The following is a 56,531-nucleotide window of genomic DNA, read 5'->3' on the forward strand; positions in this document are numbered from 1 at the left end:
CCCGCGAACCCGCGAACCCGCGAACCCGCGAACCCGCGAACCCGCGAACCCGCGAACCCGCGAACCCGCGAACCCGCGAACCCGCGAACCCGCGAACGAGGATGGTCGGGCCGCCTCAGGCGGATGTCAAGAGGGAGACGAGGCCGAGAGCAGGTCAGAGGTCCAGCGCCCGCGCGAGGCGTTCGAGCTGGGACATCCCGTCGGCCAGGTCGGCCCCGCCGGCCGTCAGCGGCTGGATGGCCACCTGGTCGGCGCCGGCGTCGAGATGGGCGCGCACCCGCGCGACGACCGCCTCCTCGTCGCCCCAGCCCACGATGGCGTCGGCCAGCCGGTCGCTGCCGCCGTCGGCCAGGTCGTCGTCGGTGTAGCCGAGATGGCGCAGGTTGTTCACGTAGTTGGGCAGCGTGAGGTAGTAGGACATGTGCTCGCGCGCGATCGCACGGGCCTTCGCGGGGTCGCGTTCGAGGACCACCCCCACCTCGGGCACCAGAAGCCGATCGCGCCCGAGGATCTCGCGGGCCATGACGGTGTGCTCGGCGGGGACGAGGTAGGAGTGGGCGCCGTCGGCCCTGTCGCGCGAGAGCTCCAGCATCTTGGGGCGCAGCGCCGCCAGCAGCAGGGGCGCGTCGCCGCCCTTGATGACGCTGTCGGCCGCCTGGTTCATGCCGTCGAGGTAGGCGCGCATGGCGGTGAGCGGCTTACCGTACTCGTGGCCGCGCCAGGAGACGAGCGAGCCATGGCTGACGCCGATGCCCAGCAGGAACCTGCCGGGGTGTGCCTCGCCGAGTGTGGAGCGCCCTGCCGCCATCGCGGTGGCGTCGCGGGCCCAGATGTTGGCGATGCCGGTGCCGATCTTGATCTTGCTGGTCGCCGCGAGCAGCATCGCGGCGGCGGCGAGCGGCTCCCTGCTGCCAGGGCCCTCGTTGAGCCACAGGGTGGCGTAGCCGAGCTCGTCCAGCCTGGCGGCGGCTTCGCGCGCGAGGGGCGCGGGCGCCCTGCTGAACGAGGGGTGCCAGACACCGATTCGACCGTTGTCCATCGCTCTCGAGACCCCTCAGGTAGACTGTTCGATTGAGATGGAACACTACAGTAATGTTCGAGCGTCGTCGAACAGAACGCGCGGACTGACCCACGGCTCTCCCATGGAGGCCTCGCTCCAGGCCGCGCTCGAGGCGCTGTCCGACCCGATCAGGCGGCGCATCGTGCGCGAGCTCGCCCAGGTGCCCGAGTGGTCACGGCCGTGCGGCACGTTCAACGACCTGCCCGTGGCCAAGTCCACACTCAGCCACCACTTCTCGGTGCTGCGCAACGTGGGCCTGCTGGAGCAGCGCGACGAGGGCGCCCGCCGCCTCAACCGGCTGCGCAAGCCGGAGTTCGACGAGCGCTTCCCCGGCCTGCTCGACCTCGTCCTGTCCGAGCCCTGACCGACCTCATGCCGTACGCCCCCGGGGGTGCCACACATCCCGTACGGCCCCGCCCGGGAGGCGCCACACATCCATACGGCCCGGCCCGGGGGGTGCCACGTTCGCGACGGAGGCGAAGTCCTGCTGGAGTAGCGTGACGGACGGACGATCACCGGTGACCACGGTGGCCTTTGGGGATGCCGGCCGTAACAGAAGGCCACGCAGAGCGGAAAGCCGCGCAGAGCGGAAAGCCGGGCAAGGCAGGAAGCAGCGCAGGAAGGCTCACGAGGCAAGGCAGGCAGCAAGCGAGGGCGTCGAGGCAGGGCAGGAAGCAAGGCAGGGCGATCGAGGCAAAGGTGGAACGCCGGGAAGGGCGAGAAGCTCGGCGGGAGCGGGAAAGGGTGGCGGGTGTGAGCGAGGCGCGGCCGGCGGCGCGGGTGGTGTGTCTGGATCGCGACGAGCGGGTGCTGCTGATGCACTGGCTCGACAAGGTCAGCCGCCAGGACATCTGGGAGCCGCCCGGTGGCGGGCTCGACGCGGGTGAGACCCCGCTGGAGGCGGCCAGACGCGAGCTGACCGAGGAGACCGGCCTGCCGGGTGACGCGGTCCAGGACAGGTGGGTCGCGGTCGATCGGGACTTCACCTGGCTCGGCGTGCACTACGTGAAGGTCGAGCCGTTCTACGTGGCCCGCTTCGACGAGGCGTGTCCCGCGGTGGATCCCGGCGAGCTCACGGAGGAGGAGAGCGAGGCCTTCCTCGGCTACGGCTGGTTCGGCGCCGAGGAGCTTGGCTCGCTGCCGGGCCGTCTCGACCCGCCGGAGCTGCCCGAGGTGATCAGGAAACTGCGCTAGCGACGTAGGCCGCGGCCTCGTCGGCGTCGTGGAAGTCGGCCGTGCGGCCGTCCTCGCGCTCGACGTGGAAGCCGTCCTCGACGCTGATCCGCATCGAGCCCGCCATGAGCACCGGACCGCGGCGTTCGGGCGGGTCGTACCTGTTCTGGAGGAGCGTCAGGCGCAGATGCCTGACGAGAAGGGCACGGATGCCCGATGCGGCGAGCCGTTCCTGAACCCATTCCAACTGTTCGATCTGCTCTTCTTCCACCCGTTGGCTGTAGACGGCGCCCATTCGCACCTCACGTCCTTAGATCGGCGAGAATTCCCCTGTCGTGACCCCAGTCTGCATTCAAGTGACTACTCTAGGTACGGATCCGGGTCTCACACATGGACTGTGAGAGACCCGGTCGCATTTGTAGAACCCGTGTAGAACCGGAGCCCCCGATGCCTGCTGCACGTGAGCTCGATCCCAGCTCCAGTCCGCTGGCCTTCTTCGGAGCGGAGCTGAGGGAGTACCGCACCCGTGCGGGCCTGTCCCAGGAACAGCTGGCCGAGAGGCTGAGCTACTCCCTTTCGCTGGTGTGCGCGATCGAACTGGCCAGGCGCACCCCCTCGCGCGACTTCGCCGAGCGGGCCGACCAGGTGCTCGGGACCGGCGGTTCGCTGGTCCGGTTGTGGCCTCTGGTACGGCAGGCGGCCTACCCCGCCTGGTTCCGCCCGTGGTTGGAGATCGAGCAGACGGCGCGCACACTCCAGACGTGGCAGCCGTTGCTGGTCCCCGGCCTGCTGCAGACCGAGGACTACGCCCGCGAGGTCTTCCGAAGGGAGCCGGCGGCGACGGCGGAGCAGGCGGAGGAGGCGGTGTCGGCTCGCATGACCAGGCAGTCCATCCTGCATCGTCGTGACCCCCCGATGTACTGGGTGGTGCTCGACGAATGGGTGATCCGCAGGCAGGTCGGCTCGGCCGCGACCATGCGCGGGCAGGTGCGCGCGCTGCTGGAGGCGTCCGAGCTGCCCAACGTCACCGTTCAGGTCATCCCCGCGGACGCCCAGGCGGTGCCGGGGCTGACCGGCGCCTTCGTCATCGCGAAGGTGCAGGGTGAGCCGGATCTCGTCTATCTGGAATCGGCGGGGGCGGGATATGTCACCGACCGCCCCTCCGACGTCGAATCCATTGTCCGACGATATGACGTGATCAGGTCACTCGCCTTACCGGTTCACTCAAGTCTAAATTTGCTGTCGAAAGTGGAGGAGAGCATATGAACGACCTCACCTGGCACAAGGCGCGTCGTAGTGGTGGCAATGGCGGAGACTGCGTTGAAGTAGCCGTCCTCGACGCGCCCGGGGACACCGCCGCTCACAAGTCCGAGCAGGACAGGCTCTTCGTCCTGCGCGATTCCAAGGACCCTGACGGGCCCAGGCTGTTCTTCACCGAAGCCGAGTGGGAGGCCTTCCGCCTCGGCATGAAGGACGGCGAATTCGACGATCTGGTCTGATCGCCGATCCGGGCGCGCGTTGGCGCGGCGCGCGCCCGGCCTCCGTCAAGCTCCTGTCTCCGCGAGGGCTCTGGTCATCAGGCCGCGCAGCAGTGGTCCTCCGACCCGTTCGTGCTCGGCCTCCACCGGCAGGCCCTCGGCCACCCTCGCGTGGTAGATCTCGCGTTGCCGTTCGTCGGTGTAGAGCTGCGCGGTCATGCCCACGACGACGGTGACCCCGACGCCGCCGCGCGGGATGACCACGACGGCGTGCGTGCGCAGCCAGCTCTCGTCGGCGCCGCCGTACCAGCCGCACTTGATCGCCGCCTCGGGCACCCTGAGCACGTCGCGCACGCCGAAGGCCTGGTCGGCCGGCACCTCGCGCATCCAGGAGAGCACGTCGGCGGCCACCGGGTCACCCGCCAGCGCGGACTGGGACAGGGCCGCGTAGGCGTCGGCCACCTCGGCGGCGGCCACCTCCACCGAGCCGAAGCGCGAAGGGTCTCCGTTGGCGGGGCGCCAGCTGACGCCGCAGCGACGGCGGAGCTCGGCCAGGATCACCCGCGGCCCGACCGCCATCCACAGCGCCCGTGTGTCGCTGTTGGAGGAGGTGATCACGGCGGGTTCGGCGTGGTGGCGCCAGAAGCCCTGGTCGGCGACGTGCGCCGCGGCGGCCCAGCAGTAGAGCGGTTTGAGCAGCGAGGCGCAGCGCAGCCGGTCGAGGCCGTGGACCACGCTGACGGCCCGAGGTGGTGGCCCGCTCGCGCCACGGGTGATGGCGGCGGCCTGTGCGCTGCCTCCTTGACGGAGGTCGCGCAGCGACTCGGCGAAGCTCGTGCCCATCGGGCGATGCTATACCTGCCGATCAGTCGAGGGTTCTGTCCAGTGCCGTCGTAGTGGTCGGGCCCCTGCATGGACAGATCGAGCGGCTGCACCCTCGGCGAGGTGGACGAGGCGCGCCGGCTCTTCTCTCGGGTCATCTCCTGGATGGAATGCGCGCACAGCGACAGCGATCCGCACACGATGGGCAGCGCCTTCGGCGGTGCCGTGCAGGCGGCCGATGCCCAATCCCGAGACGATCGTCGCCGACTGGGAGTCGAAGGTTCTCGCGTGAGCTGGGGACAAGAAACGTCCGCCTCAGTGGTAGCCCTGCCCGCCTCAGGTGGAGAATCCTCCTCCGGTCAGAGCGGTGGAAAATTCTCCACCCGGAGATTTCTCCCGCAGCGGGTCCGGCGCTGCCGTTGCTGCCCGGCTCCGCCTGGTGCACGACACCTTCGCGCTGCGCGGCGGCTGCGGACGTGCGGGTCTTCCCTCAGAACCCGTAGCGCGACCACACCAGTGCGATGCCCGCCACGGGCAGCGCCAGGACGACGAGCCAGCCGAGCACCCGCCAGCGGGCGGCCAGCCCCGGCGCCGACAGCACGGCGCCGGCCGTGCCCGCCACGGTGAACGCCAGACCCGCGCGTACGACCTCCATGACCTGGGAGGGCGAGGCCGGCACCGCCTCGCCGAACCCTCTGATCGCCAGCAGCACGGCCGCCGCCGCCAGGGCCACACGGCGGGCGGCGCCGACCTCGACCCGCCTGAGCAGGGGCACGGCCGCCGCCAGCGTCACCACCGTCACCACCAGGTAGGCGCCGAGCGTGGGGTAGAGGCAGGGCCAGTCACCGCAGCGGGCCGCCGTCCTGGTGGCGTTGATCGCCACCCACCACAGCGCTCCCAGGCTCGCGTAGATGGCCGCCACCCGCCCGATCGTCGCCCACATACCGCCATTGTGCGCGATCACCGCCTGCCGAGCGCCGCAAGAACCACCGCCCTGTTCGCGAGGAGGTCGGGCTGGGGGTCCAGCTCGACGGCTCGGGTGAGATCGTCGAGGGCGGGCTCGAGCTGCCCGAGCTCGTAGCGCAACGCTCCCCTGTTCGCCCACGCGGCCGCCAGTGCGGGGGCCGCGGCGATGGCCGCGTCCAGCGCCCTCGCCGCCTCCTCCGGACGTCCGGCCGCCGTCTCCAACTGTCCGAGCACCGTGAGCAGATGCGGGTTGCCGGGGGCGAGCGCCAGCCCCGCGCGCACGTCCTCGAACGCCTCGCCGTCCCTCTCCATGCCCGCCAGCAAGCCCGCCCTGTTGATGTAGGCGTCGAGGTAGGCCGGGTCGCACTCCAGCACGTACGCGAGGTCGGCCAGCGCGGCCTCCTGCTCCCCCAGCGCGATGCGCACCTCGGCCCTGTTGTAGTACGCCTCGGGCAGCGGCGGGCTCATCGCGATCGCGCTCTGGTAGTCGGCCAGCGCCTCCTCGTTCCTGCCCAGCGAGAACCAGAGGTTGCCGCGGTCGAGGTAGTGGTCGGGGAAGACGGGGTCGATCGCGATGGCCGCGGAGTAGTCCTCGAGCGCCTCCTTGGTGTGGCCGAGCGCGGCCAGCAACTGCGCCCTGTTGGCCAGCAGCACCATGCGGTGGACGGGATGGCGGTCGGGCAGCTCGCGGGCGGCCAGGTCGATGGCCGACTCCACCAGGGCGAGAGCGGCCTCCTTGCGACCTTCGCGCAGCTCGATCAGGGCCAGGCCGTTGCGGTCGAAGCCCAGCTTGAAGGCGCGGTCGGGCACCAGGGTGGAGATGGCGATGGCCTGGTTGGCCCAGCCTCTCGCTCTGCCGAGGTCGCGCCGGGCGGGGTCGGGGTGACGGGCGTCGAGCATCGCGGTGCCGTAGGCGGCCGCGGCGTGCATGGCGGGATCCTGACTGGCCCTGCGCACCTGCTCCCACAGCGCTCTGGCCTCGTCAGGGCGGCCGAGGCCACCGAGGGCGGTGGCCGTGCGCTGCGCGAAGCGCCACCACGCCTGGCCGCCCTGCTCCGTCGCCGCCAGCCCCCGAAGGCCCAGCTCGGCCACCGCGTGCAGGAAGCCCTCGCGGACGCAGTGGTCGACCAGCTCCCACAGCTGCCCCGCCGTCCTGTCGTCCTCCGGCGGCCTGGGGCCGTCGGCGTAGACCTCGATGCGCAGGTGCGAGGCGGGGATCCTGCGCGTCATGACCTCGAGCAGCTCGGCGTCCGTCGGGTCGGCCTCATCGGCGTTGTGGACGACGAGCACGACTCCGGGAGGAGTGGCCGCGGCGACGAACTCCGTCAGCCCGTTGGCCAGCCGCAGCGTGCGGCGGGGTGCGGGGACGAGGATGCGCTCCTCGTCGGGCAGCCCCTCGTCGATCGTGACCCGCCTGGCGGGTACGCGCCCACGCAGGGCCGGCGCCGCCGCCCTGATCTCGATGTCGTACGCGGACACGAGATCAGGGGAACGTTCCAATGCGTCAGGAACCAGCCGGGCCAGCAACGCCGCCGCCACGGTGTAGGGACCGTGAGGGCGCCGATGCGCGTCTATCGGCGACATCAGCAGCGGAGTGGACGCCGGGTTCTCCTGGTACGCACCTTGGAGCCGCCGGTGCTGGGTCACCCCTTGTGGATGACGGAGGCGGTCCCTGTGAGCCGGGCGGTGCCGGGCTTGCGGACGACGATCCTCTTCATGCGTCCTTCTCCTTGCCTAGGTAAAGACACAATTAGTTGAGATGTCGACAAAGTTCAAGGCCTATGAGAAAGAGGTCTGAATCACCGCATCACACCGATATCTGGGGCCTCTTGAGGCTCAGATTCGCGCACAGGTTCGGGCCGCAACGCGCACAGGCAGCGCCCGCTGAGCGGGAAGGTGAGGCAGCCGTCCTGGCTGGCCGGCTCCTGCCGGGCCTTGACGATCTCGGTGGCGTGCTCGATGAGCCGGTCGATGCCCGGCTCGCCGCCGCCCTTGCTGGCCAGTGAGCACCAGGGCTCCACGTCGGGGTCGCGCTCGGCCGCCCTGATCCAGCACTCCCTGACCTGAGCGAGGTCGAAGGGGACCGGCGGGCGCACGGGAGCGGGCTCGGGAGCGCGCAGCGAGGCCAGCACCTCGGCCGCCCGCTTGGCCGCCCTGCGCAGCCCCTCGTCGGCCTCTGGCGCCTGGTGCACCCTGGCGGGAGGATCGCCGACCACCACGGCCGCGCCCTTCGACGGGACGGCCAGCAGCATCGCCGCCGCCATGAAGGGCCCGCCCACCAGCACGCTGGCCGCCACCGGCTCGTCGCACAGCAGCGCGATGAGCGCCACCCACAGCGGCTGGGACGCCAGCAGCACCGCGCTGGGCACCGCCTGCAGGTGCCGCTGGCCGAAGGAGCGGGCCAGGAAGCCCAGGGCGCAGGAGACGATGGCCAGGTGTGCGAGCTTGAGCCAGCCGTACGGTCCCGGCGGCGCCTCGAGCCCGTCGGGCACCGCCATCACCCCCGTGAGCAGCCCGATCGTCAGCAACTGGATGACGGTGATGGCGTAGGCGTTGTAGTTGGCCCTGGAGAGGTTGCCCAGCACGAGCGTGTGGCAGGCGTACAGCGCGGCCGCGCACAGCGTCAGGCCGAGCGCCACGGGGGCGAACCTCACCCCGTCGCCCTTCATCAGCGCGAAGATCGCCACGCCGCAGAGCGCCAGCGCCACGCCGAACCAGATGCGCTTGGGCACCCTGACGCGGAACAGGATCAGCGCCAGCACCGGAGTCATGACCACGTTGCAGCCGACGGCGAAGCCCGACACGGCCGAGGAGAGGTCGTCGAGGGCGAAGGCCTGCATGGTCTGGCCGACCCCGAACATGACGCCCAGGACGATGCCCCGCGACCAGGTGCCCCTCGCGAGGCCGCGCAGACTCCTGGGCCTGATGAGGAAGAGGACCACGGCCGCGATCGTGTAGCGCTCGGCCAGCAGGTCGGTCACCGACATGCTCAACGGCTCGTCGATGAGACTCTTCATCAGCGGGAAGGCCGACCCCCAAGCGGCGCTGACGAACAACAGAAGCACGGCTCCCAGGAGGGGTCGGGGAGCGGGCACCACTGCCATGCACCGCAGCATCTCACTAGGTCGCGCGCCTCCTGACGCGCTTGGAGCGACCGGAGGGGCTGCACTTACACGCAGGGGGAAGGGCATCACTCACGGGCCCGCCAATACTCCCCCGAGCAATTACGGCAATCCGCCCATTAACCTCAGACCCTCACGCATCACCCACCCCGATTCGAGGATTCCTGTCGTCCCGTTCAGGGGCCGTCATGGAGATGACCACGTCGGCGCCGCTGATCGCGGCGGGCCTGTGGGCGATCACGAAACAGGTGCGGCCCTCGCTGAGCTGTCTCATGGCTCTGAGCACCCGCGCCTCGGTCCTGGTGTCGACCGAGCTGGTCGCCTCGTCCAGCACCAGGACGGCGGGGTCGGCCAGGAACGCCCTGGCGATGGCGATGAGCTGGCGCTCGCCCGCGCTGAGCCCTCCGCCGTCCTCGCCGATCACGGTGTCGAGCGGCCTGTCCACGCAGGCCAGGCGGGCGGCCCTGGCGACCTGCTCCGCGGTGGGGCGGGTCGCGCCGTAGGCGATGTTGTCGGCGATCGTGCCGTCGAACAGCCACGTGTCCTGCGGCACCATCCCGACCACCGAGCGCAGGTCGGCCCTGGTCATGGCGGTCAGGTCGACGCCGTCGAGGGTGATGCGGCCCCCCGTGACCTCGTGGAAGCGCATCAGCAGGTTGACCAGTGTGGTCTTGCCCGCTCCCGTCGGGCCGACGACGGCCGCCCGCTGCCCCGGCCGGACCTCCAGCGACAGGTGCTCGATCACCGGCGGGCCCGAGGCGTGACGGAAGCTCACGTCGTGGAAGGCGACGTGGCCGCGCGCCGCCGGCCGTACCGGGTGGAGCGGGTCCGGCGCCTCCTCGGGGACGGCCAGCAGCTCCGCGACGCGCTCGGAGGAGGCGATTCCCGCCTGCACCAGCCCCGACAGGCTTCCCACGTTGGAGAGCGGGCCGCTGAAGGTGCGGGCGTACTGCACGAACGCCTGCACCTCCCCGATCGTCAACGCGCCCGAGGCCACCCGCAGCCCGCCCGCCACGGCGACGACCACGTAGCCGAGGTTGGCGACGAACATCAGCGCGGGCTGGATCAGCCCGCTGACGAACTGGGCACGCGAACCGGCCTCGAACAGCTCCTGGTTGTGCCGGTGGAAGGCGGCCGCGGACTCGGCCTGACGGCCGAAGACCCGCACGACCCGCCACGACCAGGTCGGTGGCCGCGCCGAGCAGCAGCGGCCCCGCCACGACCAGCGCGACGCTGACGAGGCCGCACAGGGCGGAGGCCGCCAGCAACGGCCACTGCGCCACGAGCAGGCCTCTCACACCGTCTCCTGGGACAGCGCGATCTCCTGGTACGTGGGGCAGGTGCGCAGCAGTTCGGCGTGCGTGCCCGTGCCCACCACCAGGCCCGACTCCATGACCACGACGCGGTCGGCGTCGCGGACCGCGTCGACCCGCTGGGCCACGATCACCACCGTCGCGCCCTCGGTCTCGACGGCGAGCGCGGCTCCCAGCGCGTCCGCCGTGTCCCTGTCGAGCGCGGAGAAGGGATCGTCGAACAGGTAGATCTCGGGCCGCCGCACCAGCGCCCTGGCGATCGACAGCCGCTGACGCTGACCGCCTGACAGGTTGGCGCCGCCCTGGCTCACCCGCTGGCCGAGGCTCCTGACGAAGTCGCTGGGCCTCGCCACCAGGTCGGCCCCGCGCAGCGCGAGCGTCGTCGCGCCCGGGTAGCCGAAGGTGGCCGCGCGCACCTCCACCTGCCCCCTGCGGCTCATCGTCCGCACGGGGCTCGCGGGAGGGGCCAGCTCCGGGTCGGTGCCGAGCACCTCCTGGATCCGCTCGGCGCAGACCTCGGCGCGCGGCATCGTCATGAGGACGAACGTCGCCGACATGACGGCGGTGACGATCTGGGTCAGGTAGGTGAGAAAGGCGATCAGCTCGCCGGCGCCCAGGAGGCAGAGAAGGGCGAGCGTCTGCGCGCCCTGCAGCAGGACGAGGGTGATGACGGCCGTGCGGGAGGAGGTCAGACGCGTGCGCAGCAGTCGGATCAGCACACCAGCCGACGCTATAGCGGCCTGGGAGCCGCGCCCATGGCGTTACGCGGCAGGCGGAAGGCCGGCCCGCCCCGTCGTCCGCGCTCTCAGGGAGCGAGGACGGAGGTGAGGTCCTTCTCTCCGTAGATCACGGTGTGGTCGCCCACCTGCTGTCTGGACAGCTCTCTCCACCCCTGCCGCTCGTAGAGCGCCAGGGCGGCGTCCTGGTTGATCGTGGTGTCACCGCGCAGCTTGGTGAAGCCGAGCATGGCCGCGCGCCCCTCCAACGCCTGCAGCATCCGCGCGCCGAAGCCGCGTCGCTGGAAGTCGGGATGGACGCGCAGCCTGCACACCTCCACGGTGTGCACGTCGATCGGGCGCAGCCCGCCCATGGCGGCGAGGCGGCTGTCCGCCTCGCCGACCAGGAACTCCCCGCCGCTGCTGAGGTAGATCTGGTGGATGCGCGGGAAGTCGTCGTCGTAGTAGACACCGTCGCCCGGCACGATCCCGACCTGCGCCAGACAGACCTGGTGCAGCGCGTAGATCCCGTCGAGATCGGACCAACGGTATCGCCGGATACGCAGGCTCATGCCTTCTTGCTCCCGATTCCCATCAACTCGTAGAACTCCTTGAGGCCGGGGTGGTCCTTCCACCCGGCGTCCTCGACGGCCTTACCGAACTCGATCGCCGGCCGGAGAATGAAGTCGGTGCGGTACTCGGGCTTCAGCAGGCGCGCCGCGTTGTTGGCGACCTCGAGCGCCTCGTCGATGTCGCCCTCGATGACCCTGCACTGGGCCATGTCGAGCCTGATCAGCGTCTGGTCGAGGATGTGGTCGGAGTACTTCTCCAGCGCCTGCTCCAGCACCATGTCGGCCTCGATCGTCTGCCCGAGCTTGGTGAGCACGTCACCCTGGTAGAAGAACAGCTGCCGCTCGGTGTAGCCGAAGGCGACGTCCTCCTGCTCGTTGGCCTTCATGTGGGAGAAGGCGTTGCGCGCCTTCTGCAGCGCCCGCTTGGCCTGGTCGACCACTTCCTTCTTGCCGCTGGTGCCGGCCAGCAGCGCGAGCGCGCGGGCCTCGACGACGGGAGCCATGGCCTGGGCGGCACAGGGTGTCTGGCCCGCCAGGTCGCGGCTCTTCTTGGCGAGGTTGAGCGCCTCGCGCGCGTCGCCGTAGTAGAGCGGCACGAGCGACTCGCGGGCGGTGACCCACGCACGCAGCGCGCGGTCGCCCGTCTCGTCGGCCGCGGTGCGCCCGGTGCGGAAGAAGGAACGGGCGAGCCTGTGATCGCCGAGGTTGATCATGATCATGCCGCTCAGCCCTGACAGCTGGGCGGCCATGCGGCACAGCCGCTCCTGGAGGTCGGTCGGCTGGCGACGGCTCATCGCCGCGCGCACCGCGCTGAGCTCCAGCAGCACGTCGCACAGCAGCCTCAGCGGCGGTGTGCTGGTGTACTGACGGCCGAAGCTGAGTGTCGCCTCCTCCCACTGGTCGAGCATGGCCGGCGAGACCGTGGCTGTCACCAGCGTCTCGTCCATGCGCCTTCTGATGCCCTCGACGGCGGCGAGCACCTGCGGCTCGAGCTCCCTCAGGGTGCCGTTGGCCTTGTTGTCCAGAAGAGTTAACAACGTCCTGCGAAGGACGTTCTCGTCGTCGTCGTTGTTGGGCTCGGAGTGGGGCTCAGCGCCGGACTGACTGATCAGCAGATGCCGTGAGGCGAGGAGCTCGCCCCTGCTGTCCTGGGAGTCGCCCCGCACGAGGCCCGGCATTCGGTGGCCGTGGCCGCAGATGCACGGGCCGTCATAACCGAGTGAGACCGGCTCTACGCGATAGACAGTGCACAAATAGTGAAGATATTCAGGACCTGGGCGTTTCAGGCCGCTTTCGTAGGCCGACAACAGCGTCTCACCGATGCCGGGAGCGGGTTTCTCGTCTCTTTCGAACAGCGCTCGCACTTGTTCGATGACGTCGGCCAGCGCAATGCCGTGTGCCAGCCGATGGCCCTTGATCTTCGTCGTGCCGAACTGAGGGCTGCATGTCTCGTGGATCTCTTCGGCTATCTGAGCACACGAGCGGCCACTGGCCAGACCCTTTGCCCGGATCCGCCTGGCGATCTCCGTTTCCCTGTGCTGCCTGCCGGACATCCCGGCCCCTCTCTCTGAGCCGCAAGGCACCGTCTACTGACGCAGAGTAGCGGGAGGGATGCACTCTGCCTCATGAAAACTATGAACCATTAGTGACAGGATGAAAATGCACCCTTGAAGCTTACGGATAAGGATCGTCCTCCAGGGGACTGTTTCTTACAACCCGCGAGGGTCAAGGACACTCCCCTGGAGCAGTTGGGGTGCGTTGACGCCTCGCATGGTCATGAGTCACCTTTCTCTCACCAGCAACGATTCGTTCGAGGGAGGGCGAGAGAGTGGGGGACGACTTCGGGCATCTGGAGCGCTTGGTTTCAGAGCTGGACGCTCGCGGACTGCTTGCGAGAGTGGTGCGAACGCATTCTGGCAGGGTCTTCGTCAGGGTGATCAATCCAAACGCGACCAGTTTGGCCGAGAACGTCACCTGCCGATCGGCGTCCGAGGTTCCTGACTGGTGGTACTGCTGGTCGTGGGGCGAGCGGATGCACCAGGCGGACGATCCTGCGGGGGCGGCGACCAAGGTCGCCCGCGTACTCGCCGCGGTAGGAGAATGACGATGGCGGTGATCCGGGTGGGGCGCAGCCACCGCGGCTCACCGCTCCGACCGCGGCCTCGCGGAGCCGACGGGGTGTCCGGTGCGGAGGGCCTCCGTTCACGGTGGTCCTGGACATCCCGTCGGTTTCCGCCACATGGCTTGTACGGCACAGCCGCAGGCGCGGCGCCGGCCGTACAGAGAGAAGCGCCCTCCGGTTCCACCCGGAGGACGATCGGGGGGTCCCTCCCGGAAACGGAACGGAACATGCTTCCGGGTGTGTGTTCCTTCCGGGTCTACCGTCACCGGAGCGTCAGGTCCCGCCCTCCGCGGCCCCGGGCCCTGACAACCCCGTCTTCCCCGGCGTGATGTGACGGCGACCGGTTCGGTCGGCAGTATGTTTTGGGTCGTACTGGTCCAAACATTGCCGACCGAACCGCTTCCGGAGGGGGATTCACCTCGTGTTCCTGCTGGCCACGCCGAAACAACCGTCGCCCATTCCTGATCTCGAGCAGTTGGCGAACGGGATGGCGAACGGATGCGGCACCGACCCGGTGTGCTCAGCCTTCGTCGGTCTCTTCCAGAAGGCGGCCTGGGCACCGCTCGTCGCCAGCGTGATCACGATCGTACTCATCGTCGTGATCGCCATCGTGGTGCGCAAGCTGGCGCAACGGGTGATCACGCGCGTCGTCAACAGGGCCGCCAGCGGCACCTCCATCACCGGGCGCCTGCGCAGGACGCAGGCCACCGACGGCATCGACGCCCTCCTGCATGAGCGGCGCAAGCAGCGTGCCGAGACCATGGGCTCGGTCCTGCGGCACATCGCCTCGATCGTCATCATGGGCACCGCGATCCTGACCGTCCTCGACCGTCTGACGATCCCCATCGCCCCCCTGCTGACCAGCGTCGGCATCTTGGGCGTCGCGATCGGCTTCGGCGCGCAGGAACTCGTCAAGGACTTCATCGCCGGCATGTTCATGCTGCTCGAAGACCAGTACGGCGTCGGCGACGTGATCGACACCGGCGCGGCCATCGGCACGGTCGAGGCCGTCACGCTGCGGGTGACCAGACTGCGCGACGCCGACGGCCGCGTCTGGTACATCCGCAACGGCACCATCACCCGCGTCGGCAACGAGTCCCAGGGCTGGTCGCGCGCATACATCGACGTGCCCGTGGCCTACGACGCCGACGTCCCCGAGGTCCGCGAGCTGCTCAAGCGGGTGACCGAGGAGCTGTGGAGCGACCACGACTACCGCGAGAGCGTGATCGTGGAGGAGCCCGCCGTCTACGGCATCGAGCAGATCTCCGACACCTCGGTCATCTTCCGCGTCTCCGCCAAGACGCTTCCCTCCAAGCAGGCCGAGGTGGCCCGCGAGCTCCGCCTGCGCGTCAAGGCCGCTCTCGACGGGGCGGGAATCGCGCTCGCCGCCTGAACGCTTAACGATGGGGGCGGCCAACGACCCTGACGTGACGGCGGGCTGCGAAGTCCGCTGGAGCACGCGTGGAAGACAGACGGTCAGCGGTGACCGCGGTGGCCGTCATTGTGCTTGCCGTAGAGAATGGATGATTGTGACTGAGGGTTCTTTCTACGATGCGGTCGGCGGCGAGGAGACCTTTCGCCGGCTCGTGCACCGCTTCTACGAGGGTGTCGCCGCCGACCCGCTGCTGCGGCCGCTCTACCCCGAGGAAGACCTCACGGGAGCCGAGGACCGGCTGCGCGGCTTCCTCATCCAGTACTGGGGCGGCCCCAAGACCTACAGCGAGGAGCGCGGCCACCCCAGGCTGCGCATGCGCCACGTCCCCTTCGTCATCGGCGAGGCCGAGCGTGACGCCTGGCTCAGGCACATGCACGACGCGGTCGAGGACCTCCAACTGCCCGATGAGCTGGAGAAGCGGCTCTGGGACTATCTGGTGATGGCCGCGCACAGCTTGGTGAATGCACCCGCGTAACGGGCAATATTCGCACCATGGATATCCCCTGGTGGCGTGACGCCGTCGTTTACGAGATCTACGTCCGCAGCTTCGCCGACGCTTCGGGAGACGGCGTCGGCGACCTGGTGGGGGTCAGGGAGCGCCTGCCGTACCTGGCCCAGCTGGGTGTGGACGCGATCTGGCTGACCCCCTTCTACCCGTCCCCCATGGCCGACGGCGGCTACGACGTGGCCGACTACCGCGGCGTCGATCCGCTGTTCGGCACGCTCGCCGACTTCGAGGCGCTGGTGTCCGACGCGCACACGCACGGCATGAAGGTGCTGGTCGACATCGTGCCCAACCACAGCTCCTCTCGGCATCCCTGGTTCCAGGAGGCGCTGGCCGGCCGGGGCCGCGACCGCTACGTCTTCCGCGACGAGCCCAACAACTGGCAGTCCACCTTCAGCGGGCCCGCCTGGACCCAGGTCGACGACGGGCAGTGGTACCTCCACCTGTTCGCGCCCGAACAGCCCGACTTCAACTGGCGCAACCCCGAGGTGCACGAGGAGTTCCTCGACGTGCTGCGGTTCTGGCTCGATCGGGGGGTCGACGGCTTCCGCATCGACGTGGCGATGGGCCTGTACAAGGCGGAGGGCCTGCCGGACGTCGGCGACCAGTCCTTCATGTCGGTCTCGCCGATCTGGGGCCAGCCCGAGGTGCACGAGGTCTACAGGCAGTGGCGCAAGCTGCTGGAGTCGTATCCCGGCGAGCGCATGGCCGTCGGCGAGGTCTGGACCGACAGCGCGGCCGACCTGGCGCTGTACGTCAGGCCCGACGAGCTGCACCAGAGCTTCAACTTCGCCTGGCTGCAGGCGCCGTGGTCGCCGACGGCGTTCAAGAAGGTCATCGACGACACGCTGAGCACCGTCCCGTTCGCGACCTGGGTGCTGTCCAACCACGACGTCGTACGGCACCGCACCCGCTACGACACCGCCGACCCCGGCACCGGTCTCGCCCGCGCCAAGGCCGCCCTCCTGGTCATGCTGGCGCTGCCCGGATCGGCCTATCTCTACCAGGGGGAGGAACTGGGCCTCCCCGAGGTGAAGGACATTCCACCCGAGGCCCGGCAGGACCCCATCTTCTTCCAGTCGAAGGGGACTCTCCCCGGGCGTGACGGCTGCCGCGTGCCGCTGCCCTGGTCCGGCGACGCGGCGCCGTTCGGCTTCTCGCCCGAGGGCGTGGACCCGTGGCTGCCCCAGCCGGGGACGTTCGCCGCGCTGACCGCCGAGGCGCAGAGCGGCGACAGCGACTCGACCCTCGAGTTCTACCGCAGAGCGCTCGCCTGCCGCCGTGACCTGGTGCGATCGATCCCTTACCACTTGGAGTGGATGGATTCCCCCGAGGGTGCGCTTTTCTTCACCCGTGGCTCGCTGACCTGCGTCATCAACTGCGGCCCCGATCCCGTGCCGCTGCCGCCGTACGACCACCTGATCATGTCCAGTGGCCCGATCACCGACGACTCCCTGCCGCCCGACACCGCCGCCTGGTTGCAGGCGTAGAAGGCGATGACCCGTTCGGCGTCATGAGGCTCCTGATCATGACGCCCGCGGCCCCCCTGTCGCTCTTGGGCGCGTCCTTCCGGTCCCTGCGCGCGCACGGCCCCGACGCCATGCACGCGGAGCGAAGCGGGCTAAACCGACTCGACGCGGAACTCCATCGAGGCTCGCGCCCGCATCCGAGGGGGCATCGGCGCGCCCCTCCGCCCGCGCCCCTGGCGAGCTCCCCCACTCAAGGCCTGGCAGCCTCAGAGCCAGCCCCCGGCACCCTGGCTTCCGGGTCTGGGGCCTTCGTCGGCTCCCTGCGGGTTTCCCGCTCAGGGGCTGGGCGGTCAGGCGAAGCGGCGGAGGTAGGTCAGTTCGTTCTGTGAAAGGCGGCGGGGGGCGGCGTTCTCCACGTCGTAGGCGACGATCACCGACCGCGCCCTGACGAACACCTCCTCGTCGTCGCGAATCTCGTAGTCGAGCGTGAACCGTACCGGCCTGATCTCGGTCACCCACGTCTCGACCAGCACGGGGTCGGCTCGGAAGGAGAGCGGACGCAGGTAGTCGATCTCGTGCCTGGCCACCACCAGGCCCTTGAACGTCTCCTCGCCCTCCTTGTGGAGGTCGACGTGCAGCATCCCGAACCGCGCGTCCTCGAGATAGTCGAGAAAGCGGACGTTGTTCACGTGCCCCTGGGAGTCGATGTCGGCGAACCGGACCGTGCGGGGGAAGACGTGCTTGCTGGCGTGTGCGAGGGATCGTTCAACCACGCCCACACCGTATCCGTCCCCGCTCCCCCACCCGACACCAGCACCCCGTCAACCCTCGCGGCTGTTGAAGGGGCCGACGCGATGGGACGGGTTCGAGAAGAGATCAGCCCCCAAGACCCGCAGCGCCACCCAGACCCATGGGGTACCTCCCGGAGTCGAGGGACCCCTGGACCCACGGGGTGCTTCCCCGGACTCGAGGGACCCCCTGGACCCACGGCCCTCGACCCGCCGGACCCTGACCCCGCAAGGTCCTCCCAGATGCTCACGCACGCCCGGGTCTGGGGGACTGCCCGGTCCCAGGGGTCATACGGCAGGGTCGGGGTGGCGGGAGACCGGGTCCAGGCGTCTGATCAGGACCACGGCCGCCTCGATCACCTCGCAGGCGGCCTCCTCGGTGTCGCTGGTGGCCACCTCTCGTGCCGCCTCGCCGATCACCGTGGTCAGCACCGCGACCGTCAACCTGTCGATCGGCTCGGCCCCCGCCCCCAGCAGCGCCGCGTTCTGCCGGAGCCACTGCCTCCCCCTCGTACGGCGCAGCAGCTCGAACCCCGGTGGCCCGTCGCCGTCCATGAACAGCCTGACCAGGTCGCGCCGCTCCCACGCCCCCGTGAGGTAGGCGCGCGATCCGGTGATGAGCAGTTCGACCGGGTCGTCCACGCCGTCCTGCCTGGCCTTGGCGACGCTCGAGGCCGACGCCTGCTCCTGGGCGAGCTGGTGGTCCTCCCACAGCGCCATGAACAGCTCTGCCTTGCCGCCGAAGTGGTGGTAGAGGCTGCCGACGCTCGACCCCGCGCGAGTGACGACGTCGGAGACGTTCGCCTCGGCGAAGCCGTGCTCGCCGAACACCTCACGAGCCGCCTGCAGCATGCTCTTGCGCGTCTGAGCCGTGCGGCTCCACTCCCACGCACCGGAGGACTTGCGTGCCATGCCCACCATGCTAGGGATGATCTGTCCTGGGGTCCTGGTCGCGGTGGAACACTTTCCACCGCGTAACGGCGGCCGGCCCGCGCGCCCGAGGAGCGTCTCCCTGGACAGAGGGTGGCTGGAGGCGGCGGGTGGGGCTTGGGGGGCTGGCCGTACGGGGAGGCAGGCGAGTAGACCCGCACCACGCGCAGCCACGCGGGTGGGCGCGCCTGCGTTCTCCGCACACAAGATCAAGAGCGCGGCGGCTATGAGGCGAGCAGGTCGAAGTGAAAGCCGACCAGCAGGGCGACCAAGCTGATGACCCGCCACCACGTCAGCGTTCGAGGGTGTTCAAGGAGCCATGCCACCCCGTTGGGGACGGCATCGGACAGTCGCCCCTCAAACAGTGCCGCCACCACCACCACCGCTACCGAAAGGAGCAGAGTCATCGCAAACCAGGAGATGAAGCCGTTAGTCAGTTCCAGGAGAGGAATGGCCGCGAACAACCCGGCGATGAGCCCGGCCGCGCTGAACGCTCGCCGGACGTGCTCTCCTGGGGCGTGCGCGATGGCTCGAAGACGCGCACCATACCCGCGGATGCGTGCGGGGCCGATGATGTCGAGAACAACTGTCATCCCGCCGAAGAAGGCCGCGATCTTCCCGAAGCGCCCCCACCACAGCATCCCCAGGCCGTGCATAGTGGCGTCCTTCAGGGCGGGATCGCCGGCGAACCACATCTGCCAGGCTTCCAGGTATCCAAGATCCGTCATGGATCTTGAGCGTAGGAGCGGCAGGTCGGGAAGGTGGGGGTGGTTACCAGAAGGTGTTCGACGTCCACCGCTCTCACCGACGTCACGTGAGGGAAGGTCGGCTGGAATGACGGCATGGAGGACGCGTCGGGGACGCCGTCACGCCGCGCCCCGAGATCAGTGGCTGATGCAGTCGAGAGACCCGGACGTCATGATCGAATGCACGTTGTTCTGCGACCGTTCAAGGCGACCGCTGCGGGACCGCACGGTTACCGTCCACGACGGTCGCGACCACGATGTCGAAGGCCGTAGCGTGGCTGAACGAACTCGTCACGTTGCGCGCTCAGGTGATGCGAAGCCTCGACGCCAACGCCTGGCGCCGTGCCCGGCGGTAAAGGGGTGTCGCCCCGGGGAGCCAACCCTCCCCGGGGCGGCGGTTGTCAGTCGCGGCGGAGCTGGCGGTAGGTGACGCGGTGCGGGCGCGCCGCGTCGGCGCCGAGTCGCTCGACCTTGTTCTTCTCGTAGTCGGCGAAGTTGCCCTCGAACCAGAACCAGTTGGAGCCCTCTTCCCACGCCAGGATGTGCGTGGCGATGCGGTCGAGGAACCACCGGTCGTGAGAGGTGATCACGGCGCAGCCCGGGAACTCGAGCAGCGCGTTCTCCAGGCTGGACAGGGTCTCGGTGTCGAGGTCGTTGGTGGGCTCGTCGAGCAGGAGGACGTTGCCGCCCTGCTTGAGAGTGAGCGCCAGGTTGAGCCTGTTGCGCTCGCCGCCCGACAGGACACCGGCCTTCTTCTGCTGGTCGGGGCCCTTGAAGCCGAACGCGGCGATGTAGGCGCGGGACGGCATCTCGACGTTGCCGACCTTGATGTGGTCGAGCCCGTCGGAGACGACCTCCCAGACGTTCTTGTTCGGCTCGATGCCGCCGCGGCTCTGGTCGGCGTAGGAGATCTTGACGGTGTCGCCGACGATGATCGACCCGGTGTCGGCCGACTCGCTGCCGGTGATCATCCGGAACAGCGTGGTCTTGCCGACGCCGTTGGGGCCGATGACGCCGACGATGCCGTTGCGGGGCAGGTCGAAGGTCAGGTTCTCCATGAGGAGGCGGTCACCGAAGCCCTTGGTGAGCTGCTCGGCCCTGATCACCGTGGTGCCCAGACGCGGGCCCGGCGGGATCTGGATCTCCTCGAAGTCGAGCTTGCGGTGCTTGTCGGCCTCGGCCGCCATCTCCTCGTAGCGCTGGAGACGGGCCTTGCTCTTGGTCTGGCGGGCCTTGGGGTTCGAGCGGACCCACTCGAGTTCGTCCTCGAGGCGCTTCTTGCGCTTGACGTCCTTCTGGCCCTCGACCTTGAGACGCTGCGCCTTGGCCTCCAGGTAGGTGGAGTAGTTGCCCTCGTAGGCGTAGCAGCGGCCGCGGTCGAGCTCGAGGATCCAGCCCGCGACGTTGTCGAGGAAGTAGCGGTCGTGGGTGACGGCCAGGACGGTGCCCGCGTACTTCTCCAGGTGCGACTCGAGCCACTGGACGCTCTCCGCGTCGAGGTGGTTGGTCGGCTCGTCGAGCAGCAGCAGGTCGGGCGCCTCGAGCAGCAGCTTGCACAGCGCCACGCGGCGGCGCTCACCACCGGACAGCGTGGTGACGTCGGCCTCGGGCGGCGGGCAGCGCAGGGCGTCCATCGCCTGCTCGAGCTGGGAGTCGAGGTCCCACGCGTTGCGGTGCTCGAGCTGGTCCTGGAGCTTGCCCATCTCCTCCAGCAGTTCGTCGCTGTAGTCGGTGGCCATCTGCTCGGCGATCTCGTTGTAGCGGTTGAGCATCGCCATCGTCTCGGCGACGCCTTCCTGCACGTTGCCGAGGACCGTCTTGGACTCGTTGAGCGGGGGCTCCTGCTGGAGCATGCCGACGGTGAACCCCGGCATGAGCTTGGCCTCGCCGTTTGACGGCTGCTCCAGGCCGGCCATCATCCGGAGCAGCGTCGACTTACCGGTGCCGTTCGGGCCCAGGACACCGATCTTGGCTCCGGGCAGGAACGACAGGGTGACGTCATCAAGGACAACCTTGTCGCCGTGCGCCTTGCGCACGCGCTGCAGCGTGTAGATGTACTCCGGCATGGTCTCTAGCTTAGGGGCTGCTGACGTGAGACTGGACCGGGAAGCGGTGACCGTACTCAGGCGGTGGCGTCCTCGGCTGTCTCCGGAGAGGACGGCACGGCCTGCACCGCCGGAATACAGATGCGATCGCGCCCGAGCTCTTTCGCCCTGTAGAGCGCGAGGTCGGCCGCGGCCAGCAGTTCGATGAGGTCGTCGCCGTGGATGCTCATGATCGCCACACCCGCCGAGATGGTCACGGTGATCAGGGCGTCGTCGACGGGCACCGCCATGCGGCCGACGCGGCTGCGCAGGCGTTCGGCGACCCTGCGGGCCTCGGAGACGTCGGCGCGGGGCAGGAGGACGACGAACTCCTCGCCGCCGAACCTGCCGACCACGTCGTAGTCGCGCAACTGGCTGCGCAGCGTCGCGGCCACCCCGACCAGCACCTGGTCGCCGACCAGATGGCCGTGGGCGTCGTTGACCCGTTTGAAGTGGTCGATGTCGATGATCAGCAGCGCCAGCGTCTCGCCGGTGCGCCTGGCTCTGACGATCTCGGTGTCGGCCTCGCGCTGCCAGGCGGCGGCGTTCAGCAGGCCGGTCTTGGGATCGGTGCGGGCCGCCGCCTGCAACTGGGCGTGGAGCAGGCTGCGTTGCAGCAGCACGACCGGAGGCAGCGCGAGCACGAGCAGCGCCAGGTTGAGCCCGCACACGATGGCCACGACCACGCCGAGGCACAGCTCGACGATGTCGAGGATCGCGCTCTCCCTGTCCCACAGGACGTCGCGCCAGTGGGTGTCGGGGTCGGCGGTGTGCGCGGCGACCGCGATCAGCGCGGTGTTGAGCACGGCGAACAGCGCCGCACACCCCACCGCCAGCATGATCGGGGTTCCCTCGCCTCTCGACAGGACGGAGACGTCGGGCACCAGGGTGTGGAAGACCACCGAGGCCGTCGCCCCCGCGAGGCCGATCGCCGCCGAGCTGAAGACCCTCCGATAGACCACCGTGGCCCTGACCCGCACCTGGAGCAGTGCCTGCAACAGAATCGGCGCCAGCAGGGCGTAGATCGGCGGAAGCAGCAGTGCGACCGGCAGCCACCAGGCCGACAACAGGTCGCGTGAGACGCCCGCGGGCATGCCGAGGCGTCGCGTCGCCTCGATGCAGGCTGCGCCACACGCCATCAGGGCGGCGAACATCAGCGCATCGGGCCAGCGATAGGGGGCCGACGTCGCGAAGAACCCGATCGCCACGAGATCGAGCGCGACGATCCCGATGAGGTAGGCGACGAGGGGCCGGCGTTGCGCGAGCAACGGCCACCGGCTGGCAAGTGTGGACACACTGTCACGAGGTCTGATCGAGGTGTGACTGGTCGCCGCCATCTCGTCTCCTCCCTGACTAACGATGTGTAACACAATAGTTGCAGAGTGTGCGTTGCGCGACGGGAACCGCTACCTTTGGCACCATGGCCACCCACGTCTGGTGGCCTGGAAATGGAATACCGCTCACTCCGCGAGCGAGCCGTGCGGGAAAGGAGCAGCCATGGTGCGGGGCGTCACCTGGACCTGACAGGTGCTCTAGCCATCTGACACGGAAAACCATCGGCCGGCCCCTCCCGGCAGCCGGGCTCGGTGCCCGCGATATCACCGCATGCGGCCGATGCCCCCCTCCACCAGATTTCCGTGGTGCCGCACACCTTCCCCCCTGAACAACCCCCCTGAACAACCCCCCTGAACAACCCCCCTGAACAACCCCGCCGTGACGTGTCGCAGCCGAGAGGCTCGTAGTGACGTGCCGCAGCGCCAGGCCCGCGCCGGAAGCGTCCGATCAGCGCGGACCTGACACCGGGTCATCCCGTCAGGCGGCCTTCGCACGACGAGAGCGGCCGACCGTACGAGACGCGTCTTCGCCGGTCAGAACCCGCACCCGGCCGGCACCACCGGACTGCCCGCCGTCTCGACCAGCGCCGTCTCGACCAGCGCCATCCCGATCAGCGCCATCTCGACCAGCGCCATCTCGACCAGCGCCGTCTCGACCAGCGTCGCTGGCCTCTGAGCCGTCGTCCTGGCCGCCCTCACCCGCAGGTCCGGCCACGTCGGCGCCCCAGGATCTGGCCGCATCGACACCCGAGGAACCGGCCGCCTCGGAGGCGCCTCCCACGGCGACTCCCGTGGCCGCGTCCACGCGAGCTTCCGGGAAACCGCCCAGGGCACCTTCCGGGGAACCGTCTTCCCGGTCGCCAGGGGAACCCTCCACGAGCGCAGCAGCCGGGTGTCCGGACGAGTGCGCGACGGAGCGGCCGGCGAGTGCCGGGACGACGGCGGACGTGACACCCTGGCCTGCGGACGACGACCCGGCGGAGCGAGCGGCTGACGCCCATTCCGGCGAGGCGGCCTCCTCCACCAATGTCGCGTCGGACGGCGCGGGCCTGCCCGTGAACGGGTGGACGTTGCCCGAGCCCGACATCGCCCAGTCCTGGGTCGACTCGTCGAGGCTCTCGCGCGTCTCCCTGCTCAGGGTGCCGATGCCGCCCGACCGTTCGGGCTTGGAGAAGGCGCCCACCCCCCAGCGCAGGTCGTGGCCGATCGAGCTGGCCTCCACCTCCGGCATGAAGCGGCGGTCGCCGTCGGGGCCGAACTCCCTGATGCGCAGCTTCCCGCAGACGACCACCGGGTGGCCGACCTGGAAGGACTGGGCCACGTTGTCGCCCAGCGTGCGCCAGCAGCGGACCGCGAAGAAGACGGTCTCGCCGTCGGACCACTCCTGGGTCTTCTTGTCGAAGAAGCGATGCCTGGTGGCCACCCTCAGCGAGGTGACCCGCGACCCGTCGGTGAAGGTGTGCTGGCGGGGCGGGGCTGCGACGTTGCCGGTGAGCGTGATGTAGATGTCGTTCATCGTGCCTCCCATGTGGCGGGCCGGGCGCCCGCTGCATGGGGAAACGGTGTCGTGCCGGAGGGTGGGGAGGCCGAGCCGAACCGCATTCTGTGGACGACGCTCGAAGACGCCACGGCCCTGTGGACGTGACGAGGGCTCAGCCCAACAGATCCGACCGTGACGCGGGCTCAGCCCGACAGGGCCTTCATGGCCGTGTAGAACTCGTGATGGCGGGTCAGCTCCCGCTCCACCGGCTCCACCACCATGCTCTCCGCCACGGCGCCCACGCGCCTGCGCATCTCCCGCTCCAGCCTGTCGCGCTCCGACGCCGCCCCGAGCGCCACGAAGTTGCGTGAGGCGACCGCCGACAGCGCTCCCAGCCCGAGCAGGGAGGCGGTCATCAGGCCCACCCACGGCAGCGTCGCCGCGTCGCCGAACAGCGCCAGCGAGTCGGGAACCCTGCCCGCCCCGAAGACGCCGAAGACGAGCGCGAACCCGATCCAGGCCAGGCCCGCGACGAAGGCCAGCACCAGCAGGTACTGCCAGCCCTTGAGCAGGCGCCACCACAGCGGCACCCTGTCGAGCCGCGGCGCGACCTCGGACAGCTCGTCCGACAGCGCCTGCGGCAGCTGCCCCGCCCTCGAACGGGCCGCGTGGTGCACCGACGAGCGCCACACCTCGTTCATCCCGACCGTGAGGCCGTCACTCAGCGCCTGGACGGCGTTGTCGACCTCGGACGACTGCGCGGTGACCGCGCCGTCGGCCAGCGACCTGATCTCCTCGCGCAGATCTCCGAGGCGCAGGCTCTTGAGTGGGTCGCCGCTCATGGCCGAGGCCATGCGGGCGAACGGCCAGGAGATCCAGGAGGCCGAGCGGGAGGCGTAGACGCTCTCCATGGCCTCGCCGACGGCGGGCACGCCGACCGCGTCGCACAGGGCGTCAGTCAGTCCGACCCTGCGCGCGGCGTCGACGGAGGAGGGAGCGGCCAGCGCGGCGCCGACGGGCATGGCCTGTTCGAGCCGGCGTTCGACCCGGTCGACGTCGGCGTCCAGGCGCTGGATGGCGGCCCTGCGCTTGGAGACGGCGTCGGCGATCACGCCCTTGAGGCTGTCGATGCCGCGTCCTGTGACGGCCGAGGTCGGCACCACGGACGGCTGCGACACGCCCTCGCGGCGCAGCAGGTCGTTGAGGTCGATGACGAGCTCGGCGACCTCCTCGGTCGACAGCTTGTCCGACTGGTTGAGCGCGAAGACGGTGACCGCGTCGTGCCCACCCAGCTCGGCGACGTAGCGGCGATGCGTGGAGGCGTCGGCGTACTTCTGGGGGTCGAGCACCCACACCACCATGTCGGCCAGGCCGATGAGGCGGTCGGCCTCGGGGTCGGTCAGCGCCCTGATGGAGTCGTGGTCGGGCAGGTCGAGCAGGACCAGGCCGTGGAGCTGGCTCTCGCCCTTGTCCAGCGCGCTGGCCCTGGCGAAGCGGTGGCGCCACTGGATCTGCAGCCAGTCGAGCAGCGGCCCCGCGCCCTCCAGCCCCCAGACGCAGGCGTGGGTGCGGGCGGTGGTCGGGCGGCGTACGCCCGTCGGGGACAGCTCCAGGCCGGAGATGGCGTTGAACAGTGATGACTTGCCGCTGCCCGTGCCGCCCGCCAGCGCGACGACGGTGTGGTCGGACGACAGCTTGAGCCGCTCGCCCGCACGGGTCAGCAGGTGGGAAGCGTCATCGAGCAGTTTGGCTTCCAGCCGTCCCTGGCCGAGCTCCACGACCTTGGAGAGCGCGGCGAGCCTGGCCCCGAGGCCGGGCTTGGTGACGGAGTAGATGCTCATCGAGCGACCTCGAGGTTGTACGTGGCCTGGTAGAGGCGGGTCGCGGCGGCCTCGTCGGGAATGCCCGCCGCGTCGAGCGCCCTGACGTAGCGCATGGCCTCCTCGTCGAACAGCATGACGATCCTCGCCCGCAGGTCGCTGAGGGCCTTGGCGCTGATGCTGCGCAGCGCCTCCGCGCCCAGCAGCCCCTTCAGCAGCTTCTGTGGCAGCTCGTCGGCGCTGAACAGGCCCACCATGAACAGCAGCGACAGCGACTCGGTGTCGAGCGAGACCACCTTCGACAGCGAGCGCTTGGTCACCCCGTCGGTGCTCAGCAGCTCGGTGACGTACTCCTGCCACGCGGCGACGGCCCTGCCCGTACGGCGGGCCAGGTCGTCGGAGGGCCTGTCGAGCCCCGCGGCCAGCTCCGAACGCCGCCGCCACCTGGCGGCGACCTCGTCGGCGGCCTGGTGCGCGGCCGAGGTGATCAGCGACTCCAGCGCGGTGCGCAGCGCGGCGCGGAAGGCGGTGATCCGCTCTGGCGGCACCGGCCTGCGCTTCTTGCGCAGCTGGAAGCTGCGGGTGAGGTCGCCTGAGCCCGCGAAGTCCTGCCACCTGGCGCGCACCTCGCCGCGCAGCAGCGTCCCTCCGCGCACGGCGCTCTCGATGTGCGCCAGCGCGCCCGAGTAGGCGGCGTCGACGTCGGTGCGCAGCTCTCCGCGGAAGGCCACCTGCCCCTCCAGGTACCTGGCCAGCGCGGGCACGCGGGTGCGGAAGCTGTTCAGCACGCCGTTCAGGGTCTCCTGTACGGCCTGCGCGCGCCGCTCCTCGTCCACCGACAGCTCGGCCAGCCACATCCGCAGCTCGGTCATCTCGCCGTCGGGCAGCCTGCCGTCGGCGACGGCCGACTCCTCGATGACGAAGCGCTCGACCTCGCCGAGGCCGTACTCCGTGAGCATCCTGACGAAGTGCTTGACCACGACGTCCCTGGTCTTGGGCTGCACCCGCGACAGCACGATGGCGATCCTGGCGGCGCGCTCCTTGGCCAGCCTGAGCAGGTTCCATGCGGGGGCGTCGGCGTAGCGGCTGGCCGTGGTGACGAAGACCCACAGGTCGGCGGCGTCGAGCATGCGGCGCGCGATCTCGTGGTGCTCCTCGACGACGGAGTCGATGTCGGGGGTGTCGAGCAGCGCCACGCCCTGCGGAAGCCGCTCGGTGGTGACGAGGACCAGGCTGTCGGGCGCGGCCTCCCTGCTCTGACGTTCGATCCGCTCGAGCCCGCCGAGCAGGTCGCTTCCCGCGAACCAGCCCCTGTCGTCGGGGTGGCAGGCCAGGACGGGGATGCCCGTGGTGGGACGGCGCACGCCCGTGCGGCTGACGTTCTTCTCGGCCAGGGTGTTGACCAACGTGGACTTGCCCGCGCCCGTGGAGCCCGCGATGACGATCAGCGCGGGGGCGGCGCTCACGCGCACCCTCGGCAGCACGTAGTCGCGCAGCTGGGTGAGGATCTCCTCCTGCGCCTGCCTGGCCTCTTCCGATCCCGGCAGGTCGAGCCCGAACCTCAGGTCGGCCACGGCCTCCTTGAGCGCGTCGAGGGCGGAGGTGAGCGCCTGCGCGGCCGCGTCGGGCAGGTCCACCTCAACGAGCTGCCCGGGTACGGCGGGCTCGCCGGTCACGGCATCGCCGGATTCGCCCCCGCCACCCGCACCCTCGACCCCGCCGCCGGTCTCCGGGCCGTCGGCGGTCGCGCCGTCGAGCCCGGTGTCGGTCTCCCGCGCGCCCTCGAGCCCGGTGTCGGTCTCCGGGTCGTCGGCCGTCACGCCCTCGAGCTCGGCATCGGCCTCCGAGCCGTCGGCCGTAGCACCGTGGGGCGCCGAGCCATCGGTCGTCGTGCCCCGAGTCGTCGCGCCCTCGATCACCGAACCGTCGGGTTCCGCGCCATCCGTTCCCGTGCCGTCGGCTTCCGCGCTTTCGATCCCCGCGCTACCGGTTCCCGCGCTATCGGTTTCCGTGCCGTCGGGTTCCAGGCCGCCGGTCTCCACGCTGGCGGGCTCGCCGCTGCCGGGCTCGGCGTCGTGGGCGAGATCCTCGAGATCCTCGAGGTCGTCGCCCTCTCCGTCGTCGGTGTCGGCGTCGATCACCTCGAAGTCCACGACCGCCTCGGGATCGCCCGCCTCACCGCCGCGGACACCGGAGGTCGCCCAGGGAACGTCGGCGGCCTCGGGGCTCGGCTCCTCCTGGGCGGATGGCGCGGGCGAAGGGGCGGCGTCGGCGGGAGGGCGGAGCCCTGAGCTGCGGAACGGGGTGAAGTTGTCGACAGGCGGCTCCGCCGCCCGGTACGGCGTGAAGCTGTCGCGAGCGGGCGCCGGTTCGCCGAAAGGCCTGAAGGTGTCGTCGGAACGACCGAAGGGAGCGAAGTCGTCAGAGGGCTCGGCCGAGGTGGGCTCGAGGGTCTCGAAGGCGGGCTCGGGGTCGAGGGTGTCGGGGTCGTCGAGGTCGTCCTCGGTGGCCCCCGCCCGTGGACGGTCGTGCGAGGCGGGGCGGGCGAAGGCGAAGAAGTCACCCGCAGGCTCGGCCTCAGGATCGCTGGAAGGTGCTGCCCTCCGTACCGCCTCGGGCTCGTCGGCGACGCGATCGGGATCGTCGTCGTCCCTGATCGCACGGAAGTTGAGGGTCTGTTCCCCCACCGACTCGGGGGCGTCACCAGCCGATCTCACGGCACGCGCTCCGCTCGAACCATCTCGACCTCCTGGCCCACCCGCACGACGTCGCCGACGATGACGATCGCCGGCGGCCGTATTCCGGCGGCGACCACTCGGTCGGCCACGGTGGACAGCGAGGCCGTGACGGCCCGCTGGGTCGGAAGAGTACCGTCCTGTACCACCATTACGGGAGTTTCCGGGGAACGTCCGTCGCGGATGAGCGTTTCAGCTATCGCGCCGATGCGTTCGACGGCCATCATGAGCACCAGCGTGCCGGCGGAACGGGCCAGTCCTGGCCAGTCCACGGTCGACTGCGGATGGTCCGGCGCGACGTGCACCGAGATCACGTGGAACTCCTGGCTGACCCCGCGATGCGTCACGGGAACCCCCGCCGAGGCGGGGACGGCGACGGCGCTGGTGATGCCGGGGACCACGGTGACGGGGATGCCCGCACGGGCGCAGGCGAGCATCTCCTCGCCGCCCCTGCCGAAGACGTAGGGGTCGCCGCCCTTCAGCCTGACGACGAACTTGCCCTGGCGGGCGTGCGAGATCAGCAGCTCGTTGATCTTCTCCTGGGACAGCGACCTGCCGTACGGCACCTTGGCCGCGTCGACCAGTTCGACGTCGGGGGCCAGCTCGTCCAGCAGGGCGCGGGGGGCGAGCCTGTCGGCCACGACCACGTCGGCCTGGGCGAGCAGCTGGCGTCCGCGCACGGTGATCAGCCCGGGGTCGCCTGGGCCGCCGCCGACCAGCGCGACGCCGACCGGCTTGGTGCGGTTGCGGCGCGCGTCGACGGTGCCGTCGCGCAGCGCGCTGACCACGGCGTCCCTGATGCCCGCCGCCCTGCGTGGGTCGCCGCCCGCGGTGACGGCGATGCCGATCTCGTCGACCTTGCCGCTGGCGGGTGTCCAGGCGGCTGAGGCGTCCTTGTCGTCGGCGCGCACGCACCAGATCCGCTTGGCCTCGGCCTCGGCGGCGATGGCGGTGTTGACGGCCTTGGCGCTGGTGCAGGCCTGCACCAGCCAGGCGCCGTCGCAGTCGCCCACCTGGTACGGCCTGGCCTCCCAGGTGACGCGCCCCGCGGCGATGAGGTCGTCGAGGGCGGGGGTGACGCTCGTCGACACGATGGTGATCTCGGCGCCCGCGTCCAAGAGCGCGGGAACGCGTCGCTGGGCGACCCGTCCGCCGCCCACGACGAGCACCCGGCGGCCCGAGAGGCGCAGGCCGAGAAGGTAGGGGCTCATGACGGCGGATCTCCCGTTCGCGATGATTGGTGTGTTAGGAGGCAAACCTACCGGGTCTACGTGACTACGACTGCTTCTCCGTGACACCCGCGGAGTCGAAGGTGGCCACGTCGTGCATCACCCGTACGGCTGCGCAGACGAGTGGGTGCGCGAGCAGGCCTCCCGTGCCCTCGCCCAGGCGGAGCTCCAGGTCCACGAGCGGGCGCAGCCCGAGGTGGTCGAGGGCTGCCGCGTGCCCCGGCTCGGCCGAGCGGTGCCCCGCCACGCAGTGGTCGATCACGGCGGGCGCGAGGGCCGCGGCGGCCAGGGCGGCCGAGCCGGCGATCACGCCGTCGAGGATCACGGGGACCCTCGCGGCGGCGCCGCCGAGGATGAACCCGGCGATGGCGGCGTGCTCGAACCCTCCCAGGGCGGCGAGGACCTCCAGCGGTTCGCGCCCGCCCTGGCCCTCTTGGCCGCTGTCCGCAGGCACGGGCTGAGGCTCTGCAGACGCTGCCGAAGCCGGAGGCGCGAGGTCGGTGGCGCCTGCGCCCGAGGACGCGGAAGAGCCGGAGGCCGAGGGACCGGAGGGAGCGGGGGTGGGGAGGCCCGTGGACGGCAGGCCGTTGGCGTGGAGTGCCTGGCGGACGACGGCGATCTTGTGGGCGTGTGTCGTGTCGTCGATGCCGGTGCCGCGGCCCGTGACCTGCCCCGCGTCCCTGCCGGTGAAGGCGCAGACGAGCGCCGCCGACGCCGTGGTGTTGGCGATGCCCATGTCGCCGGTGATCAGGCAGCGGGCGCCCGAGGCCACCAGGGAGGAGGCCACCTCGATGCCGGCCTCGAGGGCGGCGACGGCCTGCGGAACGGTCATCGCGGGGCCCTGGGACAGGTCCGCCGTGCCGTACGCGATCTTGCGGGAGAGCAGCCCCTCGGCGACGGGAAGCTCACCCGCGACCCCCACGTCGACGACGGTGACCGACGCGCCGACCTGAGCGGCGAAGGCGTTGGCCACCGCACCGCCCGCGAGGAAGTTGGCGACCATCTGCAGCGTGACCTCCTGCGGCCACGGCGAGACCCCCTGGGCGTGGACGCCGTGGTCGGCGGCGAAGATGGCAAGGGCTGCGGGCTCGGGCATGGGAGGCGGGCTGAGGCCCGCCGCGCCCGCCAGGCGCACCGCGACCTCCTCCAGCGCGCCGAGCGAGCCCGGCGGCTTGGTGAGGCGGCTCTGGTGCGCCCTGGCCTGCGCCATGGCGGACGGCGAGGCCGCCACCACGCGGGCCAGAGTCTCCTGCAGCGTCATGCGGAGACCCCTTCGGCCAGCCGCAGCGCTTCCTCGTAGCGGTCGATCACGACGTCGGCCAGCACCTCGCAGTCGCCGATCACCTCGGCGCAGCGGATGTCGAGGTCGGGGTGGCCCGCGCCGTAGGCCAGGGCCTGGGCCCAGACGCGCTCCAGCATGCCGCCGGCGAACAGCAGGTACGGCACGACGATGACGCGCCTGGCGCCGAGGCGCCTGCAGCGCTCGAGCCCTCCTGGCACGCCAGGAGGGGTGACGGAGACGAACGCGGTCTCCACCGTCATGAAGTCGTAGGCGTGGGTCTCCCAGAACAGCCGCGAGACCCTGTGCACCTCGGCGTTGGCGGCGGGGTCGGTGGAGCCCTCGCCGACCAGCACGACGGCCGTCTCGCCCAGCTCGATGTGCGGCGCGGGCTCCTCGAAGGGCACCGAGGGCACCACCCTGAGCCGCGGCATGACCTCCTCGATCGGACGCAGCTTCGGCGCGTCGGCGGCGGCCTCCGCCAGCCGTTCGGCCAGCAGCGCCAGCACGCGGGGGTCGGGGCCGAGGGGACGGCCGTAGTCGTACATCAACGTGGGGTGCCGTTCCTGCTCCAACGCCATGGCGGCGGGGAACTCCTCCCCCATGCGGCTGAGGCTGAGCGGCAGGGCCACCAGACGATGGTGGCCCCTGGCGACCAGGGAGGCGACGGACTCGCTGAGACGAGGTTTGGCTTTGGCCAGGTAGCCGCCCGAGACCTCGGCTGCGCTCTCCTCCAGGCGGCAACGCAACCTGTGGACGAACCTTCCGAACTCGGCGGCACCTGTGTCGTCGTGCGAGCCCTGCCCGATGAGCAGCAGCGGCGGCTTCATGAAGGGGATCTCCACGCCTGTGACCTGGGGGTACGTAGACAAGAAACGCGAGGATATCCGATTCGCAGAGCTCATGCCCAGATCACTCTGCGTGCATGCACGACGAACACGGGGTCGGCGGCCGCCAGCCGTGGGCGCCGTCAGGCTGTACGACCAGGCGTGATGCCTGAATCTGGGTGCCCTCGGCGCGGTAGCCGTGCTGCTTCAGCCGTTCGAGCACGGAGGGCACCTGCTCGACGGTCTTGAGGGTGCAGACCAGCCGGGAGGGAAGGCGGGCGGCGCACGCGACGATCACGTCGGGGCCGCCGCCGCCGACGAAGACCGCGTCGGGGTCGGGCAGGGGTTCGAGGGCGGGTGGGGCCTGGCCTCGGGTGAGCGCGACCTTGACGCCGTGGCGGATGACGTTGGCGCGCAGCGTGGCACAGGAGTCGTCGTCGCGTTCGACGGCGACGACGGCCGCGCCGAGCCTGGCGCACTCGACCGCGATGCCGCCCGAGCCCGCGCCGACGTCCCAGACCAGGTCGCCGAGGCGGGGGCCGAGTTTGGCCAGCACGTACGCGCTGACCTCGGGCGGCAGGTCGCCCTCGACGGCCCACTCGTCGGGGCCAGGACGCGCCCCCGCGACCCAGGCGGCCTCGGCGGCCTCGGCGGGGCGGTAGAGCGGGTCGATGACCAGCACCACGTCGGGGTCCTTCCACGGCCTGGTGGTGGCCTCTCCCATGCGGCTGTGGGTGACGCGCTCGTCGGGCCCTCCGAGGTCCTCGCAGACGATGAGCGCGCGAGGGGTGGTGGGCGCCAGCTCCCTGGCGATCTCGGCGGGGCCGACGCCGGGGGCGACGATGAGCGCGACCTTGTGGTGGGCGCGGCACGCGTTGACGACCCTGTTGAGCCGGCCGGGGCCGTCGGGGGCGACCACGAGGGCGTCCTCCCAGTTGAGGCCGGCTCGGGCGAAGGCGCGCGTGACGAGCGAGGTGGCCGGGATCACGGCCGGTTTGAACCCGTGGCCGCGCAGCTCACGCACGACGCCGAAGAAGCCTGGATCACCCTCCGTGAAGACGACGGCGGGTCCCTCGCCGTGTTCGAGGTGGTCGTCGAGGGTGGTGAGGAGCTCGCCGCCCGGCTCGGGGAGATCGAGGTGCCTGAGGATCCGTCCCGGTCCCGCGACGAGCGTGGCCTGTCGCAGACAGTCGCTCGCCCTGGTCGACAGTGGCGCTCCGTCCCAGCCGATCACTGTGATCATCCGACTCACCGTCCTCTGGACCCAGTGTGTACGGCAAGCCCGCCCACGCGCCATCCTCCGCGGGGCCCGGCGTCAGTCCAGGGACACGCTCCTCGGGCGCGCGGGGCCGGCCGCCGTCACGGAAGGTCCGAGGGGACGAGGCTGAAGACCACCAGGTCCTCGTTTCCCGCCCCGTTGCGCGCCACGCCCTCCCTGACGAAGCCCGCCTTCTCCGCCACCCGCTGAGAGGCGAGGTTGGAGACGGCGGCGCGCAGCTGGAGCCGCTGGAAGCCGTGCCTGCCGAACAGCCATCTGGCGATCCCCAGCACCGCCTCGCCCGCGTATCCCTTGCCGCGCGCCCACGGCGCGGTCATGTACCCCACCTCGGTCGCGCGGTGTCCCCACTCGGTGCCCTTGAGGTCGACGCTGGCCACGAAGCGTCCCGTCTCCCTCTCGACGACCGCCCAGGTGATGCCGCCCCCGCTGAGGCGGTGCTGCTCACTGATCAGCAGGGCGTAGGCGCGGCCGTGCCCCTCGGTGTAGTCGCGCGGCAGGCCCGTGCGCAGCTGGGTGAGCTCGTCGGCGGCGGTGGCGGTCAGGTCGGGCACGTCGTCGGGGGTGAAGCGGCGCAGCAGCAGGCGCGGCGTGACCAGTTCCTCGTGGGGGAAGACGTGGGACGCGCCGACGGCCCCGCGCAGCAGCCCGAAGACGACCAGGTCGTGCGGGCCGTCCTCCTCGAGCTCCGCTCCCCTCAGCACGCCCTCGTAGGTGTAGCCGGCCTTCTCGGCGACTCTGAGCGAGGGGCCGTTGTCGAGGTTGGCCCGAAGCTCGATCCTGCGCAGCTCGGTGGTGGCGAACACCCACGCCGACAGGCCGCGCACGGCCTCGGTGGCGAAGCCGCGGCCTCGGTGGAGGGGGTGCACGCCGTACCCGACCTCGGTGATGCCCGCGCCCCACTGCGTTCTGAACAGGCTGATGGCGCCGACCACGCGCTGCTCGGCGTCGATCATGGCCAGGTGCACGCCCTGGCCGGACCGCTGGAGCTCGTGCGCCCCCGTGGACAGCCAGTGGGCGACGGCCGCCACGTGGCCGGGCGCTCCCGGCGGCAGGAACCGATGGCCCGCCTCGACGACGGCCCTGACCCTCTCGGCGTCGTCGGACTGGAAGGGCCGAAGGACCAACCGGTCGGTCGTGATCCGCAGGCGAGGGTCAAAAACGCTCACAGTTCCCCTAGGTGCTCCAAGCAGTGCGCAAACCATACAAGCCCGATGTTTGCCGGGGAGCGCGCGGGTAGGGGCGGATATTCGGGCAGTTGGAAAGGGGTGTATGAGGCATGAATCGCGAGAGCGACAAGCACGGGCCGAGGCTGGACGACGACCAGAAGCAGGACGGCGTGGGCTCCACCCATGTGGAGGAGTGGCGTCAGCAGGAGGATCCGCTGCCGCGGGGCTCCTACCCTCCGGGGCACGAGCCGGGCACACCTGAGGGCATCTCGGCCGAGGGCGTGGACCAGCGCAGTGAGCTGGCCAAGTGGCTGAGTGACGCCGACTACCCCGCCGACAGGGGAACGCTGAGGGCGCACGCCGAGCGCGCCTCGGCCCCCGACTTCGTGCTGGAGGCCGTGGACGGCCTGCCGGAAGGCACCAGGTTCGCCAACATCGCCGCGGTGGCCAAGGAGCTCGGACTGGGCATCGAGCGAAAGAGGTGGTGAGGTGAGGCTCGACTTCGCCCGCCCGATGTACGAGCGCCAGGGGCCTTACGCCTCGGTCTACCTCGCGGGGTTGAGCACCGAGGACAGACGACGGCGCTGGCGCTCGCTGAGAGAGGGCATGGAGGAGGCGGACCAGACCACACTCGACGCGCTGGAGGCGGCCGCGACCGACCCCGCCCCCGGCCAGGCCATGTTCGCGGCGGGAGGCGAGCTGATGCTGGCCGAGACGCTTTCCGAGCCGCCGCCGCAGGAGCAGGCGCGCTGGTCGCCGCTGCCGCACGTGACGCCGCTGCTGATGCTGCGCGGCGAGAACGTGCCGCACCTGCGCGTCATCGTGGACCACGCGGGCGCGGAGGTGACGGTGGTCGGTGGCGGGTCGCCGCGCAGGACGACCGCCGAGGCCGAGCGGTGGCCGCTGCAGAAGACGGCGCAGGGCGGCTGGTCGCAGAAGAGGTACGAGCGGGTGGCGGACGAGGACTGGGAGCAGAACGCCTCCGCCGTGGCCAGGGAGATCGACGAGCAGGTGCGCAGGATCGGCGCGGAGCTGGTCGTGGTGGCGGGTGAGCCGAAGTCGCGCTCGCTGGTCTGCGACCACCTGGGCACCAAGGCCTCCGACAGGGTGATGATGGTCGAGCACGGCAGCCGCGCCGACCACGGCCCCTACGAGAGCGACGCGGAGATCAGCCTCGACTCCTGGATCGAACGCCGCAGGAGCGAGCTGCTCGACAGGCACCGCGACGCGGAGGGGCCTGTCGGCATCGAGCAGGTGGCGCGCGCCCTCCGGGAGGGCAGGGCCCACGCGGTGCTGCTGCCGGGCGAGCTCCCCGAGCTGGTGTGGACGGGCATGGGGGGCACGCAGCTGTCGATCGAGGCCGAGGAGCTGCGCAGGTGGGGGGTGGAGGCGCCGGTCCAGGACCGCGCGGACTCCGCGATCGCCAGGGCGGCCGCGATGACCGACACCGAGCTGTGGTTCTCTCCCGAGGTGAAGGACGTCGCGGCGGTGATCAGGTACTGACGATCACTTCGAGGGTGCGGGGACCGTGAACGCCCTCGACCCTGTTCAGTTCGATGTCGCTGGTGGCCGAGGGGCCGCTGATCCAGGTCAGCGGTCGCGCGGGGTCGAGCCTGGCCACCGCTTCGGGAACGCCGGAGACGATCTGGTCGGCCCGCACCACGCACAGGTGGTAGTCGGGCACCAGCGTCAGCGCCCTGCGCCCCTGGTCGGGGCCCGCGTCGAGGACGATGGTGCCCGTCTCGGCGATGGCGACGGCGCAGCCTGTGACCACGCCGTCGGCGCTCAGCAGTTCGTCCTCCGGCACGGCCTGCCCGACGGCGAACGCGGCTCCTCCCGGCACGATCATGCGCTTTCCCTTGGTCACCTCGGCGACCAGCGCGGGCACCTCGGCCGCGGGGACCACGTGGACGATCGCCCGGTAGTCGTCGACGCGCTCGGCGAAGTGGGCGACCAGGTCGTCGCGGGGGATGGTCATGCGGTAGTCGCGCGGGATCTCCACCTCGGCAGCCCCCTGGACCGCCTTCCGCACCCTGTCGAGAATCTCCTGACGAGCGCTGTGTCGGCCTGGTCGCTCGCTACGCTCGCTCATTGCGGGCCCACCACTCTCTGAAGGACTCCTTGGGGATCTCGGGCAGGTCTCTGGTGTCGGTCCAGGCCGACAGCGGACCGGGCAGGCGTTTGGGCACCAGCTTGCGGAAGCGTGAGGCCAGGCGCTGGGCCTTGGCCAGCCGTACCTCCTTGGCCAGCACCCATCCCGCCACCCGCATGCCCGCGCGCTCGGCGCGCGGGTGGGCCACCTTGGCGCGCAGGTCGACCAGCACCTCGGGGATGTCGATCGCCACGGGGCAGGCGTCGAAGCAGGCCCCGCACAGCGTGGAGGCGTAGGGCAGCGAGGCGTCGAGGGCGGAGCCGAGGCCGCGCAGCTGCGGGGTGAGGATGGCGCCGATCGGCCCCGGATAGACCGAGCCGTAGGCGTGGCCGCCCGCCCGCTCGTAGACGGGGCAGACGTTGAGGCAGGCCGAGCAGCGGATGCAGCGCAGCGCCTGGCGGCCGACCTCGTCGGCCAGGACGTTCGTGCGGCCGTTGTCGAGCAGCACCAGGTGGAAGGCCTGGCCCTCGGTCGCGCCCGTCCAGGTGGAGGTGTAGGGGTTCATCCGCTCGCCGGTGGAGCTGCGCGGCAGCAGTTGGAGGAAGACCTCGAGGTCGCGCCAGGTGGGCAGCAGCTTCTCGATGCCGACGACGCTGATCAGGGTCTCGGGCAGTGTCAGGCACATCCGGCCGTTGCCCTCTGACTCGAGCACCACGCAGGTGCCCGTCTCGGCGATCATGAAGTTGGCGCCCGAGATGGCGACCTTGCTGCGCAGGAAGCGCTCGCGCAGGTGGAGCCTGGCCGCCTCGGCCAGCGCGGCGGGCTCGTCGGTGAGGTCGGCGGGGGCGTCGCCCATCTTCGCCAGGAAGATCTCGCGGATCTCCGAGCGGTTGCGGTGGATGGCCGGCACCAGGATGTGGCTGGGGAAGTCGTCGCCGAGCTGGACGATCAGCTCGGCCAGGTCGGTCTCGTAGGCGGTGATGCCCTGCGCGGCCAGGTGCTCGTTGAGGCCGATCTCCTGGGTGGCCATCGACTTGACCTTGACGACCTCGCTCTCGCCGGTCTGCTTGACCAGGTCGGTGACGATGCGGTTGGCCTCGTCGGCGTCGCGCGCCCAGTGGACCCGCCCGCCCGCCTTCTCGACCGCCTCCTCCATCTGGACGAGGTAGCGGTCGAGGTGGCGCAGCGTGTGATCCTTGATCGCCTTGCCCGAGGCCCGCAGCTGCGCCCAGTCGGGCAGCTCGCCGACCACCGAGGCCCGCTTGCCGCGGATCGTGTGGGTGGCCTTGCGCAGGTTGAAGCGCAGCTGGGAGTCCTGCACCGCCTTGGCGGAGTTGGCGGGGAAGTCTCCCGGCATGCCGATGAAGACGCTCATCGCGCGTCCAGGATCTCGGCCAGATGCATGATGCGCACTCCCGTCTTCTGGCGGCGCAGCGTGCCGCCGATGTGCATGAGGCAGGAGTTGTCGGCCGCGCAGAGCACCTCCGCCCCGGTGTCCATGACGTTGCGGACCTTGTCGGAGCACATCGCGGCCGAGATCGCGGGGTTCTTCACCGCGAACGTGCCGCCGAACCCGCAGCATTCGTCGGCCCCTTCGAGCGGCACCAGTTCGAGGCCGCGCACGTGGCTGAGCAGCCTCGTGGGCCTGTCGCCGAGATGCAGCCCCCTGAGCGAGTGGCAGGTGGGGTGGTAGGTCACCCTGTGCGGGAAGTACGCGCCGACGTCCTCCACCTCGAGCACGTCCACCAGGAACTCCGACAGGTCGTGCACCGGCGGGGCCTGCACGCCCAGCCTCGGGTACTGCTCGCGCACCATCGCCGCGCAGGAGCCCGAGGGCGCCACGACGGCGTCGTAGCCGTCGAACACGTCGGCGAAGTGCCTGGCCAGCCGTACCCCCTCCTCGCGGTAGCCGGTGTTGACGTGCATCTGCCCGCAGCAGGTCTGAGCCTTCGGGAAGTCGACGTCGCAGCCGAGGCGGCGCAGTAGCGACACCACCGCCTTCCCCGTGTCGGGGAAGAGTGTGTCGTTGACACACGTGATGAACAGGGCGACTCGCACGGCACTCCCTTCTGGGTATGGTCTGACCATAGTATGGTCTGACCATATGAGGAAGTCGCGGACGTTCGAAGATGTCATCGCCCAGATCGAGCGGCGCATCGCCGACGACGGCCTCACCGTCGGCGACCGCCTGCCCGGCGAGCGGCAACTGGCCGAGCAGCTTCAGGTGGGCCGCTCGTCGGTGCGCGAGGCCCTGCGGGTGCTCGAGACGCTCGGCGTGATCACCTCGCAGGCCGGCAGGGGGCCCGACGCGGGCGCCGTGCTCATCTCCAGGCCCGAGAGCGCGCTGGCCGACCTGCTGAGACTGCACCTCGGCACGGCCTCGCTCGCGCTGCCCGAGGTGATCGACACCAGGCTGATGATCGAGCAGTGGGCGGTCCAGCACGTCGACGCGCCCGAGGCCATGGAGGTCATGCGGTCGGCGCTCGACTCCATGGAGGCGGCGGCGTCCTTCGAGGAGTTCGTCGACCACGACGTCACCTTCCACATGGGGGTGGCGCTGCTGTCGGGCAACAGGCTCCTGGCCGCCACCATGCGAGCCCTGCGCCAGACGATCCACGCCTACTCCGTGTCGGCGGTGCGGGCGGCGGGCCGTACCGACGTGCTGATGGCCGATCACTGGCGCATCTACGAGCTGGTGGGGGCGAGGGACGGGCAGGGCGCGGCCCGCGCGGTGGCCGACCACCTCGCGCACGCCTATCCCTCGCTGACCGGCGAAGGCCCCGCGCGATCAGGCGACCCAGCCTGATCAGGCGCCCTGGGACGATCGGGCGCCCATGGATGATCAGGCGAAGGCGTCCTTGTGGTCGCGCGCCCAGTCCGCGAAGCTCCGGGGCGCGCGGCCGAGGACGGCCTCGACGTCGCCGCTGAGCACGGCCGCGCCACCGCCCGCGATGAAGGCGGAGCCCGTCATGAACACCTCGACCATGAGCGGGTCCATCCCCGAGGTCAGCATCCCCTCCCTGGCCGCCTCCAGCGGCACCGGCACCGTCGCCACGTCACGGCCGAGCACCTCGCCGAGCACCTCAGCCTGGCCGGGCACGCTGATCACCTCGGGCCCCGTGAGCGTGTAGGTCCTGCCGTCGTGCTCGCCCGTGAGCGCCTCCACCGCGACCGCCGCCACGTCGCGCGGATCGACCACGCCCTGCCCGCCGTCGCCCGTCATGTTCGGGATCGGCAGGCCCGCGCCGACGGCCTGCGCCCACATCAGCGCGTTGGAGGCGAAGCCGGCGGGCCGCAGGAGCGTCCATGCCATCCCGCTGTCGCGCACGGCCTGCTCGCCGGGGTGGTGCCAGGAGCGCACGTCGTTCTCCTCTGTGCTCTCGCCGGTGCCCATGGCCGAGATCTTCACCACCTTCCTGGTGCCCGCCCGCCTGGCCGCCTCGACGAGGGCGAGGTCGTGCCGGGCGAGGTCCGTGCCGAAGGCGGTCACCAGGAGCACGCTGTCGACGCCCCGCAGCGCCCGCTCCAGCGAGCCCGGGTCGGCGAAGTCGCCCCGCACCCCCTCGACGCCCAGCTTCGACAGGTGGCGCGCCATCGGGCGGACCCGCTCACCCCTGTCCGCCAGCTGACGGAGCACTTCACTGCCGATGGTGCCCGTGGCACCGGTGATCAGGATCATGTCTCCACGGTGGCGCCCTGGAGGGGCCGCCCTATAGGAATTTTCGGCACAGCCCGCGCCTTGGTCCGAGTCATGAGCGTCTGGGTGGAGGAGATCAGCGAGAGCGCGGTCGACGACAGGAACATCGTGCACGTGCGCGAGCCCGATCCCGCGACCGTGCTCGCCTTCCGGGCCTCCGAGGAAGGGCACGGCGACCTCATGGTGCTGGGTCCTCGCACTCGCGCGTCCTACCTGACGCCGAAGGTGCTCTCCCGGTGCGTCACCGTCCGGCTGCGGCCCGGCTGGGCCAGGGCGGCGCTGGGCGTGCCCGTGAGCGAGCTCGTCGACCGTGTCGTGCCGCTGCGCGAGCTGTGGGGCGCGCGGGCCGACCTGCTGGCCGAGCGCATGAAGGACAGGCCGGGCGAGGAGTCCGCGCTGATCGAGGAGGCGCTGCTGGGCCGCCTGGCCTCGTGCTCGCCCGCCGACCTGTCGCAGGCGGGGCTGCTGGACGCCGCCGTCGGCAGGCTCTCCGTCTCGCGCCGCCCGCCGTACGCGACGAGGGAGGGGACGGCCCCGCGCGTGCCCGACGTGGCGCGCGACCTCGGCATCAGCGAGCGCCATCTGCGCACGCTGTTCACCGGCGCGGTCGGGGTGGCGCCCAAGCGCTTCGCCCGCATCGACAGGGTGCGCGACGTGCTGGCCAGGGCAGGCACCGGCAGCTGGGCGTCGCTGGCGGCCGAGTCGGGCTACTACGACCAGTCACACCTGACCGCCGACTTCCGCTCGGTGATGGGCGTCTCCCCTGGCGCCTTCATGGTGGGCGAGCTGCCCGCCGCCACCACCTGCTCCGCCTAGGGCCGCGGCTCGCTATCCGCCGGAGACGTCGGCCGTGCGGCACGTCGCGCCCGAGCACGCCCGCATCATGTCGAGACGGGCCTGCAGGTTCGCCAGCAGGTCCGCGGGCGCGGTCCTGGCCAGGTTGTGGAGCTGGTAGGGGTCCTGGGTGAGGTCGTAGAGCTGGATCTCGCCCGTCTCGTACCTCACGTAGGTGTGGGTCTCGGTGCGCAGCGCCGCGTAGGCGGGCACGGGCGTCTGCCTGGCCGACCTCTTGTTGGCGGGACGGGTGAACTCGATCAGCGCGTTGCGCCGCCACGGCGTCGGCGTGAGGCCGCGCAGCAGCGGCACCAGCGAGCGCCCCTCGGCGAAGTCGGGGGTCCTCGCCCCTCCGAGCTCGGCGAAGGTGGGCGCGAGGTCGACGGTCTGTGCCATGGCGTGGATGGTCGAGCCGGGCTTCACGCCGGGCCCTCGCACCACCAGCGGCACCTTCACCGCCTCCTCGAACGGCGTGGTCTTGCCCTGCTGCAGGCGGTGGGTGCCGAGGTGGAAGCCGTTGTCCGAGGCGAAGAACAGGTATGTGTTCTCGAGCTTGCCCGTCCTCCTCAGCGCCTCGACCAGGGTGGCGACCATGTCGTCCACGCCGAGCATGGAGCGCATCCTGCGCCCGTACCGCTCGTCGACGCGCGCCTCGGCCTCAGGGTCGAGCAGCGGCCTGCCGCGCAGCCACGCGGGCTCCTCCTCGACGTTCTGCTGGTTGAAGGAGGGCGGGCGAGGCGCCTTCACGCCGGGGAAGGCCGAGACGTGACGGCGGGCGGGGTTGGCCGGGTTGTGCGGGGCGACCGGCGCGAGGTAGAGGAAGAAGGGCTCGTCGTCCGAGGTGACGAAGTCCTCGGCCTCGCGCGTCAGGACGTCGGTCAGGTAGTCGTCCTCCTCCCATCCGTACTCCTCCACGTCGCCGTTCTCGTTGAGCGTGTAGTCGTACTCCTCGTACAGCCGCTTGACCGGGACGTACCACTCGTCCCAGCCGGGCGGGACGTAGTCGGCGGTCGCCGTCTTACCTGGATAGTGGTTGAGGTACTTGCCCATCATCGCGGTGCGGTAGCCGGCGTCCTTCATCCAGGTGCCGATCGTGGAGCGTTCCAGACCCGCGGTGTGGAACCGGTCGAAGCCCCCCTCGGGGGCGGTGTTGGTCCAGACGGTGTGGCTGTGGACGTACTGCGAGCGCAGGATCGACGCCCTCGACGGACAGCACCAGGAGTTCGTGACGAACATGTGGTCGAAGCTGACGCCCTGCTGGACGAGCTGGCCGGTGATGTTGGGGAAGTTCTGCAGCACGCCGTACTCGAGGTCGTCGACGAGGACGAAGAGGATGTTCGGCCGCACCGGTGCCGCGGCTCCCGCCGGTACCGAGTTGCCCGGCATGGCGAGCAGTGGGTACAGCAGCAGCAGACAGACCAGTCGGCGCAACCCCTTCATCAGCACAGGTCTGAACTTCCCGAAAGTCACGCATTGACACCCCTCACAGCGTTATTAGAACCTGTTCTCATTTACGGAGGTGTCGCATGAAGTTGGGGCTGAACCTGGGCTACTGGCAGCGCCACGCGGACGATGCGACCGAGGTCGTCCAGACCGCCGAGCGCCTCGGCTACGACTCGGTATGGACGGCCGAGGCCTACGGCAGCGACGCCTTCACCCCCCTCGCGTGGTACGGCGCGCGCACCAAGCGCATCAAGCTCGGCACCTCCGTCGCGCAGCTGTCGGCGCGCACGCCCGTCGCCACCGCGATGACCGCGATGACGCTCGACCACCTCACCGGCGGGCGGTTACTGCTCGGCGTCGGCGCGTCGGGCCCTCAGGTGGTGGAGGGCTGGTACGGCCAGCCGTTCCCCCGGCCGCTGGCCAGGACCCGCGAGTACGTCGAGATCATGCGCAAGGTGTGGCGGCGGGAGGAGCCTGTCACCAACGAGGGCCCGCACTACCCTCTGCCGCTGCCCGGCGGACTGGGCAAGCCGCTGAAGCTCATCACCCATCCCCTGCGCCCCGACATCCCCGTCTACATCGGCGCCGAGGGCCCCAGGAACGTCGCCATGGCCGCCGAGATCGCCCAGGGCTGGCTGCCCCTGTTCACCTTCCCCTCGAAGATCTCCGAGCTGTACGGCGAGTTCCCCGAGGGCTTCGACGTCGCCGCCATGGTCATGGTCGCGATCACCGACGACGTCAGGAGCGCGCTCGACGGGGTCAAGATGATGCTCAGCCTCTACATCGGCGGCATGGGCGCCAAGTCACGCAACTTCCACGCCGACATCGTCGGCAGGATGGGCTACGCCGAGGCCGCCTCCCGCATCCAGGCCCTCTACCTGGCAGGACGCAGGCAGGAGGCCTTCGACGCCATCCCCGACGAGCTGGCCGACGGCATCTCCCTGGTCGGCCCGCCCGGCAGGATCAAGGAGCGCCTGCAGCTGTGGCGCGACTCGCCCGTGACCACCCTGCTGGTCATGGGCCCGCGCGACGAACGCTCCCTGACCACCGTCCGCGACCTGGTGCTCGGCTAGTCAGGACGGGGAGCGGGGTCGTCGGTGACCGCGCGCAGCAGCGGACGGCTCAGCGCGCCGGCGCCGACCACGCCGGCGAACCCGACCACGACGCACACCGCCAGCATGATCGCCCCCGAGACGTTCGGTGACGTCATCATGAAGGGCGAGGCGCAGAACACCCCGACCGCGATCGAGCCGCCGCCCATCACGACGAGCGGGATCAGCGTCTCCGACCTGCGCGCCCTGTCCAGCACCTCCAGCGGGGTGCCCGCCAGGCGCAGCAGCGCGTAGGTCTGGCGGCGGTCCAGTACCGAGGAGGCGGCGGTGATGCCCGAGCTGGCGATCGCCACCAGGAACGACACCGACAGCACGACGATCGTGCCGGTGGCGATGTCGTCGAGCAGCTGCCCCGTGAAGCGCTGGTCGTCGGCCTCGCTGGTGGCCGAGCGGCCGGGGACCAGCCCGTCGAGCGCCGTGCGCGCCCTGTCGAGGTCGGCCGTGCGCACGTCGGTGACGACCAGGTTCTTCTCGGTCTTCACCGTGGCCTTCACGCCCGCCTTCGCGAGCCGCTCCCGCGCCTGGTCCGCCACGACCGCGGTGTTCGGCGCGGTGAGCCTGAGCTGCTCGCTCGCGACGTGCCCGGCCAGAGCGTTGCCAGGGCTGAGCAGCCCGAGGAAGCCCGCGACGAACCCCGTCAGCGCCACGCCGCTGACCGTCCGCCACGCCGAGCGAGGGTCGTCCATCAGCCTGCGCCCCGCCAGCAGCTTGGCCGGCCTCTTGGCGCGCTTGGCGGTGATCCTGCCGATGAGGCCGACCGCCCAGGGGCCGACCAGGTTGATACAGAGGAAGGCCAGGCCGAGCACCACCGCCACCACGCCGACGCTCGCACTCGTGCCGAGCATGGGGACCACGGCCAGCACCGCGAGCAGCGCGACCAGCCTGACGGCGCGCATGCCGGGCGGCGTCTCCCTCTTGGCCACGCCGAGGGGGCTGACCACGACCCTGCGCAGTCCCACGACCGCCGACAGCCCCACCAGCACGGGCACGGCCACCAGGACGCCGAGCACGACGAGCGGACCGGGCAGCAGGTCGCTGGCGAACCAGGGGCCTCCGCCGATCCTGATCCTGGTGAGCAGGGGGACCGCCAGGCCGTACAGCACGGTGCCGAGGACCGCCCCCGCGAACGCGACGATCATCGCCTCGGCCACGGTCATCCTGACCACCTGGCCAGGCGTGGCGCCGACCAGTCTGAGCGCGGCCAGTCGCTGGTCGCGGCGGGCCACGGTGAGCCGCGCCGCGGCCCCGCCGAAGACCAGCAGCGGCACCACCATGAGCACGCTGGCGATCAGGGCCAGGATTCGGTACCCCTCGGCGTCCTCGCTCGGGACGCCCGCCAGGGAGTCGACCTTGGTGGGCGAGATGTCGCCGCGCAGGGAGTCGCCGCGCGAGACGGTCATCGCCGGGGCGTCGCGCTCGTGACCCACGACCGCGACCAGCTCCTCGGGGTGGACGAGCGCGGCCTCGCCCAGCACGCCTGTGACATCGGAGAAGCGTCCGGCGAGCTGGTCTCCTGGCAGCTTCCTGGCCAGCTCGGCCAGGGCGGGTGAGAGCCAGGTCTCCCCCGGCGCGGGAAAGCGCGCCATTCCGGGTGGCGGCTGCGCCTTCGGGCCGAGCGCGGCCAGGTCGACGACGGTGATCTGCCTGTCCCCCACGTAGTCGGCGCGCCCGGCCTCGATCGCGACCGGCTGCCCCGTGGCCTGGACCGGATTGCGCCAGGCGCCCCTGTCGGCGCGTCCTGAGAAGGCGACGTTGGCCGAGACCGCGAAGAGCAGCAGCCCCGTGGAGATCACCACCGCGCCCAGCGTCAGCCAGGTGCTCAGCATGCCCCTGCGTCCGCCGCCCCTGAGCAGGCGCCAGGTGAGGCTCATGAGCGTGCTCACTGGCTCACCGCGCTGTGCAGCAGGTTGCCGTCGCGGACCTCGACCGTGCGGTCGCACCACCCGGCCACACCGGGGTCGTGGGTGACCACGATGAGCGAGGCGCCGTTGTGCTTGGTCGCCTCCACCAGCAGGCGCATCGTCTCGTGGCCGGTGCTCTGGTCGAGCGCGCCCGTCGGCTCGTCGGCGAATACCACGGCGGGCTTGGTCACCAGCGCCCTGGCGATCGCCACCCGTTGCGCCTGCCCGCCCGACAGCTCACCTGGCCTGCGCCCCTCCATGCCGCCCAGGCCCAGCGGGACGAACCACTGCCTGGCCTGCCGTACGGCGTCGGGCCTCGAGACGTTGCCGAGCATGAGGGGCAGCGCCACGTTCTCCTCCGCGGGCAGCTCGGGCAGCAGCTGGCCGAACTGGAAGACGAAGCCGAACCTGGTCCTGCGCAGAGCGCTGCGCTCGCGCTCCTTCATCGAGTCGATGCGCCGGCCGAGCAGGTGCACCTCCCCCGCGTCCGGCTTCATGATCCCGGCCAGGCAGTGCAGCAGCGTGGACTTGCCCGAACCGCTCGGGCCCATGATCGCCACCGCCTCCCCCGCCCTGATGGAGATGTCCACACCGTTCAGTGCCACCGTCTGGCCGAAGCTCTTGGCCAGACCGTGTCCCGCGAGTACGTCGTTCATGGGAACGACCTTGTCGCGCGGGGCCATGGGGCCGGATCGGCCGTGCGTCCGATGGGCATCGGCCGATCGGACGATCTCCCGTGATTAGGCTTACCGCTGTGACGATTCGTGTGCTCATCGCCGACGACCAGGAACTGGTGCGGACGGGCTTCCAGATGATTCTCGAGGCCCAGCCCGACATGGAGGTGGTCGCCGCCGTGGCCGACGGGGCCGACGCGGTGGAGGCGGCCAGGCGGCTGCGCCCCGACGTGTGCCTGCTCGACATCAGGATGCCCAAGCTCGACGGGCTGGAGGTGACCAGGATCCTGGCGGGTCCAGGCGTCGAGAACCCCATGCGCGTGGTGATCGTCACGACCTTCGACCTGGACGAGTACGTCTACGGCGCGCTGCGGTCCGGCGCCACCGGCTTCCTGCTCAAGGACAGCGGCCCGACCCTGCTGCTGGAGGCCATCAGGGCCGCGGCCGCCGGTGACGCGCTGGTCTCCCCTTCGGTGACCGTACGGCTGCTGCAGCACCTGGCCCAGCCCGCCGCCGGCGCCGTCAGGCCGTTGAATGACCCGCTGACCGAGCGGGAGCTCGACGTCGCGCGCCTGGTCGCCAGGGGCAGAACCAACCAGGAGGTGGCAGCCGAGCTCTTTGTCTCCCTTTCCACCGTCAAGACCCATATCGGCAGCATCATGGCCAAACTCGGGGCGAGGAATCGGGTGGAAATCGCAGCATGGGCGTGGGAGTCCGGCGTGGTGAGCTGATTAACGGAGGGCCAGGCGGGATACATGTGAATCAGAACCTCAGCGCATGCCCGGGGGGAGAGATTCGTGCGCCTTACCCCTTCCGTAGCGAAACGGTCGGCTTCGACCGTTTACCTGGCTCTCGCGGCGCAGCTCGCCGCGATGACGGCCCTGGTGGCGTTCGAGGAGATACGCGGCAGGCGCCTGGCCGCCGAGATCGTCACCATGGGCGGCGACCCACGCGCCCCCGGCGCGGAGGCCGTGGTCGGCGCGGTCACCCTGTTCGCCGTGCTGATGCTGGCCGCCGTGACCACCACGTTCGCGGCGGGCGCCGCCTACCTGACCTGGCTGGTCAGGGCGCGCCGCGCCAACAAGGCCGCCAACCCCTCCGGGCCCGTGCTGGCGGCCTGGCTGCTGCCGGGGATCAACCTGATCGCTCCCGTCATGCTGGTGGACGAGGTGTGGAGGGGCGCCCGCCCGCCGTTCGACCGCAGGGGCCGCTGGCTCGCGCTGGTCGGCGCGTGGTGGCTGAGCTGGCTGACGGCGGTGGCGCTGGTCGCGATCCGGCTGCCGCTGCGCGACTCGACGGGCGACCTGACGGGGCTGAGCGGGCTCGAACTGGGCGCGGCGGCGGTGGCGGCCCTGCTGTGCGCCTGCACGGTCCGCGAGATCACCCGCATCCAGACCGCCCCCGCCCGCCTGCCCCGCCTCACCCCCGCCATCCCCTGACCCGGGTCAGGCGGCTTGGGTGGGGCCTGAGCTGCCCTGGCTGGCGTGCCAGAGCCGGCGGGGCGGGGTGACGACGCCGGGCGTGGGGCCGATGTCGGAGTAGGGGGAGATGCGGAAGCCGTTGGCGTACTCGATGCGGCGGCCGCCCACCCCCTCCGTTGGCGGCTCACGGCGCTCGAGCAGGGCGAGGACCGCTTCCAGGCCGTTCTTGCGCCAGGCGGCGTCGAGGTCCACGAGGTTCCAGCAGTCGACGGCGCGCATGGAGACCGCGCGGGTGCCGGTGCGGCGGATCACCCCTCTGGCCACCATCAGCCACGATCCGAACACCGTCGAGGCGCACCTGCCCTGCACCGACTCGAAGAAGGTCAGGTCGACGGGGCCGGTGGAGTCGTCGAGGGTGGTGAAGATGACGCGCTGCCCCGAGCGGACCGCCGGGGTCTGGGTGGCCACCTTGACGCCCGCCACCAGCACCTCCGCGCCGTTGCGCTGGGCCAGGAGATCTCTGGAACGCACCACTCCGATGGCGTCGAGCAGGTCGTCGTGGAAGCTCATGACGTGGCGGCTGACGTCGATGCCGAGGATCTCCAGCTCCGCCTCGACCATCTCGGTCTCGGTCATCTCGGGCAGCTCGCCGGGCTCGATCCGCTCGGCGAATCCCAGGGGCAGCTGCACGGCCGGCTGCTCGTCCACCGGCGCCCGCGAGCCGGGGTGGCGCTCTCCCGTGTAGCCCTTGCGGGCACGGGATCCCGCCTTGACGCCCGAGGCCGAGGCCCGTTCGAGCACGCCGACCTGGGCGACCAGGTCGCGCCTGGTCAGCTCCCCCTCACGCCAGCGGGGTCCTCCCGGACGCAGCGAGTGGAGCGCGTCGAACCCGCCCACCTGGACCAGCCGTTCGATGATCGGACGGGACGGCCTGGCGCGATCCCAGAAGTCGGCCAGCGAGGTGTAGGGCTGTCCCGCCACCATCCGGTCCACCTCCGCCTCGCTCACCCCCTTCACCGCGGAGAACGGCACGCGCAGGCCGTACCCCCTGCCGAGATCCTCCGCCCTGAAGTCGCGCACCCGCCGCCGGTAGCCGTTCTCCTCGCCCCGAGAGTCCGGAGAGTCCGAAGAGGAAGGCGGCCCGAGGGAGGAGGGGCGCACGCTGAGGCGCAGCGGCGCGGGGCCGACGCGCTCGACGGTCCAGTGCCTGGAGGACCTGTTCACGTCCAGGGGAAGGATGGTGACCCCGCACTGCCGGGCCTCGTCGATGATCACCCGCTGCGGGTACATGCCGGGCTCGTGGGTGAGCACCCCGGCGAAGAAGGCGGCCGCGTGGTGCCGTTTGAGCCAGGCCGACTGGTAGGTGGGCAGCGCGAACGCCGCCGCGTGCGCCTTGCAGAAGCCGAACGCCCCGAAGGCGTCCAGGACCTCCCACGCGCGCGTGACCGTCGCCCGGTCATAGATCGGGCGCACGTTGGCGAAGAACCACTCCCTCGCGACCTCGCGCCCTGCGGGATCGCCAAGGCTGCGCCGTACCTTCTCCGCCTCGGACAGCCCCGCCTCCGTCATGATGTCGATGATCTTCAGGACCTGCTCGTGGAAGACGACCACCCCGTTGGTCTCGGTGAGCGCGGCGCGCAGGCTCGGGTGCGGGTAGGAGACGGCCCGCCAGCCGTGCCTGGACTCCAGGTACGGCGTGACCATGTCGGAGTTGACGGGTCCCGGCCTGAACAGCGAGATGTCGACGATCAGGTCGTCCATCGTGCGGGGCTCGAGCTTGGCGACCAGCTCGCGCTGGCCCGGCGACTCGATCTGGAAGCACCCGAGCGTACGGCTGGCGCAGATCATGTCGTAGGTGTCGTCGTCGTCCTGGGCCACGGCGTCGAGTTCGACGTCGACGTCGTCGACCCGCTTGATCTCGGTCAGCGTGTAGGCCATCGCCGACTGCATGCGCACGCCGAGCACGTCGAGCTTGAGCAGCCCCGCCTCCTCGACGTCGTCCTTGTCGAACTGCGACATGGGGAAGTCGAGCGCGCTGCGCTCCACGGGGGTGCGGTCGCGCAGGCCCGAGTTGCCGACCAGCACCCCGCACGGGTGCAGCGCGATGTGCCTGGGCAGCCCGTCGAGCTTCTCGGCCAGCTGGAACACCCTGCCGAGCCCCGCCTCGTCGAGCCTGCTCTCGCGCAGCTCGGGCAGGTCCTTCAGCGAGGCGGTGATCTGGCGGGCGCGGATGTGCGGGAAGGCCTTGGCGATCGCGTCGACCTCGTGGGGCGGCAGGCCCATCGCGCCGCCCACGTCGCGCAGGGCGCTGCGGGCGCGGTAGGTCTCCATCATGGACACGCAGGCCACGCGCGCCTCGCCGTACATGTCGTAGATCGCCTTGTAGCAGTCGAGGCGGCGGGCGGATTCGACGTCGATGTCGATGTCGGGCAGGCCGATGCGGCCCTCGGACAGGAAGCGCTCCATGAGCAGGCCGTGGTGGAGCGGGTTCACCTCGCCGATGCCGATGAGGTAGTTGACCAGGCTGCCGGCGCCCGAGCCGCGGATGGCGCAGCGGATGCCCATGTGCCGGATCTTGTCGGTGATGCCGACGACGGCCATGAAATATCCGGACAGCTGCTTCTTCTCGATGATGTTCAGCTCGGACTCGAGCCGCTCGCGGGCGTTCCTGTCGCCGCGCAGGCCCCTGTCGTCGAGGCCGTCCTCGCAGCGGTGGCGCAGCAGCGGCACGGGGTCGCGGCCGATCTCGGGCAGGTGCAGGCCGGGCGGGTCGTTGCGGAGGGCGAGCAGGTCCTTCGGCTCGATCACGCACGCCTCGGCGAGGGCGCGCGTGGTGTGCAGCAGCCTGTTGACCCTCGCCTGGTCACCGCCGCAGACCTTGTGGGCGACCCTGCGCATCTCGTCGGTGCTCTTGAGATAGGCGTGGGAGGTGGTCCTGTCGAGGTGCCTGGGGTGCAGAGGGACCAGTTGCCGGGCGGCGTCGAGCACGTCGCCGGTCTGGTGGTCGGCGGGGTCGAGGTACCTGGCGGCGTTGGTGAGGACGGCGGGCACGCCGGACTCCTCGGCGAGGGCGAGCATGCGGACGGCGGTGGTGGCGTCGCGGTAGCCGTACTGGTCGACCAGTTCGATGACGACGCCGCGCACGTGGGAGCGCCAGAGGTTCAGCAGTGTCCTGGCGTGCTCGTCACGTCTGGCCGCCACCGCGCGGCCGACGTCGGACCTCGGGCCGAGCAGCACGACGAGCCCGTCGTCGGGGCCGAACCCGCTCTCGGATCCTCGCAGGCCCCCGGGGCGCGCGGGGTCGCGTGAGAGGGAGGCGCCTGGCGCGGGGGCCGGGCCCTGGTGACCGAAGGAGCTCGGGCCCGAGGAGCCCGCGGCCCATTCGGCGACCAGCTCGCGGGTGAGCGCGGGCTCTCCCCTGACGCCCGTGTGGTGGGCGGCGGTGACCAGGCGGCACAGCCGGGACCAGCCGCCGGAGCGGGCCAGCACGGTGACCCTGTCCTCGGCGTCGGGACCGGTCCGCGGGCGCGCCTCCCGCGGACCGGAAGCACCGAGGGCGCCGGAAGCCCGGGGAGCGCCCGCCAGGGAAGCGCCGGAGGCGGGAGCCGACCGGGTGGAGCCTGGGGCGGCCGAGCGCGAGCGCTGCGAGGCGGGCCTGGTGGAGCCGGAGAGCGGGCCGTGGTCCTCCTCCGAGGCGGCGGGCACGGCGCCCGCGAAGGGCGCGAGCGCGAAATCCACGCCGAACACCGGCGAGATCCTCGCGTCCGCGCACGCCTGGGCGTGCTTGAGCGCCCCGTAGAGCCCGTCGCGGTCGGTCAGCGCGAGGATGTCCATCCCGTGCTCGGCCGCCCGCCGGGCCAGGGCATGGGGGAAGGCGGTGCCGTAGCGCATCGAGTAGGCGGAGCTCATGTGCAGGTGAGGGAAGGAGGTCATCAGTCCCACGCCCTCAGCAGCAGCCAGCCCTCGCTGGCGGTGTCGAAGCGCAGCTCGTAGGAGCCGAGATCACGCCCGGGGCTGGCCTCGACGCGCCAGAACTGGCGCTCGCCGGGATCGCCCTCGCGGGTCTTCCACCATTCGCGGGCCACCACCCACTGGTCGAGGACGCGGCGGACGAGGTAGAGCCGGTCGCGCCAGACGAACTGGGTCGGCTGGCCCTCTCGGGTCCACACCTCTATGGGATCGCCGTAGAGTCTGCTCAAGACGCTTCTTCTCCCCGTGGCTCTGGGTCTGTTGCTGAGCCACCCGGGGGAAGTCGGGTGTTACTTCGAGCATATGTTCGAAGTCATGAGAGCGCAAGCCGGGTGAGCGGGTTCGCGCCGATCGAGTTGCGGATGCTGAAGGCGACGCTGCCCGCCCGGTACCGGTCGTCCGACCACTCCACGGGCCGCCCCTCCTGGGTGGTGGTGACCCTGCGCTGGCGCAGGAGCGGGCTGCCCCTCCGCACCCCCAGCAGGCGGGCGTCCTCGCTGCCCGCGGCGACCGCGTCGATGAGGTGCTCGCCGTAGGCGAAGACGAGCCCCACGCTCTCGTAGAGCCCCTGGGTCACGGAGACGCAGTCAGGCGGCAGCGCCTCCACCGCGCCGGCGATCCACGAGGCGTAGACGGTCCGCTCCAGCAGCACGGGCTCGCCCTCCAGTGTGCGCAGTCGCAGCACCTCCAGGACCTCGGGGCTGCCGAGCCTGACCAGCTCGGCGGGTCCCGCCCTGCGGCGGCGCTGTCCGAGCACTTCGCCGCCCACCCTGTGCCCCTTGGACCTGGCCCACTGGGCGAAGCTGTGCAACTCGGCGAAACTCTGGCTGCGCTCGCCGCCCAGCACGATGCGCCTGGCTCCCTGTCGCGAGCCCACCAGGCCCTCCGCGGCCAGGACGGCCACCGCCTGCCGTACGGTGCCCCTGGCGGCGGAGTAGCGCGCAGCGAGCTCGGCCTCCGAGGGCAGCTGCGACCCGACGGGATGGACCCCGGCGAGGATCTCGTCGCGCAGCTCAGCGGCGATGAGTTCATAGCGCGCGGCCATATGCGATCCCTCTCGTTCACGAAAAAGCAATGTTTATGCGACTAACTGGGTCTGGCCTTGTTTGTACAAGTTCCCCTAGGTTTTATCCACACCCCCGAGAGTGGAGGCGACGTGTCCGCACCTCGCATCGCAGGCTTGATCGCAGCTCTAACGGTAGTGACCGCGGCGTGCGGCGCAGCGCCGGCCACGGAGACCAAGACGGAAGGCGGGGTGAACGCCGCGACGGCGACCTCGGCCGCCGACTTCGGTGGTCTCGACAAGCTGGTCGAAGCGGCCAAGAAGGAGGGCAACCTCCACGTCATCGCACTCCCGCCGGACTGGGCCAACTACGGCGAAATAATCAAGAAGTTCCAGGAGAAGTACGGCATCGCCATCGAGAGCGAGAACCCCGACGCCTCCAGCGCCGACGAGATCAACGCGGTGAAGACCCGCAAGGGCCAGGATCGCGCGCCCGACGTGCTGGACGTCGGCCAGGCCTTCGCCTTCAGCGGCGCCAAGGAGGGCCTGTACGCCTCCTACAAGGTGCAGAGCTGGGACAAGATCCCCGAGGGCCAGAAGGACCCGAACGGCCTGTGGGTCAACGACTACGGCGGCTACGTCTCCATCGGCTGCGACGCCAAGAAGATCGGCACCTGCCCGCAGACCTTCGCCGACCTGCTGAAGCCCGAGTACAAGGGCAAGGTCGCGCTCAACGGCAACCCGAACAAGTCGGGCTCGGCCTTCGGCGGCGTCTGGGCGGCCTCGCTGGCCGAGGGCGGCTCGCTCGACGACATCGGCCCCGGCGTGCAGTTCTTCAAGAAGCTGAAGGACGTCGGCAACTACAACCCCGTCGAGTCCACGCCGGCCACGGTCGAGAAGGGCGAGACGCCCATCAGCATCGACTGGGACTACCTCAACGCCGGCTACCGCGAGCAGTTCCTGGCCAAGGGCCTCGACTTCCAGGTGGTCGTGCCGACGGACGGCGTCTACGCCCAGTACTACGCGCAGGCCATCAACAAGGACGCCCCGCACCCGGCGGCCGCGCGGCTGTGGATGGAGTTCCTCTACAGCGCCGAGGGCCAGAACCTGTGGCTCAAGGGCGGCGCCCGTCCGGTGCTGATGCCCTCGATGACCACCGAAGGCACCATCGACAAGGCGCTGGCCGACAAGCTGCCGCCGGTCGAGGGTGAGGCCAAGTTCCCGACCGAGGACCAGGTCAACAAGGCCAAGGACGCCCTGGCCAAGACCTGGGACGCGGCCGTCGCCGGCTGATGCGGCGCTCACTCGGCGCGCTGCCGCTGCTCGTCTTCGTCGGGCTCGCCTTCGGGATCCCCGCCATCGCCATGGTGGCGGGGGCCTTCACCCCCGGGCTGGACAACCTGGCGCTGACCCTGCAGGGCGGCTACCTGCTCGCCCTCCTCAACAGCGTGAAGCTCTCGGCCGTGGTGGCGGTGCTGGGCGCGGTGCTCGGCACCTTCCTCGCCCAGGCCGTCGTCACCTCCCGCTCGACGGCGCTGCGCGAGGCCGTCCTGACCGCCTCGGGCGTGCTGGCCAACTTCGGCGGCGTGCCGCTGGCCTTCTTCTGGGTGGCCACGCTCGGCAACGCGGGCGTGGTCAGCGGCCTGCTCGGCCTGCCGTCCGGCTCGCTGTTCAGCTTCTGGGGCCTGGCCCTGGTCTACCTGTACTTCGCCGTGCCGCTCATGGTGCTGGTCATCGCGCCGGCCCTGGACGGCCTGCGCCCGCAGTGGCGCGAGGCCGCCGCCAACAACGGCGCCACCACCTGGCACTACTGGCGCCACGTCGGCCTGCCCGTGCTGACCCCCGGCCTGCTCGGCGGCGTGGTGCTGCTGTTCGGCTCGGCCTTCGCCGCCTACGCCACCGCCTCGGCGATGGGGGCGGGCACCGTGCTGCCGCTGGTCACGCTGAAGATCGCGGCGGCCCTCTCCGGCGACGTGCAGACCGGTTTCGAGAACGTGGGCCTCGCGCTCAGCCTGGACATGGTCCTGGTCGCCGCGCTGGTCATGGCGGTCTACCTGCCGCTGCAGAAGAGGAGCACCCGATGGCTGCAGTGAGGTGCGCGCCATGACCACGCTCGCGCCCGTCGCGCCGGTCCCCGAGACCGTGCCCTCGGGGCAGGCCCGCACGGGCGGGTCCAGGCTCTGGCGCCGCTTCGTCCTGGCGCTGGCCGGCATCTACTTCCTGGTCCCGCTCGGCGCGTCCTTCTGGTTCACGATCTACAACGAGGCCACGGGCGTGTCGTTCGCGCCGTACGCGGAGCTGTGGACCGCCGAGGGCTTCCTGTCGAGCCTGCTGCTCTCCCTCGGGCTGGCCGTGGCCACCATCGTGCTGGTGCTGCTGCTCACCCTGCCCGCCATGATCGCCGTACGGCTGGCCGCGCCGCGCCTGCGTCCCGTCATGGAGGTCGTCTGCACGCTGCCGCTGGTGGTGCCGCCGATCACCTTCGTCGCGGGCATCAGCAGGTCGCTCCAGGTGGGCGGCGAGGTGCTCGCGCCGACGCCGTTCTGGGCCACGCTGATCGCCATCCAGGACCAGGACTTCCCCCTGGTGCTGGTGTTCGCCTACGTCATCCTCGTGCTGCCGTTCGTCTACCGTTCGCTCGACGCGGGGCTGCGCACGATGGACGTGCGCACACTGGTCGAGGCGGCGCGCAACCTGGGCGCGTCGTGGCCGTACGTGATGTTCAGGGTGATCGTCCCCAACCTGCGCTCGGCGCTGGCCAGCGCCTCCTTCCTCACCCTGGCCCTGGTGCTGGGCGAGTACACCGTGGCCAGCATCCTCGGCTACCAGCCGTTCGCGGTCTGGATCGTCACGATCTCGGGCTCCAAGGGCCAGCTGTCGGTCGCCGTCTCCGTGCTCAGCCTCCTGCTCACCTGGCTGCTGCTGCTCACTATCTCTGGAGGTACCCGTGGCCGCCGCTCGGCTTGAGTTCAAGGGCCTGCGCAGGGCCTTCGGCAGGACGGTCGCCCTCGACGGCTTCGACCTGACCATCGAGCCCGGCGAGCTCGTCGCCCTGCTCGGCCCCTCGGGCTGCGGCAAGACGACCGCGCTGCGCTGCGTGGCCGGTTTCGAACGCCCCGACGAGGGCGCGGTGCTGGTGGACGGCAAGGACATCACCGGCGTGCCCGCCAACAAGCGCGACGCGGGCATGGTCTTCCAGTCCTACTCCCTGTTCCCCAACCTCGACGCCGCGGAGAACGTCGCCTTCGGCCTGCGCGTCCGCAAGGCCCCGAAGGCCCAGCGGCGGGCCAGGGCGCTGGAGCTGCTGGAGCTGGTCGGCCTGCCCTCCCAGGCCGACCGCTACCCGCACCAGCTCTCGGGCGGCCAGCAGCAGCGCGTCGCCCTGGCCCGCGCGCTGGCGCTGTCGCCTCGCGTGCTGCTCCTCGACGAGCCGCTGTCGGCGCTGGACGCCAAGGTGCGCGTCTCGCTGCGCGAGGAGATCCGCCGCCTCCAGCTCGACCTGGGCATCACCACGATCTTCGTGACGCACGACCAGGAGGAGGCGCTGTCGATCGCCGACCGCGTCGCCGTCCTGCGCGACGGGCGGCTCGAGCAGTGCGGCACGCCCGCCGAGGTCTACGACCGCCCCTCCACCCCGTTCGTGGCCGAGTTCGTCGGCGCCATGAACCACCTGCCAGGACGGGTCTCCGGCGACCAGGTGACGGTGCTGGGTCAGCTCCTGCCCCTCGACGGCGCCTTCGCAGGGCCCGACGTGGACGTCCTGATCAGGCCGGAGGCGGTCCTGGTCAGCCCCTCGCCCGAGGGGCGCGCCGAGGTCGTGGCCGCCTCGTTCCGAGGCGCGTCCGTCCGCCTGAGGCTCTCGCTCGAGGGCGGCGAGGTGCTGGCCGACGTGCCGGGCCACGAGGCCGTACGGCTGGCGCCCGGCACGCGCGTGT

51 protein-coding genes and 1 pseudogene (1 of these 52 cut by a window edge) are annotated in these 56,531 nt (G+C 70.8%); 18 read left to right on the plus strand and 34 right to left on the minus strand.

Features of this window, described 5'->3' with window-relative positions; translation table 11 throughout:
- Positions 1-154 precede the first annotated feature (154 nt).
- Positions 155-1,039 (minus strand): TIGR03620 family F420-dependent LLM class oxidoreductase, encoded by an 885-nt coding sequence (locus ABFX50_RS34160; RefSeq protein WP_346152305.1) that lies wholly within the window; start codon positions 1,037-1,039, stop codon positions 155-157.
- Positions 1,040-1,142: 103 nt separating this feature from the next.
- Between ABFX50_RS34160 and ABFX50_RS34165 the strand changes: the two genes are divergently transcribed.
- The gene (locus tag ABFX50_RS34165; protein ID WP_346152306.1) at positions 1,143-1,424 is read left to right on the plus strand and encodes an ArsR/SmtB family transcription factor; all 282 of its coding nucleotides are present in this window, start codon (positions 1,143-1,145) and stop codon (positions 1,422-1,424) included.
- A gap of 389 nt (positions 1,425-1,813) precedes the next feature.
- Positions 1,814-2,254, plus strand: a complete 441-nt coding sequence (locus ABFX50_RS34170; protein WP_183647622.1) for an NUDIX hydrolase — start codon at positions 1,814-1,816, stop codon at positions 2,252-2,254.
- Here the strand turns inward: ABFX50_RS34170 and ABFX50_RS34175 are convergent.
- Positions 2,238-2,528 (minus strand): hypothetical protein, encoded by a 291-nt coding sequence (locus tag ABFX50_RS34175; protein ID WP_346152309.1) that lies wholly within the window; start codon positions 2,526-2,528, stop codon positions 2,238-2,240. The genes ABFX50_RS34170 and ABFX50_RS34175 overlap by 17 nt on opposite strands.
- Positions 2,529-2,680: 152 nt before the next feature.
- Between ABFX50_RS34175 and ABFX50_RS34180 the strand changes: the two genes are divergently transcribed.
- Positions 2,681-3,499 carry a helix-turn-helix domain-containing protein gene (locus ABFX50_RS34180; RefSeq protein WP_346152311.1) on the plus strand — a complete coding sequence of 273 codons (819 nt, stop codon included), beginning with the start codon at positions 2,681-2,683 and terminating at the stop codon, positions 3,497-3,499.
- Positions 3,496-3,732 (plus strand): DUF397 domain-containing protein, encoded by a 237-nt coding sequence (locus ABFX50_RS34185; protein WP_183647630.1) that lies wholly within the window; start codon positions 3,496-3,498, stop codon positions 3,730-3,732. Before ABFX50_RS34180 ends, ABFX50_RS34185 begins: the two co-directional genes overlap by 4 nt.
- Positions 3,733-3,777: 45 nt before the next feature.
- Here the strand turns inward: ABFX50_RS34185 and ABFX50_RS34190 are convergent, their stop codons facing one another.
- The 8 genes from ABFX50_RS34190 to ABFX50_RS34225 all read right to left on the minus strand — a co-directional run bounded on the left by ABFX50_RS34190 (position 3,778) and on the right by ABFX50_RS34225 (position 12,586).
- Positions 3,778-4,554: a hypothetical protein gene (locus ABFX50_RS34190; RefSeq protein ID WP_346152312.1), complete on the minus strand. Its 777-nt coding sequence runs from the start codon at positions 4,552-4,554 to the stop codon at positions 3,778-3,780.
- A 469-nt stretch (positions 4,555-5,023) separates the two neighbouring features.
- The gene (locus tag ABFX50_RS34195) at positions 5,024-5,476 is read right to left on the minus strand and encodes a hypothetical protein (protein WP_183647638.1); all 453 of its coding nucleotides are present in this window, start codon (positions 5,474-5,476) and stop codon (positions 5,024-5,026) included.
- A 17-nt stretch (positions 5,477-5,493) separates the two neighbouring features.
- Positions 5,494-6,978, minus strand: coding sequence for a tetratricopeptide repeat protein (locus tag ABFX50_RS34200; protein WP_346152314.1), 1,485 nt, complete (start codon positions 6,976-6,978; stop codon positions 5,494-5,496).
- A 320-nt stretch (positions 6,979-7,298) separates the two neighbouring features.
- Positions 7,299-8,564, minus strand: coding sequence for a DMT family transporter (locus ABFX50_RS34205; RefSeq protein WP_346152316.1), 1,266 nt, complete (start codon positions 8,562-8,564; stop codon positions 7,299-7,301).
- Between the two features lie 190 nt (positions 8,565-8,754).
- Positions 8,755-9,789 (minus strand): ABC transporter ATP-binding protein, encoded by a 1,035-nt coding sequence (locus tag ABFX50_RS34210; protein ID WP_346152317.1) that lies wholly within the window; start codon positions 9,787-9,789, stop codon positions 8,755-8,757.
- A 126-nt stretch (positions 9,790-9,915) separates the two neighbouring features.
- Positions 9,916-10,653: an ATP-binding cassette domain-containing protein gene (locus ABFX50_RS34215; RefSeq protein ID WP_346152318.1), complete on the minus strand. Its 738-nt coding sequence runs from the start codon at positions 10,651-10,653 to the stop codon at positions 9,916-9,918.
- Between the two features lie 86 nt (positions 10,654-10,739).
- Complete coding sequence (locus ABFX50_RS34220) at positions 10,740-11,222, minus strand: GNAT family N-acetyltransferase (RefSeq protein WP_346152320.1); 483 nt, start codon at positions 11,220-11,222, stop codon at positions 10,740-10,742.
- Positions 11,219-12,586, minus strand: a complete 1,368-nt coding sequence (locus tag ABFX50_RS34225; protein WP_487047385.1) for an NsdA family TPR-like regulatory protein — start codon at positions 12,584-12,586, stop codon at positions 11,219-11,221. The genes ABFX50_RS34220 and ABFX50_RS34225 overlap by 4 nt, the downstream gene beginning before the upstream one ends.
- 1,332 nt (positions 12,587-13,918) lie before the next feature.
- Here ABFX50_RS34225 and ABFX50_RS34230 point away from each other — a divergent pair.
- From ABFX50_RS34230 to ABFX50_RS34240, 3 genes are all read left to right on the plus strand, one after another.
- Complete coding sequence (locus tag ABFX50_RS34230) at positions 13,919-14,737, plus strand: mechanosensitive ion channel family protein (RefSeq protein ID WP_346152323.1); 819 nt, start codon at positions 13,919-13,921, stop codon at positions 14,735-14,737.
- Positions 14,738-14,867: 130 nt separating this feature from the next.
- On the plus strand, positions 14,868-15,254 hold the full coding sequence (locus tag ABFX50_RS34235; RefSeq protein ID WP_346152325.1) for a globin: 387 nt from the start codon (positions 14,868-14,870) through the stop codon (positions 15,252-15,254).
- A gap of 17 nt (positions 15,255-15,271) precedes the next feature.
- Positions 15,272-16,774: a glycoside hydrolase family 13 protein gene (locus ABFX50_RS34240; protein ID WP_346152327.1), complete on the plus strand. Its 1,503-nt coding sequence runs from the start codon at positions 15,272-15,274 to the stop codon at positions 16,772-16,774.
- A 329-nt stretch (positions 16,775-17,103) separates the two neighbouring features.
- On the opposite strand, the gene ABFX50_RS34245 is transcribed toward ABFX50_RS34240, so the two are convergent.
- From ABFX50_RS34245 to ABFX50_RS34310, 14 genes and pseudogenes are all read right to left on the minus strand, one after another.
- Positions 17,104-17,526, minus strand: coding sequence for an acyl-CoA thioesterase (locus ABFX50_RS34245; protein WP_183647662.1), 423 nt, complete (start codon positions 17,524-17,526; stop codon positions 17,104-17,106).
- A 303-nt stretch (positions 17,527-17,829) separates the two neighbouring features.
- Positions 17,830-18,453 (minus strand): TetR/AcrR family transcriptional regulator, encoded by a 624-nt coding sequence (locus ABFX50_RS34250; protein ID WP_183647664.1) that lies wholly within the window; start codon positions 18,451-18,453, stop codon positions 17,830-17,832.
- Positions 18,454-18,695: 242 nt separating this feature from the next.
- On the minus strand, positions 18,696-19,199 hold the full coding sequence (locus tag ABFX50_RS34255; protein ID WP_183647668.1) for a hypothetical protein: 504 nt from the start codon (positions 19,197-19,199) through the stop codon (positions 18,696-18,698).
- A gap of 419 nt (positions 19,200-19,618) precedes the next feature.
- A complete protein-coding gene (gene ettA, locus ABFX50_RS34260) occupies positions 19,619-21,283 on the minus strand; it encodes an energy-dependent translational throttle protein EttA (RefSeq protein WP_346152330.1) in 1,665 nt (554 codons plus the stop codon).
- Between the two features lie 56 nt (positions 21,284-21,339).
- On the minus strand, positions 21,340-22,596 hold the full coding sequence (locus ABFX50_RS34265) for a GGDEF domain-containing protein (protein WP_346152332.1): 1,257 nt from the start codon (positions 22,594-22,596) through the stop codon (positions 21,340-21,342).
- Positions 22,597-23,169: 573 nt separating this feature from the next.
- Positions 23,170-23,376 carry a hypothetical protein gene (locus tag ABFX50_RS34270; protein WP_346152334.1) on the minus strand — a complete coding sequence of 69 codons (207 nt, stop codon included), beginning with the start codon at positions 23,374-23,376 and terminating at the stop codon, positions 23,170-23,172.
- A 523-nt stretch (positions 23,377-23,899) separates the two neighbouring features.
- Positions 23,900-24,163, minus strand: a pseudogene (locus tag ABFX50_RS51490) (single-stranded DNA-binding protein); the annotation flags it as partial.
- Between the two features lie 155 nt (positions 24,164-24,318).
- The gene (locus tag ABFX50_RS34280; RefSeq protein ID WP_346152338.1) at positions 24,319-25,956 is read right to left on the minus strand and encodes a P-loop NTPase family protein; all 1,638 of its coding nucleotides are present in this window, start codon (positions 25,954-25,956) and stop codon (positions 24,319-24,321) included.
- Positions 25,953-28,652, minus strand: coding sequence for a GTPase (locus ABFX50_RS34285; RefSeq protein ID WP_346152339.1), 2,700 nt, complete (start codon positions 28,650-28,652; stop codon positions 25,953-25,955). Before ABFX50_RS34285 ends, ABFX50_RS34280 begins: the two co-directional genes overlap by 4 nt.
- On the minus strand, positions 28,649-29,881 hold the full coding sequence (gene cobA / locus ABFX50_RS34290; RefSeq protein ID WP_346152341.1) for a uroporphyrinogen-III C-methyltransferase: 1,233 nt from the start codon (positions 29,879-29,881) through the stop codon (positions 28,649-28,651). The genes ABFX50_RS34285 and cobA overlap by 4 nt, the downstream gene beginning before the upstream one ends.
- Positions 29,882-29,945: 64 nt before the next feature.
- Positions 29,946-31,160: a nicotinate-nucleotide--dimethylbenzimidazole phosphoribosyltransferase gene (locus ABFX50_RS34295; RefSeq protein WP_346152343.1), complete on the minus strand. Its 1,215-nt coding sequence runs from the start codon at positions 31,158-31,160 to the stop codon at positions 29,946-29,948.
- A complete protein-coding gene (locus ABFX50_RS34300; RefSeq protein ID WP_346152345.1) occupies positions 31,157-32,050 on the minus strand; it encodes a sirohydrochlorin chelatase in 894 nt (297 codons plus the stop codon). Before ABFX50_RS34300 ends, ABFX50_RS34295 begins: the two co-directional genes overlap by 4 nt.
- Positions 32,051-32,090: 40 nt before the next feature.
- Positions 32,091-33,248 carry a bifunctional cobalt-precorrin-7 (C(5))-methyltransferase/cobalt-precorrin-6B (C(15))-methyltransferase gene (locus ABFX50_RS34305; RefSeq protein WP_346152347.1) on the minus strand — a complete coding sequence of 386 codons (1,158 nt, stop codon included), beginning with the start codon at positions 33,246-33,248 and terminating at the stop codon, positions 32,091-32,093.
- 116 nt (positions 33,249-33,364) lie between these two features.
- Complete coding sequence (locus ABFX50_RS34310) at positions 33,365-34,450, minus strand: GNAT family N-acetyltransferase (protein ID WP_346152349.1); 1,086 nt, start codon at positions 34,448-34,450, stop codon at positions 33,365-33,367.
- Positions 34,451-34,560: 110 nt separating this feature from the next.
- Between ABFX50_RS34310 and ABFX50_RS34315 the strand changes: the two genes are divergently transcribed.
- Together ABFX50_RS34315 and ABFX50_RS34320 are read left to right on the plus strand one after the other, a co-directional pair.
- Positions 34,561-34,938: a DUF2795 domain-containing protein gene (locus ABFX50_RS34315; RefSeq protein ID WP_183647688.1), complete on the plus strand. Its 378-nt coding sequence runs from the start codon at positions 34,561-34,563 to the stop codon at positions 34,936-34,938.
- A gap of 1 nt (position 34,939) precedes the next feature.
- Positions 34,940-35,953 (plus strand): baeRF2 domain-containing protein, encoded by a 1,014-nt coding sequence (locus tag ABFX50_RS34320; protein WP_346152351.1) that lies wholly within the window; start codon positions 34,940-34,942, stop codon positions 35,951-35,953.
- On the opposite strand, the gene ABFX50_RS34325 is transcribed toward ABFX50_RS34320, so the two are convergent.
- From ABFX50_RS34325 to ABFX50_RS34335, 3 genes are read right to left on the minus strand one after another with little or no spacing between them, the layout of a single operon-like run.
- Positions 35,943-36,542: a LutC/YkgG family protein gene (locus ABFX50_RS34325; protein ID WP_346152353.1), complete on the minus strand. Its 600-nt coding sequence runs from the start codon at positions 36,540-36,542 to the stop codon at positions 35,943-35,945. The genes ABFX50_RS34320 and ABFX50_RS34325 overlap by 11 nt on opposite strands.
- Positions 36,529-37,917, minus strand: coding sequence for a lactate utilization protein B (locus tag ABFX50_RS34330; RefSeq protein WP_346152355.1), 1,389 nt, complete (start codon positions 37,915-37,917; stop codon positions 36,529-36,531). Before ABFX50_RS34330 ends, ABFX50_RS34325 begins: the two co-directional genes overlap by 14 nt.
- A complete protein-coding gene (locus ABFX50_RS34335) occupies positions 37,914-38,600 on the minus strand; it encodes a (Fe-S)-binding protein (RefSeq protein ID WP_346152357.1) in 687 nt (228 codons plus the stop codon). The genes ABFX50_RS34330 and ABFX50_RS34335 overlap by 4 nt, the downstream gene beginning before the upstream one ends.
- 46 nt (positions 38,601-38,646) lie before the next feature.
- Between ABFX50_RS34335 and ABFX50_RS34340 the strand changes: the two genes are divergently transcribed.
- The gene (locus ABFX50_RS34340; RefSeq protein ID WP_346152359.1) at positions 38,647-39,348 is read left to right on the plus strand and encodes a FadR/GntR family transcriptional regulator; all 702 of its coding nucleotides are present in this window, start codon (positions 38,647-38,649) and stop codon (positions 39,346-39,348) included.
- A gap of 36 nt (positions 39,349-39,384) precedes the next feature.
- Here ABFX50_RS34340 and ABFX50_RS34345 read toward each other — a convergent pair whose 3' ends face one another.
- Positions 39,385-40,221, minus strand: coding sequence for an NAD(P)H-binding protein (locus tag ABFX50_RS34345; RefSeq protein ID WP_346152361.1), 837 nt, complete (start codon positions 40,219-40,221; stop codon positions 39,385-39,387).
- Positions 40,222-40,293: 72 nt separating this feature from the next.
- Between ABFX50_RS34345 and ABFX50_RS34350 the strand changes: the two genes are divergently transcribed.
- Positions 40,294-41,055, plus strand: coding sequence for a helix-turn-helix domain-containing protein (locus ABFX50_RS34350; RefSeq protein WP_346152363.1), 762 nt, complete (start codon positions 40,294-40,296; stop codon positions 41,053-41,055).
- A gap of 12 nt (positions 41,056-41,067) precedes the next feature.
- On the opposite strand, the gene ABFX50_RS34355 is transcribed toward ABFX50_RS34350, so the two are convergent.
- Entirely contained in the window at positions 41,068-42,543 is a 1,476-nt protein-coding gene (locus tag ABFX50_RS34355; RefSeq protein ID WP_346152365.1) for a sulfatase family protein, read from the minus strand.
- Between the two features lie 56 nt (positions 42,544-42,599).
- Between ABFX50_RS34355 and ABFX50_RS34360 the strand changes: the two genes are divergently transcribed.
- Positions 42,600-43,589 (plus strand): LLM class F420-dependent oxidoreductase, encoded by a 990-nt coding sequence (locus ABFX50_RS34360; protein ID WP_346152367.1) that lies wholly within the window; start codon positions 42,600-42,602, stop codon positions 43,587-43,589.
- Here ABFX50_RS34360 and ABFX50_RS34365 read toward each other — a convergent pair.
- Entirely contained in the window at positions 43,586-45,499 is a 1,914-nt protein-coding gene (locus ABFX50_RS34365; RefSeq protein WP_346152368.1) for an FtsX-like permease family protein, read from the minus strand. The two genes, ABFX50_RS34360 and ABFX50_RS34365, sit on opposite strands and share 4 nt — an antisense overlap.
- An 8-nt stretch (positions 45,500-45,507) precedes the next feature.
- On the minus strand, positions 45,508-46,185 hold the full coding sequence (locus ABFX50_RS34370) for an ABC transporter ATP-binding protein (RefSeq protein ID WP_183647715.1): 678 nt from the start codon (positions 46,183-46,185) through the stop codon (positions 45,508-45,510).
- Between the two features lie 98 nt (positions 46,186-46,283).
- On the opposite strand from ABFX50_RS34370, the gene ABFX50_RS34375 reads away from it, so the two are divergent.
- Positions 46,284-46,934, plus strand: a complete 651-nt coding sequence (locus ABFX50_RS34375; RefSeq protein ID WP_346152371.1) for a response regulator — start codon at positions 46,284-46,286, stop codon at positions 46,932-46,934.
- A 141-nt stretch (positions 46,935-47,075) separates the two neighbouring features.
- The gene (locus tag ABFX50_RS34380) at positions 47,076-47,642 is read left to right on the plus strand and encodes a DUF4328 domain-containing protein (protein ID WP_246451888.1); all 567 of its coding nucleotides are present in this window, start codon (positions 47,076-47,078) and stop codon (positions 47,640-47,642) included.
- Between the two features lie 6 nt (positions 47,643-47,648).
- On the opposite strand, the gene ABFX50_RS34385 is transcribed toward ABFX50_RS34380, so the two are convergent.
- The 3 genes from ABFX50_RS34385 to ABFX50_RS34395 form a co-directional block, all read right to left on the minus strand.
- Positions 47,649-51,557 carry a DNA polymerase III subunit alpha gene (locus ABFX50_RS34385; RefSeq protein WP_346152373.1) on the minus strand — a complete coding sequence of 1,303 codons (3,909 nt, stop codon included), beginning with the start codon at positions 51,555-51,557 and terminating at the stop codon, positions 47,649-47,651.
- Positions 51,557-51,823 (minus strand): DUF6504 family protein, encoded by a 267-nt coding sequence (locus tag ABFX50_RS34390; protein ID WP_183647724.1) that lies wholly within the window; start codon positions 51,821-51,823, stop codon positions 51,557-51,559. The genes ABFX50_RS34385 and ABFX50_RS34390 overlap by 1 nt, the downstream gene beginning before the upstream one ends.
- Positions 51,824-51,906: 83 nt before the next feature.
- On the minus strand, positions 51,907-52,638 hold the full coding sequence (locus tag ABFX50_RS34395; protein WP_183647727.1) for a GntR family transcriptional regulator: 732 nt from the start codon (positions 52,636-52,638) through the stop codon (positions 51,907-51,909).
- 210 nt (positions 52,639-52,848) lie between these two features.
- Between ABFX50_RS34395 and ABFX50_RS34400 the strand changes: the two genes are divergently transcribed.
- The 4 genes in view from ABFX50_RS34400 to ABFX50_RS34415 are tightly spaced (at most 10 nt apart) and all read left to right on the plus strand, a layout consistent with a single transcriptional unit that may run on beyond the window.
- Positions 52,849-53,889 (plus strand): ABC transporter substrate-binding protein, encoded by a 1,041-nt coding sequence (locus ABFX50_RS34400; RefSeq protein ID WP_312895552.1) that lies wholly within the window; start codon positions 52,849-52,851, stop codon positions 53,887-53,889.
- Positions 53,889-54,689, plus strand: coding sequence for an ABC transporter permease (locus tag ABFX50_RS34405; protein ID WP_346124585.1), 801 nt, complete (start codon positions 53,889-53,891; stop codon positions 54,687-54,689). Before ABFX50_RS34400 ends, ABFX50_RS34405 begins: the two co-directional genes overlap by 1 nt.
- A 10-nt stretch (positions 54,690-54,699) precedes the next feature.
- The gene (locus tag ABFX50_RS34410; RefSeq protein ID WP_346152376.1) at positions 54,700-55,563 is read left to right on the plus strand and encodes an ABC transporter permease; all 864 of its coding nucleotides are present in this window, start codon (positions 54,700-54,702) and stop codon (positions 55,561-55,563) included.
- Positions 55,544-56,531, plus strand: the 5' portion of a protein-coding gene (locus tag ABFX50_RS34415) for an ABC transporter ATP-binding protein (RefSeq protein WP_312895553.1). The gene runs 152 nt beyond the window's last position; only the first 988 of its 1,140 coding nucleotides appear in the window; the start codon lies at positions 55,544-55,546; the stop codon falls past the right edge of the window. The genes ABFX50_RS34410 and ABFX50_RS34415 overlap by 20 nt, the downstream gene beginning before the upstream one ends.

Source organism: Nonomuraea recticatena, from assembly GCF_039533245.1.
Classification (GTDB): Bacteria; Actinomycetota; Actinomycetes; order Streptosporangiales; family Streptosporangiaceae; genus Nonomuraea; species Nonomuraea roseola.

What these genes read in the sequence shown, in the direction of transcription:
- ABFX50_RS34160 (WP_346152305.1), bottom strand. Translation starts at nt 1,039, where the DNA reads ATGGACAACGGTCGAATCGGTGTCTGGCACCCCTCGTTCAGCAGGGCG.
- ABFX50_RS34165 (WP_346152306.1), top strand. Translation starts at nt 1,143, where the DNA reads ATGGAGGCCTCGCTCCAGGCCGCGCTCGAGGCGCTGTCCGACCCGATC.
- ABFX50_RS34175 (WP_346152309.1), bottom strand. Translation starts at nt 2,528, where the DNA reads ATGGGCGCCGTCTACAGCCAACGGGTGGAAGAAGAGCAGATCGAACAG.
- ABFX50_RS34180 (WP_346152311.1), top strand. Translation starts at nt 2,681, where the DNA reads ATGCCTGCTGCACGTGAGCTCGATCCCAGCTCCAGTCCGCTGGCCTTC.
- ABFX50_RS34185 (WP_183647630.1), top strand. Translation starts at nt 3,496, where the DNA reads ATGAACGACCTCACCTGGCACAAGGCGCGTCGTAGTGGTGGCAATGGC.
- ABFX50_RS34190 (WP_346152312.1), bottom strand. Translation starts at nt 4,554, where the DNA reads ATGGGCACGAGCTTCGCCGAGTCGCTGCGCGACCTCCGTCAAGGAGGC.
- ABFX50_RS34195 (WP_183647638.1), bottom strand. Translation starts at nt 5,476, where the DNA reads ATGTGGGCGACGATCGGGCGGGTGGCGGCCATCTACGCGAGCCTGGGA.
- ABFX50_RS34220 (WP_346152320.1), bottom strand. Translation starts at nt 11,222, where the DNA reads ATGAGCCTGCGTATCCGGCGATACCGTTGGTCCGATCTCGACGGGATC.
- ABFX50_RS34235 (WP_346152325.1), top strand. Translation starts at nt 14,868, where the DNA reads ATGATTGTGACTGAGGGTTCTTTCTACGATGCGGTCGGCGGCGAGGAG.
- ABFX50_RS34240 (WP_346152327.1), top strand. Translation starts at nt 15,272, where the DNA reads ATGGATATCCCCTGGTGGCGTGACGCCGTCGTTTACGAGATCTACGTC.
- ABFX50_RS34250 (WP_183647664.1), bottom strand. Translation starts at nt 18,453, where the DNA reads ATGGCACGCAAGTCCTCCGGTGCGTGGGAGTGGAGCCGCACGGCTCAG.
- ABFX50_RS34255 (WP_183647668.1), bottom strand. Translation starts at nt 19,199, where the DNA reads ATGACGGATCTTGGATACCTGGAAGCCTGGCAGATGTGGTTCGCCGGC.
- ettA (WP_346152330.1), bottom strand. Translation starts at nt 21,283, where the DNA reads ATGCCGGAGTACATCTACACGCTGCAGCGCGTGCGCAAGGCGCACGGC.
- ABFX50_RS34270 (WP_346152334.1), bottom strand. Translation starts at nt 23,376, where the DNA reads ATGCGGCCAGATCCTGGGGCGCCGACGTGGCCGGACCTGCGGGTGAGG.
- ABFX50_RS34280 (WP_346152338.1), bottom strand. Translation starts at nt 25,956, where the DNA reads ATGAGCATCTACTCCGTCACCAAGCCCGGCCTCGGGGCCAGGCTCGCC.
- cobA (WP_346152341.1), bottom strand. Translation starts at nt 29,881, where the DNA reads ATGAGCCCCTACCTTCTCGGCCTGCGCCTCTCGGGCCGCCGGGTGCTC.
- ABFX50_RS34295 (WP_346152343.1), bottom strand. Translation starts at nt 31,160, where the DNA reads ATGACGCTGCAGGAGACTCTGGCCCGCGTGGTGGCGGCCTCGCCGTCC.
- ABFX50_RS34305 (WP_346152347.1), bottom strand. Translation starts at nt 33,248, where the DNA reads ATGATCACAGTGATCGGCTGGGACGGAGCGCCACTGTCGACCAGGGCG.
- ABFX50_RS34315 (WP_183647688.1), top strand. Translation starts at nt 34,561, where the DNA reads ATGAATCGCGAGAGCGACAAGCACGGGCCGAGGCTGGACGACGACCAG.
- ABFX50_RS34325 (WP_346152353.1), bottom strand. Translation starts at nt 36,542, where the DNA reads ATGAGCGAGCGTAGCGAGCGACCAGGCCGACACAGCGCTCGTCAGGAG.
- ABFX50_RS34330 (WP_346152355.1), bottom strand. Translation starts at nt 37,917, where the DNA reads ATGAGCGTCTTCATCGGCATGCCGGGAGACTTCCCCGCCAACTCCGCC.
- ABFX50_RS34340 (WP_346152359.1), top strand. Translation starts at nt 38,647, where the DNA reads ATGAGGAAGTCGCGGACGTTCGAAGATGTCATCGCCCAGATCGAGCGG.
- ABFX50_RS34345 (WP_346152361.1), bottom strand. Translation starts at nt 40,221, where the DNA reads ATGATCCTGATCACCGGTGCCACGGGCACCATCGGCAGTGAAGTGCTC.
- ABFX50_RS34350 (WP_346152363.1), top strand. Translation starts at nt 40,294, where the DNA reads ATGAGCGTCTGGGTGGAGGAGATCAGCGAGAGCGCGGTCGACGACAGG.
- ABFX50_RS34360 (WP_346152367.1), top strand. Translation starts at nt 42,600, where the DNA reads ATGAAGTTGGGGCTGAACCTGGGCTACTGGCAGCGCCACGCGGACGAT.
- ABFX50_RS34365 (WP_346152368.1), bottom strand. Translation starts at nt 45,499, where the DNA reads ATGAGCCTCACCTGGCGCCTGCTCAGGGGCGGCGGACGCAGGGGCATG.
- ABFX50_RS34370 (WP_183647715.1), bottom strand. Translation starts at nt 46,185, where the DNA reads ATGAACGACGTACTCGCGGGACACGGTCTGGCCAAGAGCTTCGGCCAG.
- ABFX50_RS34380 (WP_246451888.1), top strand. Translation starts at nt 47,076, where the DNA reads ATGACGGCCCTGGTGGCGTTCGAGGAGATACGCGGCAGGCGCCTGGCC.
- ABFX50_RS34385 (WP_346152373.1), bottom strand. Translation starts at nt 51,557, where the DNA reads ATGACCTCCTTCCCTCACCTGCACATGAGCTCCGCCTACTCGATGCGC.
- ABFX50_RS34395 (WP_183647727.1), bottom strand. Translation starts at nt 52,638, where the DNA reads ATGGCCGCGCGCTATGAACTCATCGCCGCTGAGCTGCGCGACGAGATC.
- ABFX50_RS34405 (WP_346124585.1), top strand. Translation starts at nt 53,889, where the DNA reads ATGCGGCGCTCACTCGGCGCGCTGCCGCTGCTCGTCTTCGTCGGGCTC.
- ABFX50_RS34410 (WP_346152376.1), top strand. Translation starts at nt 54,700, where the DNA reads ATGACCACGCTCGCGCCCGTCGCGCCGGTCCCCGAGACCGTGCCCTCG.